This window comes from Streptomyces sp. WM6378 (assembly GCF_001279695.1).
GTDB lineage: Bacteria > Actinomycetota > Actinomycetes > Streptomycetales > Streptomycetaceae > Streptomyces.
Genome location: NZ_LGDD01000288.1, coordinates 1 through 57,671, shown reverse-complemented (window position 1 = coordinate 57,671; position 57,671 = coordinate 1). Strand labels below are relative to the sequence as shown.

Below are 57,671 nucleotides of genomic sequence, written 5' to 3'. Positions count from 1 at the left end.
CTGATGCAGTACTGGGGCGGCCCGCGCACCTACAGCGACGGCCGGGGGCACCCGCGGCTGCGGATGCGGCACGCGCCGTTCACGGTCGACCGGGCCGCGCACGACGCCTGGCTGCGCCACATGCGCACGGCCGTCGACGGCCTGGAACTGTCCCCCGAGCACGAGCAGACGCTCTGGAACTATCTGACGTACGCGGCCGCTTCGATGGTCAACTCCGAGGGCTGAGCCGCCCCGCACCACCCCAGCTGCCCGAAAACACCCTCGAAAACTGCCCCTCCGACCGGAATTCGGTCGTCCGTGGTCGCATTCCGATCACGATCGGGCAAGTTCATATGGCAAGCGGTTTCCACGGCCCCACGCCCTCTGAAAGCATCTGGGCACATTTCGGGGGGATGGCCTAAAAGCCGCCGAGGGGGCCGTGTGCCGGGGTTCGTCTTTCTGCGGGTGCGTGCGCACCGGCTGCTGCTGATCGCGGCGCTGCTCGCAGTGCTGCTCACCACATCGGTACTCGCCGCCCTGGCGACGTTCTCCGGGTCCATCGGGGACGCGGCGCTGCGCCACACGCTGGCCACCCGCTCCGCCGCGCCCGCGGCCCTCGCCGTGAAGTCCGAGGTCAAGCCGGACCAGCGCAGGGCCGCGGGCGACGCGGTGCGCACCGGAGCCCGCGCCGTCTTCGATCAACTCCCGGTCACGACAAGGGAGTTGGCCGAATCCGGTCCGTACGCCCTGCCGCGCTCCCTGCAACCGCCGGACGCCCGCGGCGGCGACCCCGACCTCACGCTGTTCGCCGCGATCGACCGCTCGCGCGTCCGCCTCACCGCGGGCAGCTGGCCCGCCGCCAACAGCTCGCCCGCGATCCAGGTCGCGCTGCCCGAGTCCGCGGCCGGGCGGCTCGATCTGCACCCGGGTGCCACGCTCGCCCTCACCGATCGGCTCGACGGCCCGCCCGTCACCGCCCGGATCACCGGTATCTACAAGGCGGTTGACGTCTCGGACGCGTACTGGCGCCTCGACGACCTCGGCGGCCGCGGCATGCGCAAGCTCGACTTCACCACGTACGGGCCGCTGCTCGCCGACGACTCGGTACTCGCGGGCGGCCGGGTCAGTACGGGCCAGAGCGCGTGGCTGGCCTCCGCCGACTTCTCCGGGATCGGCGTCGACCGCATGGACCGGCTCCGCTCGGCCGCCACCGACGGGCCCAAGTCCCTGCTGAAACAACCCGTGTTCGGGGGCAACGCGACCGCGGTGACCTCGCTGCCGGAGATCCTCGACCGGGCCGAGCGCTCCCTGCTCGTGTCCCGCTCGACGCTGCTCATCGTGGCGCTCCAGCTGGTGCTCCTCGCCGGGTACGCGCTGCTCCTGGTGGCCCGGCTGCTGAGCAGCGAGCGGTCCGGCGAGACCGAACTGCTGCGGGCCCGGGGCGGATCGCGGGGCCAGATCACCTGGCTCGCGGCCGCCGAGGCGCTGCTGCTCGCGGTGCCGGCCGCGCTGGTCGCCCCGCTCCTCGCGGGCCCGCTGACCCGGCTGCTCGCCGGGCAGGGCGCGCTCGCGCGGGCCGGACTGCGTCTGGACACCTCGGCCACCGCCACGGTGTGGCTGGTCGCGGTCCTCGTCGCGCTGGGCTGCGCGGCGGCCGTGGTGGCGCCCGCGCTGTCGGCGGGCCGCCTCGGCCGGGGCGGCCGGGACGGCGCGCTGCCCGCGCCGGTCCGGGCGGGCGCCGACATCGGGCTCCTGGTGATCGCCGGGGTCGCCTACTGGCAGCTGGACCGGCAGACCTCCGGATCCGGCGCGATCAACACCGTCGCCTCGGGCGGGCTCGGCGTCGACCCGCTGCTCGTGGCGGCGCCCGCGCTGGCCCTGCTCGCCGGGACCGTCCTGGTCCTGCGGCTGCTGCCGCCCGCGGCCAGGCTCGCCGAACGCCGGGCGGCCGGCGGGCGCGGGCTGCCGACGGCGCTGGCCGGCTGGCAGTTCAGCCGCCGCCCACTGCGCGGCGCGGGCCCGGTCCTTCTGCTCATCCTCGCGATCGCGATGGGGCTGCTCACCCTCGGCCAGGCGTCCACCTGGAACCGTTCGCAGAGCGACCAGGCCGACTTCCGCGCGGGCACCGACATCCGAGTGCTCGGCTCCACCATCAGCCCCTTCGGCCAGGCCGGCTCGTACGACGCGGTCCCCGGGGTCAGCGCGGTCGCCCCGGCCGCGCGCGGCTCGATGCCACTGAGCGGCGGGCGCTCGGGCACGGTGCTCGCCCTCGACACCCACCACGCGGACGGCTTCCTGTTGCGCGAGGACCTCGCGGGACGCTCCGCCAAGGACCTGCTCGCCGCGCTCACGCCGAAGCAGGACGCCCCGGCCGGTGTCGCACTCCCCCAGGACACCGAGCGGATCGGCCTCGACCTGCGGCTGACCGGCGGGGCCCCGGGCGGGCCGCCCGGCACGGTGACGGCGACGCTGGAGGACCGCTTCGGGATGCAGTTCCCCTTCACCGTCGGCAAGCTGGCCTCGGACGGCCTGCCCCACACCCTCGGCCTCGATCTGTCCGCCGCCGCGGGCCGCCCGACGGGACGCCCCGCCGGACCCCTGCTCCTGACCGGCCTCTCCGTCGTGCGCGAGCTGCCCGACGGCGCGGCCGAGCCGCAGGCGATCGCCCTGGACGGGCTGCGCGCCACCGGCCCCGGTGGGAAGGAGACCGCCGTCGCCGTGCCGCCGACCGGCCGGTGGAAGGCGGACACCGAGAGCGCCAAGGACACGAACTGGGAGACGGGCTCCGCGTCCGTGACCCGCACCGTGCGGCTCACCGCGCCGCGCCCCGCGCCGCCCGCACCGGCCGCCGTCGCCGACGACAGGTTCCTTCAGTCCAGTGGCAGCAAGGTCGGGCAGACCATCGACGTGCCGCTGGCGGGCCAGAGTCTGCGGGTGAAGCTCGTCGCCCGCCTGAAGCAGTTGCCGACCACCGGCAGCGGCGCGGTCGGCCCGGCCGCGGTGCCCGCGGGCACCGCGGCCTCCGACGGCGGGGGCCTGCTCCTCGACCTGCGGGCCGTCAACCGGGTCCTCCAGGACAAGGGCGACGCCTTGCTCCCCACCGAGTGGTGGCTGACCACCGCGCCGGACCGCTCGGCCGCGGCCGCGGCGACCCTGAAGGCCCGCCCCGACGCCGACCCCGCGCAGATCGTGTCCCGCGCGGAGATCGCCAAGGAGCTGGGCGACGATCCGCTGGGCGCGGGCCCGCAGTCGGCGCTCGTGGCCGTGTCGATCGTGGCGGCGGCCCTCGCCGCGGTCGGCTTCTCGGTGAGCGCCGCCGGGTCGCTGCGCGAGCGCGGCCAGGAGTTCGGCGTGCTGCGCGCGCTCGGCACCCCGCGCCGCCAGCTCGCCCGGCTGATCGCCGCCGAACAGGGAGTGCTGATCGCGATTGCCCTGCTGGCAGGGCTCGGCCTCGGCGAAGTACTGACCAGGGCGGTGGTGCCGCTGATCGTGCTGACCGACCAGGCGACCCAGCCGGTGCCCACGGTCCTGGTCGAGCTGCCGGCCGGCCGGGTGGCGCTGCTGCTCGCCGGGGTCGCCGCGGTGCCGCTGCTCATCGTCGCGGCGATCGCGCTGCGCCGTACCGATCCGGCCGTCACGCTGCGGCACCAAGGGGGCAACTGACATGTCCGGCAAGGCAGTTGCGCCCTGGGTGCGCACCCGGCTGCGGACCGCGCCGGGCGCCGCGGCCGCGCTCGCCCTCCTGGTCCTGGTGACCGCGTGGCTCGCCGCGGCCTACCCGCGCGGGATCGACACGTACGAGGACGACGGGCTGCGCCGCACCGTCGCCACGGCCGCGCCGGGCCGCACCGCCCTCCAGTTCGTCGCGGGGGCGCCGGGCCTGGCCCTGCCCGACGACCAGCGGGCCGCGATGGTCTCCCCCCAGGAGACGAAGCGGCGCTTCGAGTCGGTCGTGAAGAACGTGCCGGCCCCGCTCACGGCCGACCTCTCCCAGTCGGCGTACGGGCTGCGGACCACCCAGCAGTTGGAGTCCGACGAGCCGTACCTGCCGAAGCCGGACCGGGTGCCGCCGCGGTTCACCGTCGCCACCCAGTCCGACCTGGCCGCCCACGCGCGCGTGGTGTCGGGCCGGCTGCCCGGCGGGTCGGCCGACCAGAAGTCGGCGGAGGCCGAGGCCGCCGTCACCACGGCCACCGCCAGGACCTTGAACATCAAGGCGGGCTCGGTGCTGCACGTGGACACGCTCGGCGGCCCGCGCCTTGCGTTCAAGGTGACCGGCATCGTGGAGCCGCTGCTCCCGGAGGCGGGCTACTGGTCCGTCCTGCCGGTGCTGCGCACCCCGCAACTGCTGCCCGCCAGCAAAAAGCCGGATCCGCCGATGTACTGGCACGGCGGCCTGCTGCTCGCCCCCGGCGCCGCACCGGCCCTGCTCACGACCAACGGCAAACCCGAGGCCTACGCCCAACTCGCCCCGGACAGCCAGCATTTGAATGCCCGTCAGTTCGATGATCTGAAGACGGCGGTCGCGGGCCTGCAGAACGGACCCGCGCTCTCGCGGATCCGTACCTCCTTCTCCATGTCGACCAGCGTCTACACCGAACTCGACCGCGTGCTCCTCTCGTACGCGACCGTGCGCGACTCGATCACGCCGGTGGTCGCGGTCGCGGGCTTCGGCACCGCGACCGTGGCGGCCGTGGTGCTCCTGATGACGGGCGGTCTCGCCGCCGCGCGCCGCACCGCCGAGCTCGCCCTGCTGCGGGCCCGCGGCGGCTCGCTGCGCCAGATCGCCGGCCGGCTGCTCGCCGAGAGCGCGGTCGTGGTGGTCCCGGCCGCGGCCGTCGGCCTGGTCCTCGCGGTGCTCGCCGTGCCGCACGGCCGCCTCGGCCCCGCGCTCGCCGCGGCCGGCGGGGTCGCGGCGCTTGGCTGCCTGGCCCTGCCGGTGCGCGCCGCGCTGGTCCACCGCGCGGTCCGCTCGGCCGCCGAACGCGCCGATCTCGTACGCGAGAAGCCCTCCGCGCGGCGCACGGTGGCCGAGCTGACGCTGCTCGTGCTCGCGGCCGGCGCGGTGTTCGCGCTGCGCCGCCGCGGCACCGCCGGGGGCTCCGCCGACTCGCTGGTCAGCGCTGCGCCGGTGCTCATCGGGGTGATCGCGGCGCTGGTCCTGATCCGGCTCTACCCGCTGCCGCTGCGCTGGGCGGCCCGCCCGGCGGCCCGGCTGCGCAGCACGGTCGGCTTCCTGTCGCTCGCCCGCGCCGGACGCGCCTCGGGCGGCGGCGTGCTTCCGCTGCTCGCCCTGCTCACGGCGCTGACGACGGCCGCGTTCGGCGGCTCGGTGCTCGCGGGCGCGGCCGACGCCCGCGACCGGGCCGCGCTGTACGCGACCGGCACCGACGCCCGCATCGACAGCGATCTGCCGCTGCCCAGGGACCTGCCGGGGCGCGTCGCCCGGGTCCCGGGCGTCCAGGGCGTCTCCCCCGTCCACATCGAGTACTCCGTCCTGCTCCCGGACGACGACAAGACCGCGGTCGCGGGCGTGGACCCCACGACGTACGCGAAGCTCACGGCGGGCACCGCCCTCAGCGTCCCGGCGGACCGGATCAAGGCTCCGACCGGCGCCCAGGGCAAGGCGGTTCTGCCCGCCGTGGCCTCGCCCTCGGTCGCCCAGCGCCTGGGCAAGGAGCCGGTGAAGCTGCGCGTCGCGGGCTACGACGTGACGGTCAAGGTGGTCGCCGCGCGGGACGGCTCGGCGGCCGTACCGCAGAGCGACTTCATCCTGGTGGACACCGCGGGCCTCGGCGCGAAGGACCCGACCGCGCTCCTCGTGGGCGGCGCCTCCATCGACGCGAAGGCGCTGCGCAAGGCCGCCGTGAGCAGCCATGTGAACGTCCGGCTGCGGTCCGAGGCGCGGCAGGAGTACGCCGACTCGCCGCTCCAGACCGGCGCCGGGCGCATCTACGCGGCGGCCGTCGCGGCGGGCGCGGGCCTGGCCGTGCTCGCGCTGCTCCTCTCGCTCCTGCGCGGCGCCCCCGAACGCTCCGCGCTGCTCGCCCGCCTTCGCACCATGGGCCTCACCCGCCGCCAGGGCCGCACGCTCCTGGTCCTGGAGGCGCTGCCGCCGGCGTTCCTCGCGGCGGTGGGCGGCGCGCTCACCGGCTGGGCCTCGATCGCGCTGCTCGCGCCCGGCATCGACCTGGCGGGCCTGGCGCTCGCCACAAGCAGCACTCTGGCGCCGGTCGGCTCCGAGCTGCGCGCGGACCCGCTGTCGCTGCTGCTGCCCGCCGTGTGCGTGGTGCTGCTCGCGGCGGGCGTGGCGACCGCGCAGGCCTGGTGGAGCGGCCGCCGTGGAGCCATCACCGAACTCAGGGCAGGAGACGCTCGATGACCACATCGCTCGAAGACCTGGAGCGCCGGGCCACGGCCCACCGCGACCGGCCCGCCTACGGCCACGACGCGCTGATCGCCTGCGACCGTCTGGTACGGGTCTTCACGACCGACGGCGTGGAGGTGCAGGCCCTCCAGGGCCTCGATCTCCTGGTCACCGAAGGCGAGTTGATGGCCCTGGTCGGTGCGTCGGGCAGCGGCAAGTCGACCCTGATGAACATCCTGGCGGGCCTGGACGTGCCGACGGCGGGGGCCGCCAGGGTGGCCGGCCGCGACCTGCTGACGATGGACTCCGGGGCGCGGCTCGGCTACCGCCGCGACGTGGTGGGCTTCGTGTGGCAGCAGACCGCCCGCAACCTGCTGCCGTACCTGACGGCCATTCAGAACGTGGCGCTGCCGATGCAGCTGGGGGGCGGCCGCTCCAAGCGCGGCAAGGCCGAGCGGGCCGACTCGCTCCTGACGATGCTGGACGTCGCGCACTGCCGCGACCGGCGCCCCCACCAGATGTCGGGCGGCGAACAGCAGCGCGTTGCGATCGCGGTGGCCCTGGCCAACAGCCCGTCCGTGCTGCTCGCCGACGAGCCGACGGGCGAGCTGGACTCGGCGACGGGCGAGCAGATCTTCGCGGCGTTCCGCACGGCCAACGAGGAGCTGGGCACGACGATCGTGATCGTCACCCACGACCAGGCCGTGGCGAGCGAGGTCCGCCGCACCGTGGCCATCCGCGACGGCCGCACCTCGACGGAGGTCCTGCGCCGCACCCAGGTGGACGAGGCGACGGGCGAGGAGTCCCTGGTCGCCCGCGAGTACGCGATGCTCGACCGGGCCGGGCGCCTCCAGCTCCCCGCGGAGTACACGCGCGCCCTGAGCATGGAGCACCGGGTGGCCCTGGAGCTGGAGAGCGACCACATCCAGATCTGGCCGGACGAGCAGTAACCGCCTTACGGGGCAAGGCGGTTGGGGTGTCCGGCACAGTCGGGCGGGTCAGGCGGGCGTGACGGTCAGCCCGCCGAGGCCGGCCCTGCGCAGCGCGACGGACCCGTACGGCGTGCGAAGGCGCAGCCACGGGCCCGAGGCGAACAGCGCCACCGGTTCGGGCGCGGAGGGTGCGCCCGCCGAGGCGAGCGCGCGGACGGGCCGCAGGAAGCCGAGCGACTGGGCCGCGTGCACGGCCCGCAGCGGCAGTTCGGTGGAGCCGAGCGTGCGCGACCAGATCTCGCGCCCGATCAGCTCGCGCTCGGCCCGGGTGCGCCGCTCTTCGGGCAACGCCTCGTCCCGGGCACGGAATTCGGCGACGGCGGCCGCGACGGCGCCCCGCATCTGCTCGGGTCCGGGCAGCCCCGGCACCGGCTGCCAGCCGCCGCGCGGCGGGAGCACCCCGGCCCACGGCGGCCCGGTGACGGCCTCGGGGACGGTCGTGGTCGCGCTCGACTCGTCGAGGGATTCGAGGAGTTCACCGGCGGAGACGGTCACGTCCAGGGCGACCAAGTCGTCCTGGAGCCGGGCCGTGCGGATCGCGAGCACCTCGAAGGAGGGCGGCCGGCCGAACACGGCGAGGGCGCCGCCGCCCGCCTGGAGGCGGACCGCGGCGGCCCGGTCGTAGTGGATCAGCCGGCCGAGGAAGGCGGCGAGATCCGCCGCCTCCCTGGCATCGTCGAACCGCAGCACGGCGTTCATGCCGCGGCCCGCTCCTGCCCGTCGTCGCGCGAGCCGTCGTCCAGGTACTCCAGCAGGAAGGCCTTCTCCTCGGCGGTGATCCGCCGCGGCCGGCCCGCCGCCAGGTCGTAGGGCACGACGACGGTGGCCGCGGCGACGTACACCAGGCCGCCCTCGCCGGGCTCCTTGATCTCGTAGGAGATGGTCAGTGACGCCGCGCCGATCTTCGTCACCCACGACTCGATGATCACCGGCTCGTGCCGGTGGACCAGGGGCCGCTTGTAGTCGATCTCGTGCCGGGCCACGACGGACCCGCCCTGGAACGACGGCGACCCGTCGCCCGGCTGCAGCCGGAACATGAAGTCGATGCGGGCTTCCTCCAGGTACCGGACGAAGACCGCGTTGTTGACGTGCCCGAAGGCATCCATGTCCGACCAGCGCAGCGGGCAGCGGTAGATGTGACGGGTCACTGACACTCAGCCCCGGGTGAGCTTCTTGTAGGTGGCACGGTGCGGGCGGGCCGCGTCCGCACCGAGGCGCTCGACCTTGTTCTTCTCGTACGACTCGAAGTTGCCCTCGAACCAGTACCACTTGGACTCGCCCTCGTAAGCGAGGATGTGGGTGGCCACTCGGTCCAGGAACCAGCGGTCGTGGGAGATCACGACGGCGGCACCGGGGAACTCCAGGAGCGCGTTCTCAAGCGAGGACAGCGTCTCGACGTCGAGGTCGTTGGTGGGCTCGTCGAGGAGCAGCAGGTTGCCGCCCTCCTTGAGCGTGAGCGCCAGGTTGAGGCGGTTGCGCTCACCACCGGACAGGACACCGGCCGGCTTCTGCTGGTCCGGGCCCTTGAAGCCGAAGGCGCTGACGTACGCGCGGGACGGCATCTCGACCTGGCCGACGTTGATGTAGTCGAGCTCGTCGGAGACAACGGCCCAAAGGGTCTTCTTCGGGTCGATGTTGGCGCGGCTCTGGTCGACGTAACTGATCTTGACGGTCTCGCCGACCTTGATGGAGCCGTTGTCCGGCGTCTCCAGGCCCTGGATCATCTTGAACAGCGTGGTCTTGCCCGCACCGTTCGGACCGATGACGCCCACGATGCCGTTGCGCGGCAGCGTGAAGCTCAGGTCGTCGATGAGGACCTTGTCGCCGAAGGCCTTGGAGAGGTTGTTGACCTCGACGACGATGGAGCCGAGGCGCGGGCCCGGCGGGATCTGGATCTCCTCGAAGTCCAGCTTCCGCATCTTGTCGGCTTCGGCGGCCATCTCCTCGTAGCGGGCGAGACGGGCCTTGGACTTGGTCTGACGCCCCTTGGCGTTCGACCGCACCCACTCCAGCTCTTCCTTGAGGCGCTTCTGACGCTTCTCGTCCTTGCGGCCCTCGACCTTGAGGCGGGACGCCTTCTTCTCCAGGTACGTGGAGTAGTTGCCCTCGTACGGGATGGCGCGGCCGCGGTCGAGCTCCAGGATCCACTCGGCGACGTTGTTCAGGAAGTACCGGTCGTGGGTGACGGCCACCACGGCGCCCGCGTACTTCGAGAGGTGCTGCTCCAGCCAGTTCACCGACTCGGCGTCGAGGTGGTTGGTGGGCTCGTCGAGGAGGAGCAGGTCGGGGGCCTCGATGAGCAGCTTGCAGAGCGCCACGCGGCGCTTCTCGCCACCGGAGAGGTTGACCACGGGCCAGTCGCCGGGCGGGCAGCCCAGGGCGTCCATGGCCTGCTCCAGCTGGGCGTCGAGGTCCCACGCGTTGGCGTGGTCCAGGTCCTCCTGGAGCTTGCCCATCTCGTCGAGCAGCGCGTCCGAGTAGTCCGTCGCCATGAGCTCGGCGACCTCGTTGAAGCGCTTGAGCTTGCCCATGATCTCGGCGGCGCCGTCCTGGACGTTCTCCAGAACGGTCTTGGACTCGTCGAGGTGGGGCTCCTGCATGAGGATGCCGACGCTGAAGCCGGGCGTCAGGAACGCGTCGCCGTTGGAGGGCTGCTCAAGGCCCGCCATGATCTTCAGCACCGTGGACTTACCGGCACCGTTGGGCCCCACCACACCGATCTTCGCGCCGGGCAGGAAGCTCAGCGTCACGTCGTCAAGGATCACCTTGTCGCCGTGCGCCTTGCGCGTCTTGCGCATCGTGTAGATGTACTCAGCCAAGAGAAACCGTCCGGCAATCGATGTGTGGGCAGATACACCCCATCTTGCCTGACGGCCACCCCTGGGGGGAAACCCGTATCGCGGTGCACCGCTGACCTGCCCGGCGTTGGGCCGCCGCTGTAGTCGGCCTGTCACGGGCTGTCGGTATCGGACCCTGTCCGGCGGACCCGCGCGGCCGGGAATTCGCCCGGTACGACGAAGCGGCCCCGGTACGCGATCGCATACCGGGGCCGCTGCCCGTCACCGGGCGCTCACACTGAGCTCAGCGTTTGCTCGTACTGCTCGCTCACTGGCCCTGCTTACTGACCGGCGGCCTTCTTCTTGCGGAGGAAGAACACCGCGCCGCCACCGAGCAGCACCAGGACGACCGCCGCGCCGGCGATCATCGGGGTGGCGCTGGAGCTGCCGGTCTCGGCCAGGTTGGTGCCACCGTTGGTCCCGGTCGAGCTGCCACCGGCCGAGGCGGGGCTGGGCTTCGAGGACGGGGCCGGGCCGGTGCCCGCGGTCTTGCAGTCGAGGACACCGGAGAAGTGCTGGCCCGCGATGGTGAAGTCGTACTTCTGGTCCTCGGCGACGGGGAACAGCACGGACTTCGTGCCGCCGGCCGGGACCGTCGCGATGGTCTTGCCACCGACGGTCACCGGGAAGGCCTCGTCGCCCTTGTTGGTGACGGTGATGTCCACGCCGCCCTTGGCGCAGTCCTTCTTGACCGACACGGCCGGGATGGCGCCCTGCTTGGCCCAGGTCGCCTTGGCCTCGGCGTTGACCGTCGAGTCGCTGGAGCCGGCCAGGATCTGCGTCTGGCTCTTGGAGTCACTCGCGAACGCGCGGCCGACCGGCACCTGGGTGGTGGCCGACAGGCGCAGCGAGCCGGAGCCCGGCTGGGCACCCGCGGGCACGTCGAAGAAGAGCTGGCTGTTGTTGACGGCGGAGCTTACGGTCTTCCCCGCCTTGTCGACGACCTTGACCCCGGCGGCCTGGAGCTCCTGGGACGGCGTCACCGTCACCTTGTCGGCGTTGGTGTGCACCGTGACCGGGCCGAGCTTCTGGCCGGCCTTGCCCGCCACCGACGCGCCGTCGAGCGTCAGGGAGGCCTTGGGCTCCTCGACGACCTGGGCGTTCTTGAACAGCCAGTCGGCCAGGGTCTGCGCGTCCTTGTCGGCCGCGTCGACCTTGACGTGGTCCGAGTAGCGCCAGATCGCGACCTGGGTGGCCGCGGCCGCCTCGCCGTTGCTGAGCTTGCCGGTGACGCCCGCGTCCTTGGCCAGCTGACCGAGGTCGTTCTTCTGCGGGTAGGAGTTCTCCAGGATCCAGCGGATCTTGCCGGCGTCCTTGTTGTTCGCCAGGGAGGTGCCGCTCCACGGCGTCTCGCGGTACTGGGCCTCGCGCTGCGTCGGGTTGTGGATGTCGATGCAGTACGTGCGCAGCGTGCCGCCACCGTCGACGTTCATCCGGAACAGACCGGCGGAGACCTGCTCCTTGTGGCCGTTGTCGCCCGTGATGACGGCGCCGGCGAACGAGCCGGGCTCAAGACCCTGGATGGTGGCGGTCGCGCCGCCCTGGCCCTGCTGGTCGGGCGTGTCCGCGACGGCCGCACCGGCGCCGGCTATCGCACCGGCCGCGACGAGTCCCGAGACGGCTGTGGCGGTGGCGAGGCGCAGAGCACCCCGCTTGCGGGCGGAACGCCCGTGAACGGCTGAAAACACAGAATTCCCCTTCGGGCGAGGCACTTTCGCATGTGGTGCGCGTGCACAGGGGTGCGCGTGGGGGAAGTGCCTCACCGGCAGACTCAAGTGCCCCGTGAGTACGCCGGAATCCTAGGGATACGGAAGTCAACGATCCGCAGCGATGACATCAGATAAGCATTCTGATTCGGAATCGTTATCCCGGAACGGGTGTGCCACCTGGCCTTATCGACAAATCCCCGGTACAGAAAGGGAGTTTCGGGACACCTTTACCGCTCAACCAACCCTCCACCGCCACTCCCTCCCTCCTCAAGTGCCCCCGCCTAGACGCCCATCGGAGCGGGCGCCGGAGCCGTGGATGTGGCCGATTCCCATACCACTGCCGGGACACTGTTGGCCGAAATCGGCTGGCCCACCTGGGACGCGGTCGGCTCGCGGCCCGGTGCCGGGCCGCCCTCCACGCCCTGAACCCCGGCCCGTTCGACCGGACCCGCCTCACCCTTGAACACCCGGCGGAACGCGGTGGTCCCCCGCGACATGTCGTGCCCGATCGCCACCGCGTCGACGTCCGCCGAGAAGCGGCGCGGCCCGTCCTTCCGCTCCTCGTCCCGCACCTTCAACCGGCCGTGCACCACCAGCGGTTCCCCGATCGCGACCGAGCCCGTCAGATTCATCCCGAGCGCCCGCGCCGCCCACACCGTGTAGAAACTGGTGGCCCCGTCCACCCAGGACTGCTTCTCCCGGTCGAAGCGGCGCGCGGTCACCGCCAGCCGGAACCTGGCCGCCCCGCCCGTCGCCGATTCCCGCCACTCCACCTGCGTCGCCACATTGCCGACCAGCGTCACCATCGTCTCGTTCACTGCCTCAACCCCCGTACCGGGTAGATCCCGTGGGTCCGACCTCTCGTACGCCGGAACGGGAACGAGGCAATGAAAAGCCCCGCCCGGCCCGGCACTCGATCGAACCCTTGCGCTGTCGATCTCCATGCTGGACCGGACGGGGAGTCCCTGCCGGAGCCTGTGGACTACCGCCCCGTTGTGGAAAACCCGCTCACTCGGCCGCGCCCCCCAACCCGGCCGGGGCCGCCCCGCATCACCCCGTCCCCGCGACCGCGGCGTACTGCTCCCGCACCTCGCGATACCGCAGCAACTCCGCGGACACCGGATCCAGGACCCTGGCCCGCCCGCAGCCCGCGGCCGCCTCCCGGAGCCTGCGTTCGGCCTCCTGTCCGTAGCGCCGCCCAGGCCCGCGCGCCGCCACCGCGCACGCCCACTCCACCAGCGGGCCGCCCACGATGCCGGCCAGCATCACCAGCGCGGGAACGATGAGCCCCGGCTGAAGGACGCCCACGATCTGGCCGACCAGCCAGAGCCCGCCCACGACCTGAATGCCCGTCATGACCATCTGGGCCAGCACCGCGGCCGGCCACCAGGGCGGCCGGGGCGAGGTGCCGCGCTCCAGTTCCTCCCGTACCGCGAGTTCGTCCAGGGCCTCGGGAAGCCCCTCGGCGCCGCGCACCGCGGATTCGCGCACGGCCTGCGCCCAGGGCGCGGGCAGCCCCGCCGAGGCCTCGTCGGCGACCGTACGGACCGCCTGCTCGACCCGCTGGCGTGCGGTGACCTGATCCTCGACCTCGGCATCGGAGGGCGGCCGCTGCACGGCCGGGGCGCGGAGCCGGTCGAGCCAGCGCCACAGCCGCAGCCACGGAGTCCCGCACGCGTGCTGGGCGTTGCGCTGCCACTCGCGTTCGGCGGCCTCGCCCGCGGCCGAGGCGCCGACCGCCGCGGCGAGGCGGTCCGCGAAGTCCTTGCGGGCCCGTTCGTCGAGTCCGGGCCGGCCGTCCGCGACGTACAGCGGGCGCAGTTCGACGGCGGCCGCGTCCACATCGGCGGCGAGGCGGCGGGCGGCGGCGCCGCGTTCCTGCACGAACCGGCCGAGCTGTTCGCGCAGTTCGCCCACGCCCCGGCCGGTCAGCGCGGACACGGAGAGCACCGTGGCGCCGGGCTCGCCGTGTTCGCCGAGCGCCATGCCGTCCTCGTCGAGGAGGCGGCGCAGATCGTCGAGCACCTGGTCGGCGGCCTCGCCGGGCAGCCGGTCCACCTGGTTGAGCACGACGAAGCTGACCTCCGCGTGCCCGGCGAGGGGCCGCAGATAGCGCTCGTGGAGCACGGCGTCGGCGTACTTCTCGGGGTCCACCACCCACACGATCGCGTCCACCAGGGCGAGCACCCGGTCGGCCGCCTGGCGGTGCGAGACGACCGCCGAGTCGAGGTCGGGCAGGTCGACCAGGACCAGGCCCTCCAGGTCGCCGCCCGAGCTGCCCGATCCGCCCGAGCCGCCCACGATGTCGAGCGGGCGGCGGCGCAGCCGGCCGGGGATGCCGAGCCGGTCGAGCAGCCCGGCGGCGCCGTCGGTCCAGCTGCACGCGATGGGCGCGCCCGTGGTCGGGCGGCGCAGACCGGTGTCCGAAATCTGGCTTCCGGCAAGGGAGTTGAAGAGAGTGGACTTGCCGCTTCCGGTGGCTCCCGCGACGGCGACGACGGTGTGCCGCGCGGACAGCCGCTGGCGCGCGGACGCCTCGTCGAGCACCCGCCCGGCCTCGGCCAGCGCCTCGGCGTCGAGCCGGGTGCGGGAGAGCGCGACCAGTTCGCGCAGCGCGTCGAGCCGGCCCCGTACCGCCCCGACGTACGGCCCGCCGATGGGCTCGAAGTCGAGGTCGTCCTCCTGGGGTTCCTCGTCCTCAGGGGTGGTCATCTCGCCGGGATCGGCGGCGCGCCGCGCGATCAACCCGTCGGCCCATTGGTCGTCGATCTGCTGCGTCATGCCGCTTTCCTCTCCTTCTGCACCATGGACAGTGCGGCGATCAGCCCGGCCTGCGGCTCGGGCGTCACCTCAAGGGCGTCCAGCGGCGCGAGCCGGCGCTCGCGCTCGGCGCCGAGCACCTGGTCGATGTACGTGGCGACGAGTTCGCTGCCCTTGTCGCTGAGTCGCAGCGCGCCCTGGGCGCCGATCCGCTCGGCGAGCCGCTCGCCCGCCCTGCGGGCCCGCCGCCCGCCGAGCAGCGCGGCCGCGAGCAGCGCCGCCACGGTCTCGGGGTCGGGGGCCAGCGAGCGTTCCATCTCCCGCACTTCCTCCTCGGCCAGCTCTTCGAGGACCCTGCGCCAGCGCCGCACGGCGAGCCCGATCCGGTCCTCCGGATCCCGGTGGCGTACGTCGCCGTCGAACCCACCGGCGGCCGGCTCGCGCGCCCACGCCTCACGGACGCGTTCATCGGCGGCCGCGGCCGCGCACCGCAGCAGTTCGGCGAGGCTGTCCACGAGCGCGTCCAGGAGCTCGGCGGAGGAGGCGCCGCCGGGGTGGGCGCGCCAGCGGGTGAGCGCGTCCCCGGCGAGCACCCCGCCGGCCTGCAACCGCCGCCGCACCCGGGCGCCTTCCTTGGCGTACGCGTCCTCGACCGCGCCGGTGAGGCGTACGGCGGCGGCGTACTGGGCGGCGACGGCCGAAGCGAGCTCCGGCATCCGCGCGTTGAGCGACTCGATGGCGCCCGACGCGGTACGGGCCACGGCCTGCTGGCGGGCGGCCGGGTCCTGGCTGCGGTGGGTGAGCCAGGCGCGCAGGGCCGCGACCGCGGTGGCGGGCAGCAGCCCGTGCGAGGCCCCGGCGGACTCGGGCAGTTCGGGCACGGTGAACCGCGGCACGTCCCCGAGCCCGGCCTTGGTGAGCAACGCCCCGTACTGCCGCGACACTTCGCCGAGCACCGGGTGCGGCACCCGGTCGAGCACGGTGACGAGCGTGGCGTCGTACTCCTTGGCGGTACGCAGCAGGTGCCAGGGCACCGCGTCGGCGTACCGGGAGGCGGTGGTGACCATGACCCATACGTCGGCGGCGCAGATGAGTTCGGCGGCCAGGATGCGGTTGCTGACGACCAGTGAGTCGATGTCCGGCGCGTCCAGGAGCGCGAGCCCGCGGGGCAGCGTGGTGGCGGTCTCGACGCGTACGGCCCCGTCGTCGTCCCCGCCGGGCAACTCGTCCGCTTCGGCGTCGTCCTGCTGCTGCGGCAGCCAGACGCGGGTGAGTTCGGGCAGCACCCGCGCCCCCGCGAACCAGTCCTTGTCGTCGGGGTGGCACACGAGGACGGGCGTACGAGTGGTGGGCCTCAGCACCCCGGCCTGGCTGACCCGCCTCCCCACAAGGGAGTTGACCAAGGTGGACTTCCCCGCCCCCGTCGACCCGCCGATAACAGCCAGCAGAGGGGCTTCAGGATCCTTGAGCCGGGGCAGCAGATAGTCGTCGAGCTGTGCGAGCAGCTCGCTGCGCGTCTGCCGGGCGCGTGGAGCACCCGGCAGGGGCAGCGGGAGACGCACGGCGGCGACACTGTCGCGCAGGGCGGAGAGTGCGTCGATGAGCTGAGGCCGTACGTCCATGGTCACCACATGCGAAGAATGCCCAATTTTGCCGCCTTTTTGAAGCGTATGGCCACTTCCGCGCGCGTCCGTAGGCCGCCAGGACATGCCGAATGGACACATGGGACACACGGGACGAGTGGGACGCAGGCATAACGAGTGCACAACACCCTGCGCCGCGAGCGTCAAAAGCGCTGCATGATTCGCACCTGCCTGCGATTATCGGTTCGCTTCACCGAACCTCCACATCGTGCCACGCAGGTGAAGCAACCGGGACGAGGTGACAGGAGCCCTATCCTTGTCCCCGGCAAGGTCATCGGCCCGGGACCCGTCCCGGACCTCCGTCCTTGCCCGCCCGGGGCTCCAGGCCACCGAGGCCCCATCCGGCCCCCGTAGCTCAGTGGATAGAGCAGGCGCCTTCTAAGCGCTTGGCCGCAGGTTCGAGTCCTGCCGGGGGCGCATCCGCGCCAGTGCCGATTTGGCCCTCCTCCGGGAGGGCCTTTTTGCTGGTCGGGGGCAGGCTAGCGAAAGCCGGGTAGAACGGGCGTAAGGGTTGGCCGGGCCGCTGGCGGGACGGGTGCGCACCCGCGGCGTCGTCGCCCTCGCCCGCGCGGCACCGACAGCGGCATGCCGGGCCGCGTCAGGTTCACGCGGGCTCACCGCCGCCCGCGCGGGCGCGCCGACCCGCCCTCCTCGCCCACCTGACGGAGTGAGGCCCTCACAGCTCCGGCGGCTCACCCCCCAGCTCGCGATGCACGAGGTTCGTTTCCTCGGCTGTCAACGCCCGCTCCGGCAGTGGGCGTTGAGCCGCTGCTCGGAAGCCGTCCAGGAGGAGGGCCAGGTGGCGGCGCCAGGAGCCCGGGCGGACTGATTCGATCGCGGGGAGCGAGGTGCCCAGGGCGCTCAGGGCGAAGAGGAGGTCTTCCGTGACCACGTCCGTGCGCAGTTCGCCGTCCTCGGCCGCCCGGCGCATCAACCCGCTCAGGGTCGCGTGGTTGTGGGCGTGGATCGCGTCCAGGGTCGGGGCGCCCTCGATGCCCGTGGTCATTAGGTCGCCGACGCCCCGGTCCCGGGCCAGCAGCGCGCACACGCCTTCCAGGTACGTGGTCAGCGCGCCCCACGCGTCGTCCGCCAGGCGCGCCCTCTCGCCGGAGGCCATCACCGCGGCCAGGTCGTCGTGGAAGACCGCCTCCACCAGGTCGCCCCGGGCCGGGAAGCGCCGGTACAGCGTCGCGTTGCCCACCCCCGCGCGCTTCGCGATCTCGTCCAGCGGGACGTTGATCCCCTGCTCAGCGAACAGTTCCCGCGCCGCCGCCACCAGCAGCTCCCGGTTCCGCAGCGCGTCCCGCCGCAGGGGTGCGGGCTTTTTCTGGTTCTGGTTCTGATGGTTCTGGTTCTGACGGTTCTGTTGCTGGTGGTTCTGCTGCTCATTCTCCGGCGGGGCCATGGGGCCAGACCCTACAACGGGAAACGAGGACCCCTCCCCGGTTGCCGGGCCCTGCCGATCAGGCCCCCACCGTCCCGGCCGGCCCGTGCCGCAGCCGGGCGCGGGCCGGCTGACCGACCCCGGCGCGCATCGACGTCCGCAACCGCACCCCGTTCAATGTCCGGCGCCCCCGCGCCCGGCGTCGAGGCTCTCGCGCTCCTGCGGCGTCGCCTTCGCGACCTGGCCGCCCGCGCCGAAGTACGCGCGGGACAGCCGGGCCCGCAGCGACTTCCCGTCGGCGAGCGGTTCGGGCTGTTCGTGCGCGGTCAGGGTGTGCAGCCGCTCCGCGGGCAGCGGCTCGTGCACCTCGACGTACTCGCCGTGCGGCAGCTTCCTGATGCGGCCGGTCTCCCTGCCGTGCAGCACCAGGTCGCGGTCGCGGCGTTGGAGGCCGAGGCACCAGCGGCGGGTGAGCTCGAAGACGAGTACCGGCACCACGAAGAAGCCGGTCCGCACCGTCCAGGTCATCGCGTTCAGCGAGAGGTGGAAGTGGGTGGCGAACAGGTCGTTGCCGCCGCCGGCCAGGGTCACCACGTACAGGCTGATCCAGGCCGCACCGAGCGCCGTGCGTACGGGGGCGTTGCGCGGCCGGTCGAGGAGGTGGTGCTCGCGCGCGTCCTTGGTGATCCACGCCTCCACGAAGGGATGGACCGCGATCAGGCCGAGGATCGTCGGGAAGAGGAGGAACGGGATGAGGACGCCGAGGGCCAGGGTGTGGCCCCACGCGTTGATCTCCCAGCCCGGCATCACGCGGATCAGCCCCTCCGCGAAGCCCATGTACCAGTCGGGCTGGGCGCCGGTGGAGACCTGGTCGGGGCGGTACGGGCCGAACGCCCAGATCGGGTTGATGGAAGCGATCGCGGCCACCACCGCCGTGACCCCGAACACCAGGAAGAAGAAGCCGCCCGCCTTCGCCGCGTACACCGGAAGGAGCGGCATGCCGACCACGTTCTTCTCGGTGCGGCCGGGCCCGGCGAACTGCGTGTGCTTGTGGAAGAAGACCAGGATCAGATGGGCCACGAGCAGGCCCAGCATGATGCCCGGGATGAGCAGGACATGCAGGCCGTAGAAGCGCGGAATGATGTCCGCACCCGGGAACTCCCCGCCGAACAGGAGCATTTGGATGTACGTTCCGACCACCGGCACCGACAGGATCACGCCCTCGATGAAGCGGATGCCCGTGCCGGAGAGCAGGTCGTCGGGGAGCGAGTAGCCGAAGAAGCCGTCCAGCATGCCGAGGAACAACAGGCCGAAGCCGAACAGCCAGTTGACCTCGCGGGGCTTGCGGAAGGCGCCGGTGAAGAACACCCGCATCATGTGCACGAACATCGCCGCGATGAAGATCAGGGCCGCCCAGTGGTGGATCTGCCGGATCAGCAGCCCGCCGCGCACCTCGAAGCTGATGCGCATCGTGGAGTCGAAGGCCTCGGAGACCTTCTGGCCGTTGAGCGGGACGTACGAGCCGTCGTAGACGACCTCCACCATGCTCGGCTTGAAGAACAGCGTCAGATAGACGCCGGTCAGGATGATGACGACGAAGCTGTACAGACAGATCTCGCCCAGCATGAACGACCAGTGGTCCGGAAAGATCTTGCGCATGTTGCTCTTGGCGAGCCGGTGGAGGCCCACCCGCCCGTCCGCCCAGTCGGCGACCCGCTCTCCACGGCCTGCCATCCCGAACCCCCTCGCTGAAGACGCGCACGTCGGACGCCGGCAGGGCTTGATCACTCGACCCCCTTGCCGACGCCCGAATACTAACCGGGGACACTTCCCCACTTAGCTCGGGGTCCCGCCCTCCCCGACGCCCCTATCCTTATTGCGAACTACTTGCAATAACGGCAGTGCAGGCGGAAGGGGTGTTCGGGGTGGGGTTTCCAGTGGTGCTCGGGATCGAGTCGTCCTGCGACGAGACCGGGGCCGGTCTCGTGCGGAACGGGCGGCTGCTCGGCCATGCGGTGGCGTCGAGCATGGACGAGCACGCCCGCTACGGCGGGGTCGTGCCGGAGATCGCCGCCCGCGCCCACGTCCACTCCTTCACCCCGGTCGTGCACCGGGCGCTGGAGGACGCCGGGCTGCGGATGTCCGACATCGGCGCGGTCGCCGTGACCACCGGGCCCGGCCTGTCCGGCGCCCTCCAGGTCGGCCTCGCGGGCGCGAAGGGACTGGCGTACGCCCTGGACGTACCGCTGTACGGAGTCCACCACCTCGCCGGTCACGTCGCGGCCGACACCCTGGAGCACGGCCCGCTGCCCGACCCGTGCATGGTGCTCATCGTGTCCGGCGGCCACACCTCGCTCCTGCTCGTGCGCGACCTGGCGCGCGACCCGATCACGCATCTCGGGGACACGCTGGACGACGCGGCGGGCGAGTGCTTCGACAAGGTGGCCCGCGTCTTCGGGCTGCCCTACCCGGGCGGCCCCGCCATCGACCGGGCGGCCCGGGGCGGCGACGCGGGCGCGGTCACCTTCCCCCGGCCGCTGACCGGGCCGCGCGACGACCCGTACGCCTTCTCCTTCTCCGGGCTCAAGACGGCCGCCGCCCGCTGGGCCGAGCGGCACGCGGGCGCCGAACTCCCCGTCGCCGACGGCTCGGCGGCTCTCCAGGAGGCGATCGCCGACGTACTGACCCGCAAGGCGGTGGACGCCTGCCGCACGCACGGGGTCGACACCCTGGTCGTGGTGGGCGGGGTCGCCGCGAACTCCCGCGTACGCTCCCTCGCCGAGCAGCGCTGCGCGGCCGCCGGGATCACCCTGCGGGTGCCGCCGCTCGGCCTGTGCACCGACAACGGCGCGATGATCGCGGCGGTGGGCGACCTGCTGGTCCGCGCGGGCGCGGAGCCGGCCCCACTGGACGTCTCCATCGACCCGTCCGCCCCGCTGGAGTACGCGGCCCTGCATCCGGTCGCCCGGGGCGTGCGGGTCGCCTGACGGCGGCGGGCTTCCCCCGGTCGGCGCCGGGCCGGCGAGTGTCTTGCGGGACGGGCAGGTAGCATGCGCCAGTTGACGGGGAGTCAGGCGCGCCAGTGCGGCCGAGGTCCGTCCGAAAGGTTGTGGCGCAGCTTGAAAGACGATAAGGCGACGATGGCCGCGAGCCGCGAGCCGCGAGCCGCGAGCCGCGAGCCGCGAGCCGCGAGCCGCGAGCCGCGAGCCGCGAGCCGCGAGCCGCGAGTGGGGCGGTCGGCGCGTAGCTTTTCGGGGTGGCCATGCACCCTAGCCAGCCCCTTCGCGTTCCGGTCGGGCCCGATGCCCACCGGTGGCGCACCTTCCGTGCCGAGAAGACCCTGGTCGTGGCCGCCCGTACGGTGACGTCGACCGTCCGCGTCCTTGAGTGCCTGCCCACCCTGGTGCGCGACGACAGCCGTGTCTCCGTCGTGTTCGCCTACGATCTGACGTCCGCCTTCAGCGACGGCGTGCTGCAACTGCTCCACGATGCCGGGTGCCGGGTCATGCCCTGGGAGCAGCTCGGCCGCATCAGCCCCGACCTCATCGTCACCGCCAGCGAGAACATCGACGTGCCGGACGGCGACTGCCCGGTGCTTGTGCTGCCGCACGGGGTGGGGTTCCAGAAGCTGGTGCCCGATTCCCGCAGTGCGCGGGAGCGGCTTTCCGGGCTCGTACCGGATGCGCTCCTTGAGGCCGGGCGGGCCTGGCTGGCCGTTTCGCACCCGGAGCAGGAGGAGCAGCTGCTCGCCGCACACCCCAAGACCGCCGGGCGCACGCTCCCGGTCGGCGACCCGTGCTTCGACGAGCTCCTCGGCGCGATGCGCCAACGGGGCGTCCATCGAAGGGAGTTGGGGGTCGGCGACGGGCGGCGGCTCGTCGTGGTCAGCTCCACCTGGGGGCCCACCTCCCTCGTCGGGCAGGACCCGGAGCTGCCGGCCCGGCTGCTCCGCGCGCTGCCGTACGACGAGTACCGGGTCGCCCTGGTCGTCCACCCCAACGTCTGGGCGGGGCACGGGAGTTGGCAGATCCGCACGCTTCAGGCGGCCGCCCTCGACGCGGGGCTGCTGCTCGTGCCGCCGGTGCACGCCTGGCGGCCCGCGCTCGTCGCCGCCGACCTGGTGATCGGCGACCACGGATCGGTGACGCTGTACGGGGCGTGCCTCGACATCCCCGTACTGCTCGCCGCGTTCGGCCCTGACGCGGTGCCGGGCACGGCGGCCTTCGACCTGGCCCGGCTCGCACCGCGCCTCGACCCGCGCGCCGATCTGGCCGGGCAGGTCGAGGAAGCCGTCCGCGCGCACGCGCCGCAGCGCTACTCCCCCGTCGCCGAGCGCGCCTTCGCGGAGCCGGGGCAGGCGCACGCCCGGCTCCGCAGCGCGCTGTACGGCCTCATGGAGCTGCCCGAGCCGGCCACCGCGGCGCCGTGCGCGCCCGCGCTGGGCGGCGCGGACGTCGACGCCGTCCCGTGCAGGTCGTGGCGGGTCGCCACCGCCGTGTCCGCCGACGACTCGGGGCCCGTCGTCACCGTCCGGCGCCATCCCGCTTCGGTGTCCGGCGCCGTCGAGGAGGGCGCCGATACGTTCGCCCACCTGGCCTGCGCGGAGGACGAGCCGGACCGGCGGCTGGCCGAGAGCGCTTCGGTGATCGTCCGGCCCGGCGGGGCGGCCACGGCAGTTGGCGCCCTGCGCTGGATCGCCGACGCCCTGGAGCGATTCCCCGGCTGCCTGCTGACGGCCGTCGCCACGGACTCGCGCGGCGTCCTGGTCGGGCTGCGGGACGGCCGGATCGTCGAGGCCACCTCGACCGGCGCGGCCCTGGACCCGGGCCTCGCGGCCGCTGTGGTCTACGCGCGCCTGCGGGCGGGCGGGCCCTTGACGGACGCCCTGGTGGCGTTGCGGATCGGGGCGGCTCGCACGGAGGACGTCGCCCTGCGGGTGCGGGCCGCCCGGCAATCCGGCTGAGCGGGGGCCCTGCGGCTGCGGGGCGCCACCCATTGATCCCGCTGAGCGGGAGCCCTGCGGCTGCGGTCCGCCCCTCGCACCGGCAGAGCCGGACTCACCCCAGCTCCCCCAGCCGCGCCCGGATCTCCTCCGCCAGCGGGCTGCCTCCCGCCTCGTGGATCTCCAGCGCTCGGGTCAGGTCCGCGCGCAGGTGGGTGCGGTCGCCGCCCTCGCGCCGGGCGATGTCCGCCAGCTCCAGGAGGGCCTGCGCCTCGTAGTGGGTCGCGCCCTGCTCGCGCAGGACCCGTACCGCCTCGCGCAGTTCGCGCTCCGCCTCCGCGCGCTGCCCCAGGTGACCGTGGGCCCGGCCGATCGCGTCCGTCGCCCGGGCGGCCATCCGCACATCGGGGTCCGCGAGGCCGAGCAGCGCCTGGTGGGCCTGCCTCAGCGTGTCCAGGGCGAGCGCGGAGTCGCCCACCGCGTCCTGCGCGCAGCCGAGGAAGAAGGTCACGATGGCCGCACCCCGCGCCTGGCCCGCCTCGGCGTTGAGGCGCACGGACTCCTCGTACACCTCGATGGCCCGCGCGGGGTCGGAGCGGTCCCAGTACCGGCCGAGGAACTCCAGGACGGATGCCCGCAGTTGCGTGTGGTCCGCCACCTCCGCGCACGCCTGCGCCGTGTTCAGTTCCGCACGGGCGCGCTCGTACTCACCGAGGTCCATCAGCGGGCGGGACAGGAGGCTGCGCAGGCGGGCCTCGGCGGCCGGTTCCAGCGCGGCCGAGGCAAAGGCCGCGCCGAGCTCCAGCGATTCCTTCCAGTCCGCGACGTACCTGCGGTGCAGGAACAGGACGGTGAATCCCTCCGCCAGCTGCCAGCCCCGCATGCAGAGGCCGTGGTCACCGGCCGCCCGCAGCACGGCCAGGATGTTGGCGCGCTCCGCCTCCAGCCAGTCGAGCGGGTCCGGCGCGTCATCGGCCGCGAACGGGTCCGGGTTGTCGGCGAGCAGCTCGGCCAGGTCCGCGATGCGCAGCCTGTCGAGCCGGACAGCCCGGTCGGCGAACGCCGTCAGGGTTAGGTAGTGCGTCAACACCCGCTCCACCACGGCCAGTTGACTGCCCTGCGGCTCCTCCGACTCCGCTCGCTCCCGCGCGTGCAGCCGTACGAGTTCATGGCAGCGGTAGCGGTCCTCGCCCGCCTCCTCCAGGAGGCTCGCCTCCACGAGTTCGTCGAGCAGCGACCCGGCGGCGACCCGGTCCGTACCGAGGGCGGCGGCGACCGTTCCCGTCTCGAAGGTGCGGCCGGGGATCCAGCTCAGCAGGCGGTAGCAGCGGGCCGCCTCGGGCTCCAGCTGCCGGTAGGACGCGTCGAACACTGCGGACACCGGGTGCTCCCCCCTCAGGGACATCGCGGACAGCCGGCGGTTCTCGTCGGACAGTTCGGCGGCGAGGGCGGCCGTCGTCAGGCGGCGCTGGGTGAGCAGCCGGGCCGCGACCACGTGCAGGGCCACGGGCAGTCCGCCGCACAGCTCGACGAGCCGCTCGGCCGCCGCCCGGTCGGCGTCGACCGCCTCCTGGCCGCAGCGGTCGGCGAGGAGTGCCAGGGCGCTGTGCGTACCGAGCGGCTTCAGGGACATCAACCGGGCGCCGTCCATGGCGAGTTCACCCAGGGACGTACTGCTGGTGACCAGGACCGCGCTGCCCGGGCCGTTCGGTACGAGGGCTCGCACCTGGGCCGGTGCGTCGACGTTGTCCAGGACGAAGAGGAGCCGCCGCCCGCCGGTGCGCTCCCTCAGCAGTCTGGTCTGCTCGGGCAGGGTGCGCGGCAGGTAGTCCTCCTTCACGCCGAGGGAGCGCAGGCACATCCCCAGGGCGGCGGACACGTCCGCGCCGCCCGCCCGGCCGCGCAGCTCGGCGAAGTCGACGTAGACCTGCCCGTCCGGGAAGTATGCGCGCGAGCGGTGCGCGCAGTGGCGGACGGTCGCCTTCTTGCCGACCCCGGGCGGGCCCGCGACCACCAGCACGCCGACGTGGACGGCCTCGCTCGCGCCGGTGGCGAGGATGCCGTCGAGCGCCGAGAGCGTGTCCGTACGGTTGATGAACCGGGTGCGCAGGGCCGGCACCTCGTCGGGGCGGTCCCCGGACGGCAGCTGTCCACGGGCGGCGATCCCCGCGTGACGGCCGGGGGCGGCCCGGCCCTCGGGGGCCGAGCCCGCCGCTCCGGTCAGTTCGGCGAGCAGGATGCGCAGCTCCTGCGCGGCGCCCGGGTCCTCCTCCAGCATCCGCCGCAACCGGCGGCGCAGTTCGCCCTCGACGGCCGCCGCGTCGTCAGCGCCCGCAGCAGCCGTCAACTCGTCCGGGGCATCCGGGAGTTCGTCCTCCGCCGCGCCCGCCCCGCCCCTGCGGGCGAAGAAGCGCGCCACCCGGGCCCGGGCCTGCGTCCAGGACTCCGAGACCATGAGCCCCATCAGCGTGGTCGCCGCCGTTCCCGCGAGCGCCGCCAATTCGGCTTCCACAGAGCCCCCTTTGTGTCGCGCACGCGAACGGTGTCAGCGGATGTTCCGAGGTCACCTCGGCACTGGACAACCCACGGTAGAGAGATCGTCCCGGCTTGGACAGTACGACCTGCGGCGCGGCACCGCGAGATCCGGCCGACCCGCACCACCCGAGCCGCGCGCCCCGCCCCCTCAGTGCCCCAGCCTCGCCAGCGCCGCGTCCGGGTAGCGGCCCCCAGCGACCGCGCCCTCGGGGACGGCACGGGTCAGCCGGGCCACCTGGTCCGGGGTCAGGGTGAGCTCGGCCGACGCCGCGTTCTCCTCGACGTAGCGGCGCTTCTTCGTGCCGGGGATCGGGACGATGTCCTCGCCCTGCGCGAGCAGCCAGGCCAGGGCGGCCTGGCCCGGTGTGCAGCCGAGGTCGGCGGCGACGGCGCGCACCGCGTCCACGAGGGCCAGGTTGTGCCCGATGTTCTCCTCGGCGAAGCGCGGCCAGCGCCTGCGGTTGTCCGCGCCGTCCAGGTCGGCCGTGGAGGTGATGCCGCCGGCGAGCATGCCGCGGCCCAGCGGGCTGTACGCGACCACGCCGATCCCCAGCTCGCGGCACGCGTCCAGCACGGCGCCCTCGACGACGTCCCGGGTGAACAGCGAGTACTCCAACTGCACGGCGGCGATGGGGTGTTCGGCATGCGCCTTGCGCAAGGTGTCGACGCTGATCTCGCTCAGCGCGAGGTGGCCGATCTTGCCCTCGGCGACCAGTTCGGCCATGGCGCCCACCGTCTCCTCGCGGTCGGGCCCCCGGTGCCGAGTTCGCGATACCTCATGTCGCGTTCAGCTCCCCTTCCGTCACTCCCTGAAGTTCCAGCCCCCCGATTCTCCCGTATTCCGCTTCCGTACGGGCGGGAGGAAGCCGGTCGTCCGGCCCTCAGGGGGCTCTTTGTAAGCTCGACAGGGCGCACCCACCCGATGCCGTTCCACGCACGCGCGGCCCCGCGAGAGGAAACACCATGACCACCGAGTTGAGCTCCGACGCCCTGGCCGGGCTGCTCGACCAGGCCCGGCAGGACTACGCGGCGCTTGCGGCCCGCGGCCTCAAGCTCGACCTCACCCGGGGCAAGCCCGCACCCGAGCAGCTCGACCTCTCCGAGGACCTGCTCAGCCTGCCCGGCGGCCGCTACACCTCCGCCGACGGCACGGACGTACGCAACTACGGCGGCCTCCAGGGCCTCATGGAGCTCCGGGAGATCTTCGCCGAGGTGCTCCAGGTGCCGGCCGGGCAGCTGCTCGCCGCGGGCAACTCCAGCCTGGAGCTCATGCACGACTGCCTCGTGCACGCGATGCTGAGCGTCGTCCCCGGCGCCGAGTCCCACTGGGTGGACCAGGAGCGGCTCGCGTTCCTGTGCCCGGTGCCGGGCTACGACCGGCACTTCGCGCTGTGCGAGCGCTTCGGCATCGAGATGATCCCGGTGCCGATGACCGACGCGGGCCCGGACATGGACGTCGTGGAGCGCCTGGTCGCCGAGGACGCGGGCATCAAGGGCATCTGGTGCGTGCCGAAGTACAGCAACCCGAGCGGCGTCAGCTACAGCGACGAGACCGTGGCGCGGCTGGCCCGCATGGAGACCGCGGCCCCCGACTTCCGGATCTTCTGGGACAACGCGTACGCCGCCCACCACCTGACCGACGAGCCCACCGAGATCGCCGACCTGCTCGGCGCCTGCGCGGCGGCCGGTCACGCGGACCGCGCGTTCGTCTTCGGCTCCACCTCGAAGATCACGGCCGCGGGCGCGGGCGTCGCCTTCTTCGGCTCCTCGCCCGCCAACGTGCAGTGGCTGCTCGCCAACAACTCCAAGCGCTCGATCGGCCCCGACAAGATCAACCAGCTGCGCCACGTCCTGTTCCTGCGGGACGCGGACGGCGTCCGTGCCCACATGGAGCGCCAGCGCGCCCTGCTGCAGCCGAAGTTCGAGACCGTCCAGCGGATCCTGGAGAGCGAGCTCGGCGGCACCGGCCTCGCGAGCTGGACGCTCCCCCAGGGCGGCTACTTCGTCACCCTTGAGGTCCCCGAGGGCTGCGCGAAGGAGGTCGTGAAGCGGGCCGGCGAGGCGGGCGTCGTGCTGACCCCGGCCGGTGCGACGCACCCGTACGGCAACGACCCGAAGGACGCCGTCATCCGCATCGCGCCCAGCTACCCGGGCCTGGCGGAGCTGGAGCAGGCGATCCTGGGGCTCACGGCCTGCGTGCGGCTCGTCGGGTACGAGAAGCTCCTGGCGGCCTGACCGCCCCGCGAGAGCCCCGCCCGCAAGGACCCCGGGCCTACGACACGATGTCCTTGCGGGCGAACCCGCGGAAGGCCAGCGCGAACAGTACGAGCGCGTACGCCACCGACACCGCCGAGCCCTTCAGCATGCCGCCCCACTCCAGGTGCGGCTGGAGGGCGTCGGCCCAGGCGAACTGCCAGTGCGCGGGCAGGAAGTCCCGCCAGTCGCCGAGCGCCGTCACCGCGTCCAGGACGTTGCCGACGATGGTCAGGCCCACCGCGCCGCCGACCGCGCCGAGCGGCGCGTCCGTCCTCGTGGAGAGCCAGAACGCGAGCGCCGCCGTGACCAGCTGGGACACGAAGACGAAGGCGACGGCGATCGCGAGCCGGGGTATGGCCTCGCCCGAGCCCAGCGAGCCGCCCGTCGGGATCTGGAGCGGCCCCCAGCCGTACACCGCCGTGCCCGCCGCGAGCGCCACCACGGGCAGCAGCACGATGGCCGCCGCGCTGAAGGCGAGCGCCACCGCCAGCTTCGACCACAGCAGCCGCGCCCGGGGCACCGGCGCCGCGAGCAGATAGCGCAGCGAGGACCAGCTCGCCTCCGAGGCCACCGTGTCGCCGCAGAACAGCGCGACCGGCACCACGAGCAGGAAGCCCGCCGACACGAACAGGCAGGTCGCGGCGAAGTTGGCGCCGGACGCGGTCGCCGTGTCCATCAGCGTGATGCGGCCGTTGCGGCTGCTCGGGCTGCCGCCGATGGCGAAGGCGACGATCAGGACGAACGGCAGCGCGCCGAGCACCGCGCCCATGACCAGGGTGCGCCGGCGCTTGAGCTGCCGTAGGGCCTCGACACGCAGGGGCAGGGTGCGCCGGGCCCGGTAGCCGGGGGCCGTCTCGCCCGACGGGGACTCCATCAGCGTGGTCATGCGGAACCTCCGATCAGGGTGAGGAACGCGTCCTCCAGGCGGCGGTGCGGGCCGACGCCGGTCAACTGCACGTCCAGGCGCAGGAGTTCGGCGATGAGCTCGGTGGCGGTCGCCCCTTCGAGGCGGATCAGGAGGCCCTCGTCGGTGCGCAGCGCCGAGCCGATGCCGGGCAGGGCCGCCACCTTGTCCACGACGGCCTCGGCCACCGATCCGGCCGTCGTGACGAGCAGCGTGTCGCTCGCGCCGGTGATCTCGGCGACGGGGCCCGCCTGGACGAGCCGGCCGCGGTCCATCACCACCAGATGCGTACAGGACTGCTCGACCTCCGACAGGAGGTGGCTGGAGACGATCACGGTGCGGCCGCCCTCCGCGTACCGGATCATCACGTCCCGCATCTCGCGGATCTGGGGCGGGTCGAGCCCGTTGGTCGGCTCGTCGAGGATCAGCAGGTCCGGCATGCCGAGCATGGCCTGCGCGATGGCGAGCCGCTGCCGCATGCCCTGCGAGTACGTGCGGACCGCGCGCTGGAGGGCGTCGCCCAGGCCGGCGATCTCCAGGGCCTCCTCGATGCGGGAATCCTCGGCGGGGCGGCCGGTCGCCGCCCAGTACAGCTCCAGGTTCTCGCGGCCCGACAGGTGCGGCAGGAAGCCCGCGCCCTCGACGAACGCGCCGACCCTGGACAGGACGGGCGAGCCCGGCCGGATGGCATGGCCGAACACCCGGATCTCGCCGCCGTCGGGCCGGATGAGGCCCATGAGCATGCGCAGCGTGGTGGTCTTGCCCGCGCCATTGGGCCCGAGCAGGCCGAGCACCTGCCCCTTCTCCACCCGGAAGGACAGCTCGCGCACCGCGTACCGATCGCTGGACTTGGCGTACTTCTTGGTCAAGTCGGCGATCTGGAGCGGGACTTGGGCCAGCTCCGGGTCGGGCGCGGGGGTGTGGGTGCGCCGGGTGACCAGGAGCGCGCCGCCGATGAGGGCCCCGGCGAGCGGCAGCCCCCACACCCACCAGGACAGGCCCGCGGAGGCGGTGCGCGCGGCGGGCACGGTGGGCACGCTCAGGCCGCCGCCGTCCAGCGAGACGGTGTACGTGGCGGGCGCGGCCGGGGAGGCGAAACCGAGGTCGGTGGCGGCCACGACGAGGCGAAGGCGGTGGCCCGCCTCGACGTTGTGGTCGACGGCGGGCAGCGTCAGCTCGACGGTCTTCCCGCCCTTGGCGCCGTCGACCCGTATCGGGGCGACGAGCTGGGAGGGCAGGACCTGCTGCTTGCCGTCGGGGCCGACGTCGTACACCTTCCCGAAGAGCACGGCGGTGTCGCCGCTCGACTTCACCTTGAGCTCGACGGTCGGCGAGCCGGTGACGTGGACGCCGGTCTTCAGGGGCGCCGAGTCGAACCTGGCGTACTGGCCGGGGAAGTCGAGGGAGAGGCCGACGCCGAGGGAGGACAGGCCGGACAGGCCCGTGCCGAGGCCGGGCACGGCCGAGATCGCGGGCGGTGCGCCGCCCGGCGGGTTGTCGAAGCTCTGCTCGCGGCCGGTCAGCGCGATCGCCTGGCGCCCGCTCTCCAGGCCGGGGTAGCTGCCGCCGCTCGCTCCCCTCAACTGGGCGGCGCCATCGGTGGAGTTGACGCCTCCGGTACGCGTGACGCGGAAGGCGGGCCCGGTGTCGGCGCCCTTGTCGTCCTTCAAGTACCGGTCGAACCACTGGGTGACGCGGGCCTGGGTGCGGCCGGTCTCGCGGTCGCCGCCGTCGTGGCCGCCCGCGATCCAGTCGACGGACACAGGGGCGCCGTTGGCGGCGATCCGCTTTGCCATGGCATCGGCCTGGCCGAGCGGGAACAGCGAGTCGGTCTGGCCCTGCATGATCAGCGCCGGCACCTTGATCCGGTCGCCCACGGCGGACGGGCTCTTGGACTCAAGGAGTTTTTCAGCCTCGTCGTCCGGCTGCCCGGCGGTCGCGACCCGGTCGTACATCGCGCAGATCCGCGGCTCGAACTTCTGGCAGCCGCCGGCCGTGGAGACGAAGATCCCCGCCCAGAGCTTCTTGTAGACGCCGTCGGGGAAGAAGACGTCCGACAGGTTCCAGTACGTCATCTCAGGGGCGATCGCGTCGACCCGCTTGTCGTACCCGGCGGCGAGCAGCGAGATCGCCCCGCCGTACGACACCCCGGTCACGCCCACGCGCGGGTCGCCCGCACCGTCGAGCCGCACCTCGGGCCTCTTGGCCAGCCAGTCGATGAGCCGCGACACGTCCTTGACCTCGAACTGCGGGTCATTGAGCCCGATCTGGCCGCTGGACTTGCCGAAGCCGCGCGCGGACCACGTCATGACCGCGTACCCGTCCCGCGCGAGCTGCTCGGCCTGGCCCTTCACCTCGTCCTTGCTGCCGCCGAAGCCGTGTCCGATCAGCACGGCGGGCCGCTTGTCCTTGGCGCTGCCCGCCGTGAAGAACGAGGTGTCGATCTTCGCTCCGGGCATGTCGAGCACCTGGTCCTCACGGTGCACGGCGGGGGCGCCCGAGGCGCCCGCGGCACTCCAGACGCCGGCCCCGGCGAGCGCGGCCAGGGCGGCCGCCCCCGCGGCCACCCGCCATCGGCGTCTGCGCATGCTGATCTCCATCCCCCAACGGTATGCGCCCGCACCGACAACGGAGCCTGCCGCTGGGTGGAAGTGCCTGCTGTACCCGGGGAGTACGGTCGCACCGTCCCGTACCGCAGCGGGAGTAGTGGGCGCTCCCTGGTCGACGCGCCGGCCGCCGTCGCACGGGCTCAGCCGAACGACGCCCCGCTCAGCCAGCGGTCCAGCACGGCCGCGTCGCCGAGGACCTCGACGGTCGGGGTGTCGGTGGGCAGCCGGCGGTAGAAGACGCGCAGTACGTCGGCGAGCGGGCCGCGCAGCGCCACCGTCGCCTTGTCGTGGGCGCGGCGCCAGGTGAAACCGTCCTCGCCGATCTCGATGAGCCACTCGGCGCCGGGGGCGTCCGTCGCGTGCAGGTGCAGGGACTGGCCGGGCTCGCCGAGCGGGGTCTCGGAGCGCTTGAACGCCCGGGCGAAGTCGATGATGCCGAGCCACTCGTCGAGGGCGTCGGCCGCCACGTCGGCGGGCAGCGTGTACGCCGCGCCCACCGCGCCGGCCGCGTCCGCGCGGTGCACGACGGTCTCGTGGGTCATCCGGCGCGACCAGAAGGAGGCGGGCGTCATGCCCGCCCAGGACCAGACCTCCAGGTCGGGCCCGGCGTCCCGCAGCGCCGCGGCACAGAGCTCGGCGCCCTCGGCCAGCCACGCGTCCAGGGCGGCCGCGTCGTCGCTCTCGGGTCCGCCGCGGCCTGCCACCTGCTCCGGCGAGACGGGCTCGGTGGCCTTGGTGCTCACGATCTGGTGGACCCAGCGGTGCGCTCCGCCCACGTGCCGGGCGAGTTCGCGCAGGGTCCAGTCGGGACAGGTCGGCACCTTCGCCGAGAGGTCCGCGCCGGACAGGTGGGACCTCAACTCAGCGGTCTGACGGACGAGTTCGTCGCAGTACGTCGCATGTTCAAGAGTCATGGACCCACCCTAGGCAATGCCTCAGACCCGGGCGTCCTCGGGGATGCTCACCAGCCAGCGGGTCTCGCGGCGCGGCCGCAGGTACAGCGCCCAGTACAGGGTGGCGACCGCGGTGATGCCGCCGGTCCACAGCAGGTACTGGGTCTCCTGCTGGGTCAGGATGTAGGCGAGTACGGCGATGAGGAGGACCGGCACCGCGGGCCACAGCGGCATCCGCCAGGCCGGGACGTCCTTGTGCGAGCCGCGCCGGCAGAGCAGGGCGGCGACCGCGACCAGCAGGTACATGGCGGTGACGGAGACGCCGGTGACGCCGTAGAGGGTGTCGAGCTTGACGAAGCACAGGGCCGCGCCGGGGACGCCGACCAGGAGGGTGGCCACCCACGGGGAGCCGAACCGGCCGAGCCGCGACAGGCCCCGGTTGACCGGCTCGGGCCAGGCCTTGTCGCGGGCGGAGGCGAACAGGACGCGGGAGTTCTGGATGACCATGACGATGCCCGCGTTGATGATGGCGAGCGCGACGCAGAGGCTGACGAAGGTGCCGACCGCGGAGTTCGACCAGGCGGCGACCATGTCGCTGAGGTTGCCGCTGGTGAGCGCCGCGAGATCGGGGGCGCCCATCGTGATGGCCACAACGGGCACCAGGATCACGGCGGTTGAGATGGCGAGGGTGGCGAGCACGGTGCGGGCGACGTTGCGCCGCGGGTGCTCCAGCTCCTCCGACAGGTACACGGCGGTCGAGAAGCCCTGGGTGATGAAGAGGGCGATGGCGAGTCCGGAGATCACCATCATCGCGGTGACCGTGGACGGCGCACCGCCGTCCGTGGCGACCGAGCCGTGCACGAGGGCCGAGGCGCCGCGCTCGCTGTGGGCGAAGCCGAGTACGGCGACGACTCCGGCCGCGACGACTTCGAGTACGAGGAAGATTCCGGTGATCCAGGCGTTGGCGCGCAGGTCGAGCAGGCCGGCCAGGGTGGCGAGCAGCATGACGCCGGCGCCGGCCAGCGGCGCCGGTATGTGCACGATCGGCGCGAGGTAGTCGGCGGTGCCCATCGCGATGACGGGCGGCACGATCATCACGACGAGCAGCGAGAGGACGAACACCAGCCAGCCGGCGAGCCGCCCCGCCATCGTCGACACCATGGCGTACTCGCCGCCGGCGCTGGGGATGAGGGTGCCCAGTTCCGAGTAGCAGAAGGCGACGCCGATACAGAGCAGCGAGCCGATCGCGATGGTGAGCGCGGTGTAGGTGCCGAGGGTGGCGAAGAGGTCGGGCACGACGACGAACAGGGTGGAGGCGGGCGTCACGCAGGACAGCGTGAGGAGGGTGCCGCCCACGACGCCGATGGAACGCTTGAGCTTCTGCGGGGTGGGGCCGGTCGCGGGGGCGAGCGCCTGGGGGGCGCTGAGCGTTTCCGTCATCGTGCGGTTCCGATCGACTGGTGCGGTTCCGATGCGCGGGAGCGGTATCGCCTCCAGAGGCGGGGTGGTGAAAGTGGTTCGGTGGCTCCCGGGTGGACGTCATGGAATCCTTCGCAGAACCGCAGGTCAATAGCGGGTTACCTGCGGAATCCGAAGATCCGTCCCGCCTGAACGCCGGTTTTCGGCGTCAAGAACGCGTCAAGGCATGAAGTTCGGCCGGTACGGGAACCGCAGCGCGCGGGCCGAAGTTCGTCGGCAACTTTCCGCGGTACGGACGCGTACGGACCGGTACGGGCGCGTACTGACGCGTACGGACGCTCCGGTTGCCGCTCGACCGGCCGGGTACGGCGACGGCCGCCGCCCGCACCCCTTTCTTCAGGGGGCGGGCGGCGGCCGTGGCGGATCAGGCGGTCAGTGGTTCCGCGGGAAGCCCAGGTCCACGCCCGACGGGCCGTCGGCCGGGTCCGGCCAGCGGGTTGTGACGACCTTGCCCCGGGTGTAGAAGTGCGTGCCGTCGTTGCCGTAGATGTGGTGGTCGCCGAAGAGCGAGTCCTTCCAGCCGCCGAAGGAGTGGTAGCCCACCGGCACCGGGATCGGCACGTTCACGCCGACCATGCCGGCCTCGACCTCCAGCTGGAAGCGGCGGGCCGCGCCGCCGTCCCGGGTGAAGATCGCGGTGCCGTTGCCGAACGGGGAGGCGTTGATCAGCGCCAGGCCCTCCTCGTACGTCTCGGCGCGCAGCACGCACAGGACCGGGCCGAAGATCTCGTCCCGGTAGGCGTCGGCCGAGGTGGGCACGTGGTCCAGGAGGGACAGGCCGATCCAGTGACCGTTCTCGAAGCCCTCGACGGTGTAGCCGGTGCCGTCCAGGACGATCTCGGAGCCCTGGGCGGCCGCGCCCGCGACGTACGACGCGACCTTGTCGCGATGGGCCGCGGTGATCAGCGGGCCCATCTCGGACGCCGGGTCGTTGCCGGGGCCGATCTTGATCTTCTCGGCCCGCTCGCGGATCTTCTCCACCAGTTCGTCGCCGATCGCGCCGACGGCGACCACCGCGGAGATCGCCATGCAGCGCTCGCCCGCCGAGCCGTACGCGGCCGAGACGGCGGCGTCGGCCGCCGCGTCCAGGTCGGCGTCCGGAAGGACCAGCATGTGGTTCTTGGCGCCGCCGAGCGCCTGCACCCGCTTGCCGTTCGCGGAGGCGGTGGTGTGGATGTAGCGGGCGATCGGGGTCGAGCCGACGAAGGAGATCGCGGCCACGTCCGGGTGGGCGAGCAGCGCGTCGACGGCCACCTTGTCGCCGTGCAGGACGTTGAAGACGCCGTCGGGCAGGCCCGCCTCGGCGAGCAGTTCGGCGATCTTCATCGACGCCGACGGGTCCTTCTCCGAGGGCTTCAGGATGAACGTGTTGCCGCACGCGATGGCGAGCGGGAACATCCACATCGGCACCATCGCCGGGAAGTTGAACGGCGTGATGCCCGCGACGACGCCCAGCGGCTGGCGGATGGAGGCCACGTCGACCCGGCTGGAGACCTGCGTGGACAGCTCGCCCTTGAGCTGCGTGGTGATGCCGCAGGCCAGGTCCACGATCTCCAGACCGCGGGCGACCTCGCCGAGCGCGTCCGAGTGCACCTTGCCGTGCTCGGCGGTGATCAGCTCGGCGATGGCGTCCCGGTTCGCGTCGAGCAGCGCCCGGAACTTGAAGAGGACGGTGGTGCGCTGGGCCAGCGAGGACGTGCCCCAGGTGGCGTACGCCGTCTTGGCGGTGGCCACGGCCTGGTCCACCTCCTCCACCGACGCGAAGGCGACCTGCGTGGTGACCGCGCCGGTCGCCGGGTCGGTCACCGGGCCGAAGCTGCCCGACGTGCCCTCGACTGTCTTGCCACCGATCCAGTGGTGGACGGTCTTCGTCATGTCCAAGTGCTCCTTCACAGATGGCGGCGTCGGGCGGTGACGTGCCGTTCGTACTCCTCGCGGGCCGTGACCGCCGACGTGCGGGTCGCGGTCTCGGCCACGGGCACATCCCACCACGCCTGGGCCGGGGGCGGGCCCGACACTGTGTCGGGCGTTTCGGTCTCCACGTAGACACATGTGGGGACGTCCGAGCGGCGCGCCTGCGCGAGGGCTTCCCGCAGGTCACGCACCGTTTCGGCGCGCAGCACCCGCATCCCGAGCGAGGCCGCGTTGGCCGCCAGGTCGACCGGCAGCGGAGCACCGCCGTACGTCCCGTCCGGCGCGCGGAACCGGTACGCCGTGCCGAACCGCTCACCCCCCACCGCATCCGAGAGCCCGCCGATCGAGGCGTACCCATGGTTTTGGAGGATCACCACCTTGATGGGGATGTTCTCCTGCACGGCGGTGACGATTTCGGTCGGATTCATCAGGTACGTACCGTCGCCGACCAGGGCCCACACCGGCCGCCCGGGCGCCGCGAGGGCGACTCCGATGGCGGCGGGGATCTCGTAGCCCATGCAGGAGTAGCCGTATTCGACGTGGTACTGGTCGCGCGAGCGGGTCCGCCACAGCTTGTGGAGGTCGCCGGGGAGCGAGCCCGCCGCGTTGATCAGGATGTCGTCCCCGGTGACCAACGTGTCGAGTACGCCGAGGACTTGGGCCTGGGTGGGGCGCGCGTCGTCGGACGCGGGCGTGTAGGCGGCGTCCACCCGCGCCTCCCACGCCGCCTTCAGCCGCGCGCACTCGGCCTCGTACGCCGCCGGTACTTGGTACCCCTTCAGCGCCTCGTGCAGGGCGGCCAGGCCCGTGCGGGCGTCCCCGACCAGTTGCCGGCCGCCCATCTTGAGCGCGTCGGCGGAGCGGACGTTCAGGTTGACGAAGCGGACGTCCGGGTTCTGGAAGAGGGTGGCGGAGGCGGTCGTGAAGTCGGTCCAGCGGGTGCCGACGCCGAGCACCACGTCGGCGGTGCGGGCCAGTTCGTCGGCGGCGGCCGTGCCGGTGTGGCCGATGCCGCCGACGTCGCGGGGGTGGTCGTGGAGCAGCGCGCCCTTGCCCGCCTGGGTGCTCGCGACCGGGATGCCGGTGTCCTCGGCGAACGCGCCGAGCACGTCCTGCGCCAGGGCGTGCCGCACCCCGCCCCCGGCGACGATCAGCGGCCGCCGGGCCTGCCCCAACTCGCGTACCGCTCCTGCCAGTTCATCGGGGTCGACGGCCGGGGCCCGCACCTGCCAGACCCGCTCCCGGAAGAACTCCTCCGGCCAGTCGTACGCCTGCGCCTGGACGTCCTGCGGCAGTGCGAGCGTGACGGCGCCGGTGTTCGCGGGGTCGGTCAGGACGCCCATCGCGTTCAGGGCGGCCGGGATCAGCGCCTCGGGGCGGGTGACGCGGTCGAAGTAGCGGGAGACCGGGCGCAGGCAGTCGTTGACCGACACGTCGCCCGCGTACGGGACTTCGAGCTGTTGAAGGACCGGATCGGCGGGGCGGCCGGCGAAGGTGTCGCCGGGCAGGAGCAGCACCGGGAGGTGGTTGATGGTGGCCAGGGCCGCGCCCGTGACCAGGTTGGTGGCGCCGGGGCCGATGGAGGTGGTCACGGCGTGCGCGGAGAGCCGGCCGGACTGGCGGGCGTGGCCGACGGCGGCGTGCACCATGGCCTGCTCGTTGCGGCCCTGATGGAAGGGCATCGTGTCAGGCCCGGATTCGAGGAGCGCCTGCCCGATCCCGGCGACGTTGCCGTGCCCGAAGATGCCCCAAGTGGCGGCGATCAGACGGTGGTTGACGCCGTCGCGGGCGGTGTACTGGCGGGCCAGGAAGGCGATCAGCGCCTGTGCGGTGGTGAGGCGGCGCGTCGTACCGGTCACTGGTATCCCTCCACGTGGTCGGGGTGGAAGGAGATCTTCCACTCCCGTTCCTGCCCCGGGCCCGCCATCACGTTCAGGTAGTACATGGCGTTGCCGGGCTGGGCGATGGACGGCCCGTGCCAGCCGTCCGGCACGAGCACGGCGTCACCGGTGCGCACCTCGGCGAGGAGGTCGGCGCCGCCGTCGCGGGACGGCGAGATCCGCTGGTAGCCGTAGCCGCCGGGGCGCTCGAACGCGAAGTAGTAGATCTCCTCCAGCTCGCTCTCCCGGCCGGGCAGGTGCTCGTCGTGCTTGTGCGGCGGGTACGAGGACCAGTTGCCGCCGGGTGTGATCACCTCCACGGCGATGAGCCGGTCGCAGGCGAAGGCGTCCGCCGAGGCGAAGTTGCGGACCGTACGGGAACAGTTTCCGGAGCCCCTCGCTTCGACGGGTACCTCCGGCGCGGGGCCGCGGCGAGCGGGGAGTCGTCGCTCGCACCGCGCTCCTGCCAGGGCGAAACGGCCTCCCGCGCCGGAGGTGATCTGGGTGTGCGCGTCACGCGGCACATAGGCGAAGTCGGTCGGTCCTTCGAACACGCCCTTGCGGCCGAGCAGTTCGAGGGCCTGTCCGTCGGTGCGCACCGTACAGCCGCCGTCGAGCGGCACCACGAGCCACTCGCTGTCCCCGGAGTCAAGGCGGTGCGAGCCGCCCGGCGGCAGGTCGAGCACGCGCAGGGAGGAATACCTCCACCCCGCCCGCTCGGGGTCGATGTCTACGGCATACGCATCGCGGGCCGCGTCCCCGGCCCGTACGAGCAGTCCTTGGTGATCCATGTCCGACTCCTACCCCCTACAGCAGCCCGACGGCGGTATCGACGGCCGCCGCCACATCGCCGTCGGCCGGATAGAGCAGCGAGCGCCCTGCGACCAGGCCCTGCACGGTGGGCAGGTGCAGCGCCCCGCGCCACTTCTCGAAGGCCGCGTCCTGGTCGTCCCCTATGTCGCCGCCGAGCAGCACCGCGGGCAGCGTGCTGGCGGCCATGACCTCGGCCATGTCGTCCGGGTTCTCGGTGACGGGCACCTTCAGCCAGGTGTACGCGGAGGTGCCGGCGAGGCCCGAGGCGATGGCGATGGACCGGGTGACGGCCTCGGCGGAGAGGTCGTTGCGAATCCGTCCTCCTCGGCGATGGCAGATGAACGGCTCGACGAATACCGGGAGTCGGCGCTCGGCCATCTCGTCGACGGCGCGGGCCGCCGCGTGCAGCGTGTCGAGCGAACCGGCGTCCTCGTAGTCGATCCTGAGCAGGAGTTTTCCCGCGTCGAAGCCGAGCCGGTCGAGGTCCTGGGCGCGGTGGCCGGTGAAGCGGTCGTCGAGTTCGAAGGCGGCTCCGGCGAGGCCGCCGCGGTTCATGGAGCCGATGACGACCTTGTCCTCCAGGGCGCCGAGCAGCAGCAGGTCCTCCAGGACGTCGGCGCCGGCGAGCACGCCGTCGACGCCGGGCCGCGAGAGCGCGAGCCGGAGCCGGTCGAGCAGGTCGCCCCGGTCGGCCATGGCGAGCCCGTTGGCGCCGACGCCGAGCGCGCCCCGGGCCGGATGGTCGGCGGCGATCACCATCAGCCGCCCGCCGTCGCCGCGGAGCAGCGGTCTGCGCACCCGGCGGGCGGCGGCCTCGGCGACGGCTTCGGGGTGGCGGGCCCGCAGCCGGGCGAGCCCGCCGGGTCCGAGTTCGGCGCTCACGCCCGGCCGCCTTCCAGGACGCGCTCGACCTCGGCGGGGTACGGCATCGCGGAGGAGCAGGCGAGCCGGGAGGCGACGATGGCCCCGGCGGCGTTGGCGTACCGCATGACGCGTTCGAGGGGCCACCCCGCGAGCAGCCCGTGACAGAGCGCCCCGCCGAACGCGTCGCCCGCGCCGAGCCCGTTGACCACGTCGACCGGCACCGGCGGCACCTCGGCGACCGTGCCGTCGCGGTGCACGGCGAGCACGCCCTTGGGGCCCTGCTTGACGACGGCGAGCTCGACCCCCGCGGCGAGGAGTGCCTCGGCGGCGGCCCGGGGTTCGCGCGTCCCCGTCGCGACCTCGCACTCGTCGAGGTTGCCCACGGCGACGGTGGCGTGAGCGAGGGCAGCGCGATAATGGATCCGGGCCTCCTCGGGATCGGCCCAGAACATGGGCCGCCAGTCGAGGTCGAAGACGGTGGCCACCTTCTCGGGGGCGCCCCGCGCCCCCAGCGCGGCCAGCGTCGCGCTCCGGCTGGGCTCGGCGCACAGCCCCGTCCCCGTCACCCAGAAGATCCGCGCCGCCCGGATCGCCGCGAGGTCCAACTCGCCCTCCCGCAGCTCCAGATCGGGGGCCTTGGGCAGCCGGTAGAAGTACAGCGGGAAGTCGTCCGGCGGGAACACCTCGCAGAACGTGACGGGCGTGGGCAGCCCGTCCACGGGGGTGACCCAGCGCGCGTCCACCCCGAACTCGCCCAGTTCCGTACGGAGATACTCGCCGAAGGGGTCGCGCCCGGTGCGGGTGACGACGGCGGTGCGGCAGCCGAGCCTGGCCGCGGCGACCGCCACGTTGGAGGGCGAGCCGCCGAGGAACTTGCCGAACGAGCTGACCTTCGCCAGCGACACGCCGGTCTGCAAGGGGTAGAGGTCGACTCCGATCCGGCCCATGGTGATCAGGTCGTACGCAGGGTCGCGCTCACTGCCGTTCTCGGTGCCGTACGGAGCCTCGTCCATGCACGTCCCCTCGGGTCGCCGGGTCGCCGGTGCACCCAGGTCTAGTCGTCGTTCGCCACCCCTGTCAATCTTTTGTCCTTACATTCGGACGTAGCCTTGACACTCCTCCCGCGGCCCCGGAAGGCTGGCCCCCATGACGACGGCGAAGACCCGCATCCGGATCGGTTCGGCCCCCGACTCCTGGGGCGTCTGGTTTCCCGACGACCCTCGCCAAGTCCCCTGGCAGCGCTTCCTCGACGAGGTCGCGGGCGCGGGCTACCGGTGGATCGAACTCGGACCGTACGGCTATCTCCCCACCGACCCGGCGCGCCTCGCCGAGGAGACCGCCGTACGCGATCTACGGGTCTCGGCCGGGACCGTCTTCACGGGGCTGCACCACGGCCCGACGGTGTGGGAGAAGACCTGGGCGCACGTCGCGGACGTGGCCGCGCTCGCGCAGGCCGCCGGCGCCGGGCACCTCGTGGTCATCCCGTCCTTCTGGCGCGACGACAAGAGCGGCGAGGTCCTGGAGGACAGCACGCTGACCGCCGCGCAGTGGCGCGATCTCGCCGGCCAGACCGAGCGGCTCGCCCGCGAGGTGCGGGACCGCTACGGCCTGCGCGTCGTCGTGCACCCGCACGCCGACACCCACATCGACAGCGAGGAGAACGTGGCCCGCTTCCTGCACGCCACCGACTCCGACCTGGTCTCGCTGTGCCTGGACACCGGGCACTACGCGTACTGCGGCGGCGACAGCGTCAAGCTGATCGAGACGTACGGGGAGCGGATCGGCTACCTCCATCTCAAGCAGGTCGATCCGGAGGTCCTTGCCCAAGTCCGCGCCGAGGGAACGCCGTTCGGGCCCGCCGTCGCGCGGGGCGTGATGTGCGAGCCCCCGCACGGCGTGCCCGCGCTCGAACCGGTCCTGGCCGCCGCCCAGAATCTGGACGTCGACCTGTTCGCGATCGTCGAGCAGGACATGTACCCCTGCGACCCGGACAAGCCCCTGCCGATCGCCGAGCGCACCCGCGCCTTCCTCCGCTCGTGCGGGGCCTGACATGACCCTGGGCATCGCCGTCATCGGCACCGGCCGGATGGGCGCCGACCATGTGCGCCGGATCGACTCCGTCATCGGCGGCGCCCGCGTGGCCGCCGTCGCCGACCTGGACCTGGAGCGCGCGAGCGCGGTGGCCGCGGGCATCGAGGGGTGCGGCGTCCACACCGACCCGGCCGCCGCGATGGCCGCGCCCGGCGTGGACGCCGTCCTCATCGCCTCCTCGGGCCCGGCCCACGAAGCGGCCCTGCTCGAAGCCTTCGCGCGCGGCCTGCCGGTCCTGTGCGAGAAGCCCCTGACCCCCGACCCGGCCGGCACCCTGCGCGTCATGGAGGCGGAACAGCGCCTCGGCCACCGCCTGGTCACGGTGGGCTTCATGCGCCGCCACGACCGCGAGTATCGCGACCTCCAACTCACCCTGAAACACGGCGAGTTGGGCCGCCCCCTGATGCTGCACTGTCGCCACCGCAACGCGGCATCGCCCTCCTTCTTCACCACCGAGATGCTGATCCGCGACTCGGTGGTGCACGAGGCGGACGCCACCCGCTGGCTGCTCGGCCAGGAGATCACCGCCGTACAGGTCCTGCGCCCCCGCCCCACCTCGTACGCGCCTCAGGGCCTCGGCGATCCGCAACTGGTCCTGTTCGAGACGTCCGGCGGCGTGGTCGTGGACGTCGAGATCTTCGTCAACTGCGGCTTCGGGTACGAGGTGCGGTGCGAGGCGGTCTGCGAGCGCGGCACCGCCTCGATCGGCGAGAGCGGCGGGCTCGTCACGCGGGCGGCGATTGGGGCCTCCCCTGGTCGAGCGAAGTCGAGACCTTGGGGAAGGGCGGGCCACGACATTCCACAGGACTTCACGGTCCGGTTCGCCGAGGCGTACGACCGCGAGGTGCAGGCCTGGGTGGACGCGACGGGGCAGGGCCGCACCGAGGGCGCGAGCACCTGGGACGGCTACGCGGCGGCGCTGGTCTGCGAGGCGGGGGTGCGGGCGCAGCAGTCGGGAGAGCGGGTACGCGTGGAGCTGCCGGACCGCCCGCCCCTGTACAAGTAGCGGCCGCTTCTTGAGGCTGTTCACCCATTCGCCCCAACAGCCCTTGTTCATCACATGCGTTACAAGCATCCGGCTCCCGTCACACATGTCTCGATTACGCGGGTCTTGCGTCACAGGCGGTCGACAGGGGCTAATCCGGCCTCACTCTCCGTCGTTCAACGGGCACAGGCTGAGTGATCGCCAAGCGTTCACGTCGCAGCTCCCCCGACGGCCTTCCGGCCGCCGCTGCGGCGCACGCAGGGAGGTGCCCCACATGACCGACCGAAGGCTCTGGTCCTACAAAGAGATCGCCGCGCACATCCGGGTGCAGCCGGACACGGTGCGCTCCTACCGCAAACACGGACTCCTGCCGGCGCCGGACCTCGTGGAGAACGGCAAGCCGTACTGGTTCGCGGACACGATCCGGGCGTGGGTCGCCCAGCGGCCCGGCAACAGAGGCCGCCGCACGAAGTGACCCGGGCGCACCGTGGCAGGCGGTTCCGTCGTTATCACCCAGAATCACCCGAACCGCGTCCGAGTAGGCTCGCCTAATACCCCCTAGGGGTATATTCTGAGGTGCGTGAGGGTGTCCCGGCTTTCGCTTGGCCCCCTGATGCACCATGGATCCGTACGCCCGCGAAGAGGAGAACGCCATGACCGCCGAGATCGAGACCCCCGTAGCGACCGGTTCCTGCTGCTCGCCCGCCGGAGGCTGCCAGGGCGGCGGGGCGGCCGGCGTCCAGGTGGGCGCCGTCACCGCCGTCTACAAGGTCTCCGGCATGACCTGCGGTCACTGCGAGGGTGCGGTGTCCGGTGAGATCTCCGAGATCGAGGGCGTCAGCTCGGTGAAGGCCGTCGCCGCCACCGGAGAGGTCACCGTGATCTCGGCGGCCCCGCTCGACGAGGAGGCGGTTCGCGCGGCCGTCGACGAGGCGGGCTACGAACTGCTCGGCCGCGCCTGACCCGGAGGGCGCCCTCCGCCCCTCCGCCTCTTCCCGTCGGGCCGCACCCGGCCGGCTTCCCGCCGGCACCGTGCGGCCCGGCCCCCTTTCTGGAGCCCCATCGTGCAAACCACCACCCCGGATCACGTGGTCGAACTCGCCGTCGGCGGGATGACCTGCGCGTCGTGCGCGGCCCGCGTCGAGAAGAAGCTGAACCGGATGGCGGGGGTTTGCGCCACGGTCAACTACGCCACCGAGAAGGCTCGGGTCACCTTCGAACCCGGGGTGACGGTGGCGGACCTCGTGGCGACGGTGGTGAAGACGGGGTACACGGCCGAGCCAGTGGAGGCGCCAGGTACGGCTGCGGACGGTACGCCGGTTGTGCCTACCCGTTCCGCCTCGCAGGATTCGGTGCTGGTCACGGCGAATCCAGCCCGTCCGGCGATTGAGGACGAGCGCCCTTCAGGTGCGAACGGGGTCTGGGGCGGAGCCCCAGGAACGACCACCGGGCCGCAGACAGGAGACGACCCGAACGGTGGCCCGGGGGCGGAGCCCCCAGCAGCCTCCACCCCGCCGCACCCGGGTGACGACCGCAGCACGATGCAGCTCGCCGCGCTGAGAGGGCGGCTGATCGTATCGGCCATCCTTTCCGCGCCCGTCGTCGCGCTGGCGATGATCCCAGCGATCCAGTTCGACAACTGGCAATGGCTCAGCCTCACCCTCGCCGCCCCCGCCGTCATCTGGGGCGGCCTCCCCTTCCACCGAGCCGCGTGGACCAACCTCAAACACGGCGCCGCCACGATGGACACGCTGGTCTCGACCGGCACGCTCGCCGCGTTCGGCTGGTCGCTCTGGGCCCTGTTCTTCGGCACCGCGGGCATGCCCGGCATGCGGCACGGCTTCAGCCTCACCACCAACCGCGGGGACGGCTCCGGGACGATCTACCTCGAAGTCGCCGCGGGCGTCGTCACGTTCATTCTCCTGGGCCGCTATCTGGAGGCCCGCGCCAAGCGGAAGTCCGGGGCCGCCCTGCGCGCCCTGATGGAGCTGGGTGCGAAAGACGTCGCCGTGCTGCGCGGCGGGTCCGAAGTACGCATCCCCGTAAGCCAGTTGCGTACCGGGGACCACTTCGTCGTACGGCCCGGCGAGAAGGTCGCCACGGACGGCACGGTCGTCGAGGGCGCCTCGGCGGTCGACGCGTCGATGCTGACCGGCGAGTCCGTGCCGGTGGACGTGAGCGTGGGCGACCCCGTCACCGGGGCGACCGTGAACGCCGGGGGCCGGCTCGTCGTCGAGGCGACCCGGGTCGGCGCCGACACCCGGCTCGCCCGCATGGCCCGCCTGGTGGAGGACGCCCAGAACGGCAAGGCCCAGGTGCAGCGCCTGGCCGACCGTATCGCGGGCGTCTTCGTGCCGGTGGTGCTCGTGATCGCGCTCGCCACCCTGGGAGCCTGGCTCCTGGTCACCGGCGACGCCACCGCCGCCTTCACCGCGGCCGTCGCCGTACTGATCATCGCCTGCCCGTGCGCACTGGGCCTCGCCACCCCGACCGCCCTCATGGTCGGCACCGGCCGGGGCGCCCAGCTCGGCATCCTGATCAAGGGCCCGGAGGTCCTGGAGTCGACCCGCCGCGTGGACACCGTCGTCCTCGACAAGACCGGCACGGTGACCACCGGACGCATGAGCCTGTACGAGGTCCACACCGTCGAGGGCATCGACGAGAAGCAACTCCTGCGCCTGGCCGGGGCCTTGGAGCACGCCTCCGAGCACCCCATCGCCCGCGCGATCGCGTCCGGCGCCGAGGACCGGGCCGGGACGCTGCCGCCGGCCGAGGACTTCCGCTCGCTGCCGGGCCGGGGCGTGGAGGGAGTCGTCGAGGGGCACCGCGTGTACGTGGGCCGGGACGGCGCCCCGGAGCTGCCGCCCGAGCTCGCCGCGGCCAGGAGCGCCGCCGAGGCCCAGGGGCGTACCGCCGTCACCGTCGCGTGGGACGGGGCCGCCCGGGGCGTGCTCGCCGTGTCCGACACCGTGAAGGAGACCAGCGCCGAGGCCGTCGCCCGGCTGCGGGCGCTGGGGCTCACCCCGGTCCTGCTCACCGGCGACCACCACAGCGTCGCCACAACCGTGGCCGCGGAAGTGGGGATCGAGGCGGCCGATGTGTACGCGGAGGTCCTCCCCGAGGACAAGGCGGCCGTCGTCGAGCGCCTTCAGGAGCAGGGCCGCACGGTCGCCATGGTGGGGGACGGCGTCAACGACGCGGCCGCTCTGGCCGTCGCCGATCTGGGTCTCGCGATGGGTACCGGCACGGATGCCGCCATCGAGGCCGGCGATCTCACCCTCGTACGCGGTGACCTGCGGGTTGCCGCCGATGCGATCCGATTGTCCCGCCGGACCCTGGCCACGATCAAAGGCAACCTTTTCTGGGCATTCGGCTACAACGTGGCCGCGGTCCCCCTGGCCGCCGCGGGCCTGCTGAATCCCATGATCGCGGGTGCGGCTATGGCGTTCTCATCGGTGTTCGTGGTAACCAACAGCCTACGGTTGCGTTCCTTCACCTGACCTCCACAAAGAGATCTAGATCACAGAGGTTTTGAGGTAACCATCGGGAGGGGTCGGGAGTCTAAGTGGGCGATGCCACGGATGTCTTGGGGGACGTCCATGGAATGTCTTGGGGGACGTTCCAGGCAACGCGTTGGCCGGGGCACGTACGTCGGGAGCTTTGAGCGGCCCACCCGACAGGTACGTACCCCGGCAGACCGCCTAGACCCCCGGCTCGGATCCCGTGGGGGGAATCCGCACCGGGAAACAGGGAAGCGCCCCGACTGCCGACCCGTGGGGGGATCGGCAGCGGGGCGCTTTCCGACTTCTGGCGCCGAACTCCCCGCGTGTTACCGGGAGTTCGGCTGCGACTGAGGGGTTGCCCGAGAGGTCAACCGCGACCGTGAGGTCAGCGAGCCTCGACCGGCACGAAGTCGCGCAGCACTTCGCCCGTGTAGATCTGGCGCGGGCGGCCGATGCGGGAGCCGGGCTCCTTGATCATCTCGTGCCACTGGGCGATCCAGCCCGGGAGGCGGCCGAGCGCGAACAGGACCGTGAACATCTCGGTCGGGAAGCCCATGGCGCGGTAGATCAGGCCCGTGTAGAAGTCCACGTTCGGGTACAGGTTGCGCGAGACGAAGTACTCGTCGCTCAGCGCGTGCTCTTCCAGCTTCAGCGCGATGTCGAGCAGCTCGTCGGACTTGCCGAGTGCCGACAGGACGTCGTGCGCGGCAGCCTTGATGATCTTGGCGCGCGGGTCGAAGGACTTGTACACCCGGTGGCCGAAGCCCATCAGGCGGACGCCGTCCTCCTTGTTCTTCACCTTGCGGATGAAGGAGTCCACGTCGCCGCCGTTGGCCTGGATGCCTTCCAGCATCTCCAGGACGGACTGGTTGGCGCCGCCGTGCAGCGGGCCCCACAGCGCCGAGATGCCGGCCGAGATCGACGCGAACATGTTGGCCTGCGAGGAGCCGACCAGACGCACGGTGGAGGTCGAGCAGTTCTGCTCGTGGTCCGCGTGCAGGATGAGCAGCTTGTCGAGCGCCGAGACGACGACCGGGTCCAGCTCGTACTCCTGGGCCGGCACCGAGAACGTCATGCGCAGGAAGTTCTCGACGTAGCCGAGGTCGTTGCGCGGGTAGACGAAGGGGTGGCCGATCGACTTCTTGTACGCGTACGCCGCGATCGTCGGCAGCTTGGCGAGCAGCCGGATCGTGGAGAGGTGGCGCTGCTTCTCGTCGAACGGGTTGTGGCTGTCCTGGTAGAACGTGGACAGCGCGGAGACCACCGAGGACAGCATCGCCATCGGGTGGGCGTCACGCGGGAAGCCGTCGAAGAACCGCTTGACGTCCTCGTGCAGCAGCGTGTGCCCGGTGATCTCGCTCTTGAAGCTGGAGAGCTGGTCGACGGTCGGAAGCTCGCCGTTGATCAGCAGGTACGCGACCTCGACGAAGGTCGAGCGCTCCGCCAGCTGCTCGATGGGGTACCCGCGGTAGCGCAGGATGCCCTGCTCACCGTCCAGGTAGGTAATGGCGGATTTATAGGCGGCCGTGTTGCCGTATCCGCTGTCGAGGGTGACCAGTCCGGTCTGGGCTCGGAGCTTCCCGATGTCGAAGCCCTTGTCGCCGACGGTGCTGTCGATCACCGGGTAGGTGTACTCGCCATCGCCGAACCGCAGTACTACAGCGTTGTTCGCGTTCTCGCTCACGTCATCCCTCACCGACGTAGTGCCTCTTCTTCGAGGTGCCCTGACTGTCTCTACCATCCCCCATTTGGCTCAGCAGAGTGCACTCGGGGTCGCCCATTGGGCTTATTCACGGCACTCAGTGCCGCTCAACCTGCTCATCCTGCCCCCTTCGCCCCAGTTAGGAAAGTCCTGGGTGATCTTTCACACCAAAGTGCCCCCTGACAGCCGGTGAGCGAGTGCGGTAAAGCGTCTGCCTGCGGAAACGGTACGCACCGCCTGGCCGATCGCCTTGCGGGACCCCACCAGGACGACGAGCTTCTTGGCGCGCGTCACCGCCGTGTAGAGCAGATTGCGCTGGAGCATCATCCAGGCGCCGGTGGTGACCGGGATGACGACGGCCGGGTACTCGCTGCCCTGGGAGCGGTGGATCGTCACGGCGTAGGCGTGGGCCAGCTCGTCCAGCTCGTCGAAGTCGTACGGCACCTCCTCGTCCTCGTCCGTCAGGACCGTCAGGTGCTGGTCGTCGAGGTTGAGCGAGGTGACCACGCCGACGGTGCCGTTGAAGACGCCGTTCTTGCCCTTCTCGTAATTGTTGCGAATCTGGGTGACCTTGTCGCCGACGCGGAACACCCTTCCACCGAACCTTTTCTCCGGCAGGTCGGGCCGGGCGGGCGTGATCGCCTGCTGGAGCAGGCCGTTGAGGGTGCCTGCGCCGGCCGGGCCGCGGTGCATCGGGGCGAGCACCTGGATGTCGCGGCGCGGGTCGAGCCCGAACTTCGCCGGGATGCGCCGGGCCGCGACGTCGACGGTGAGGCGGCCCGCGTCCTCGGTCTCGTCCTCGACGAAGAGGAAGAAGTCGTTCAGGCCCGAAGTGATGGGTTGCGTACCGGAGTTGATGCGGTGGGCGTTGGTGACGACGCCGGACTCCTGGGCCTGCCTAAAGATCCGGGTCAGCCGCACGCTGGGGACGGGACCGCCCTCGGCGAGCAGATCGCGCAGCACCTCCCCGGCGCCGACCGAGGGCAACTGGTCGACGTCGCCCACCATCAAGAGGTGGGCACCAGGTGCCACCGCCTTCACGAGCTTGTTCGCGAGCAGCAGGTCGAGCATGGAGGCCTCGTCGACGACGACCAGGTCGGCGTCGAGGGGCCGGTCCTTGTCGTACGCCGCGTCGCCGCCCGGTTTCAGTTCGAGCAGGCGGTGCACGGTGGAGGCCTCGGCGCCGGTCAGCTCGGCCAGCCGCTTGGCGGCCCGCCCGGTCGGCGCGGCGAGCACCACCTTGGCCTTCTTGGCGCGGGCGAGCTCCACGACCGAGCGGACCGTGAAGGACTTGCCGCAGCCCGGCCCGCCGGTGAGGACCGCGACCTTGCTGGTCAGAGCCAGTTTGACGGCCTCCTGCTGCTCCGGCGCGAGCTCGGCCCCGGTGCGCCCGGCGAGCCAGCCGAGCGCCTTGCCCCAGTCGACCCCGGCGAACCCCGGCATCCGGTCCTCGCCGGTCCGCAGCAGGCGCCCCACCTGGGCGGCCAGGGAAAGCTCGGCGCGGTGGAACGGCACGAGGTACACGGCGGCGACGGGCTCGCCCCCGTCCGGCCCCGGCACCTTCTCCTTCACGGCGCCCTCTTCGGCGATGAGCTCGGCCAGGCACTCGATGACAAGGCCGGTGTCGACCTGGAGCAGCTTCACGGAGTCGGCGATCAGGCGCTCCTCGGGGAGGAAGCAGTGCCCCTGGTCGGTGGACTGGGACAGCGCGTACTGCAAGCCCGCCTTCACGCGCTCCGGGCTGTCGTGCGGGATGCCGACGGCCTGGGCGATCCGGTCGGCGGTGAGGAATCCGATGCCCCAGACGTCGGCGGCGAGCCGGTAGGGCTGGTTCTTGACGACGGAGATCGAGGCGTCCCCGTACTTCTTGTAAATGCGGACGGCGATGGAGGTGGAAACCCCGACTCCCTGGAGGAAGACCATGACCTCCTTGATGGCCTTCTGCTCCTCCCAGGCGGCCGCGATCTTCTTCGTCCGCTTGGGCCCGAGACCCGGAACCTCGATCAGTCGCTTGGGCTCCTGCTCGATGATGTCGAGGGTGTCGGGGCCGAAGTGCTGGGTGATGCGGTCGGCGAAGACCGGGCCGATGCCCTTGATCAGGCCGGAGCCGAGGTAGCGGCGGATGCCCTGGATGGTGGCGGGCAGGACGGTCGTGTAGTTCTCGACGGTGAACTGCTTGCCGTACTGGGGGTGGGACCCCCAGCGGCCCTCCATCCGCAGCGACTCCCCCGGCTGCGCGCCGAGCAGTGAGCCGACCACCGTGAGGAGGTCGTTGCCGCCCCGGCCGGTGTCGACGCGCGCGACGGTGTATCCGCTCTCCTCATTGGCGTACGTGATCCGCTCAAGGACCCCCTCCACAACCGCCGCACCCGTGAGACTCGACATGCCCCGACGCTACCGCCCCGCACTGACAATGCGGACAACACGGCTGTGTACAAGGGAAGTCCGGGACCGGGCGCTTCGCGTGCGGGCGAATTCAGGCGAATTCAAGGGGGCCCGGTCCGTCGACCGGGCCCCTTGTTTTCCCTCCCCGTCAGCGCTTCCCGAAATCCCCCCGGATCCCTCCCCTGAAGCACTGACGCCACTTAGACCTCCGTCACCCCGGAAAGGTTGCACGACTGCGGGCAGTAATTTTTCCGGGCCGTCGAGGTGCTGACGAAGCGGGGTGAACGTAGCGTTTGCCGCATGAGCGACAATCCTTCACCGCAGTCCGCCGCGCCGTCTCAGCCGTCCTTCGAGCAGGACGTCCTGAACGAACTGGGCGACGACGGGCTCCAGCAGATCGCCGGGCTGCTCGGTACGGATGCGGCGGGCGCGCAGGACGTGGTCGGTACGACGATGTCGACGCTGGCGGGCGGGCTGCCGCCGGAGACCACCGAGGAGGTCCGCCAAGCGGTGGCCGAGGCCCCGCCGGAAGCCCTACCGGAGGAAGCCCCCTTGCAGGGCGTGGCCACGCTGGGCGGCGGGCTCGGCGGGATGCTGAGCGGCGGGTTGGCGGCCGGGGTGCTGGCGAAGGTGGCCCGGCCGGTCGCGAACGCGGTGGCCAAGAAGACGGGGTTGCCGCCGGCGACGGTGGCGCGGGCCCTGGAGGTGCTGCTGCCCGTGGCGCTGGCGGTCCTGACGAAGCGGGCGGCATCGAAGTCGCCGACGGCTCCGGGTGCGGCACCCGGTGCGGCACCCGCTGCGGGCGGGGGCGGCCTGGGCGAGCTCCTGACCCAGATCCTCGGCGGGGCGAAGAAGTAGCCACGGTCCAGTCGCGCCGTTCCGCTCTTGCGGACCGGCGCACTCCCGCACGGACACCGTGATCGGGCCCGTACGGGAGTGGAGGCTCAGCCGCGCAGGAACCCGTCCCCGTGAGCGGCGATGTGGGCCTCCAGGGCGGCGAGGGCCTGTTGCGTGACGTCCGGCGTGCCGCTGCCGCGCCGCTCGGCGTAGTACGCCGCGCCGAGTTTCTTGAGCAGATCGTTTCCGGCGCGCTGCTGCTGAACGTCGTCCACCCTCTGCTTGCCCTGGTTCAGGGCGCTCTGGGCCTGCTCCTTGGCCCGGTCGAGAAAACCTGCCATTAGTGCCTCCGATCGTGTCCCGGCATCACTTCCCCCATCCCCGCCGCGCATGCCCTTGCGTACGCCCGATCGGGCCCGTCCGTCGGTTCCGTCCGTCAGTCCGGTCCGGTCGGTTCCGTCCGGTCGGTTCCGTCAATTGGTTGTTCAGTCTTTGGGCGGGCGGGTCGGAAAGGGCACCCCCGGACCCGGCTCGCACGCCCGCGCGAATACTCTGGCCCGCATGCCCGCCCCCGGCACCACCCCCGCCCGCGCCCTCCCGCGCCGCGCCGCCACCGCCAAGGCCTCCGCGCTGGCGCTCGGCGTCCTGCTGGCCTCCGCGGGGTGCTCCGGGGCGCCCTCGGCCGCTCCCGCCGCCGAGAAGCCCGGGCCCGCGAACCCCGCGGCCGCCGTCACGGCCGAGCCCACGCCGGACCTTCCGCCCGGCACGATCACCCTCGCGTTCGGGGGCGACGTCCACTTCACCGAGCGCACCGCGCCCCGGCTCAACAGCACGCCCGCCGACCCCGCCCTCGGCCCGATATCCAGGACCGTCGCGAGTGCCGACTTCGCGATGGTCAACCTGGAGACGGCGATCACCACGCGCGGCTCCGAAGAGCCGAAGCTGTACCACTTCCGCACCCCGCCCAGCGCCCTGACCGCGCTCAAGGACTCGGGCGTGGACGCGGTGTCGATGGCCAACAACCACGCCGTCGACTACGGGCCCGCGGGTCTCGCCGACACCCTCGACGCCGTCCACCACGCCCCCATCCCGGTACTCGGCATCGGCGCGAACGAGGCAGAGGCGTACCGGCCGTACGTCAAGGACATCCGCGGGGTGAAGCTCGCCGTCGTCGCGGCGAGCCAGGTCATGGACCTGACCAACGACAAGTTCCGCGCCGGGCCTGAGAAGCCGGGCATAGCCTCCGCGCTCGACCCCGCGAAGCTGGTCGCGGCGGTCAAGCGGGCGAAGGCGGAGGCGGACGTCGTCGTGGTGTATCTGCACTGGGGTACGGAGGGGCAGAGCTGCCCGGGACCCGAGCAGAAGTCCATCGCCGCGAAGCTGTCGGCGGCGGGGGCGACGGCGGTGGTGGGTACGCATGCGCATGTGATGCTGGGGTCGGGGATGCGGGGTTCGACCTACGTCAACTACGGGCTGGGGAACCTGCTTTGGTACGGGACGTCGCCGTATCCGCACTCCAATGACAGCGGGGTTGCGACGCTGACGGTCGCCCATGGCAAGGTCGTCAAGCAGGGTTTCGCTCCGGCGGTCGTCGACAACCGGGGTGTGCCGGTGCCGCAGGACGGCGCGGCGGGGAAGGCGGTCACGGATCGGCTCGCCTCCCTGCGGGGGTGCGCTGCGCTGGCGGCCGGACCGCGCTGATTCCCCCACCCCGCCCCTTCCCGAGACCCTCCGGGGGTTGAGAAGGGAAGCCGGGTTTCCTGGGGCTCCGCCCCAGACCCCGTTCGCGCCTTAAGGGCGCTCGTCCTCAAACGCCGGACAGGCTGAAATACCCCGGTGCGGGCCAGCACCAACCCTGCCAGGGGCGCGGGGAACTGCGCAAAGCCCTCACCCCCCACCCCCTCAGGCGCCCCGCGGCGCCGCCGTAGAGCCCCGGACCATCAGCTCCCCGTGCACCGTCGCGATCCCCCCCGGCGGAGCCGGTTCCATGCCCAGGGCCAGGCGGCCCGCCCTCGCGCCCGCCTCGTACAGCGGCAGCCGTACCGTCGTCAGCGCCGGGACCGCGTCCGCGCTGAAGGGGAGGTCCACGAAGCCCGCTACCGAGACGTCGTCCGGGACGGAGAGCCCCCGGTCCCGCAGGGCCGCGCACGCACCCAGCGCGACCGTGTCGTTCGCCGCCACCACGGCCGTCAACTCCGGCTCCCTGCGCAGGAGTTCAAGCGTCGCGTCGTAGCCCGAGCGGCGGTCGTACGAGCCGTGGACGACGAGGTGGTCCAGGCGCAGGCCGGCCGCTGCCAGGCCGGACCGGTGACCCTCCAGGCGGTGCCGGGTCGTGGTGCGCTCGGCGGGCCCGGCGATGTAACCGATTCTGCGGTGACCGAGGCCGATGAGGTGGTCCGCCAGGCACCTGCCGCCGCCCCGGTTGTCGAAGGCGAGGGTCGCGGTGACGCTGTCGCCGGGCAGCGGCGGCCGGCCGCACAGCACGATGCGGGTGCCCGCGTCCGCGAGCCGCGCGAGCTTCGCGCCCACCGCCGCCGCGTGCTTCGGGTCCTCAAGGGCGCCGCCCGTCACGATGACGGCGGCCGCGCGCTGGCGCTGAAGCAGCGTCAGATAGGTGAGTTCGCGTTCCGGTGAGCCCCCGGTGTTGCAGATGACGGAGAGCTTCTCGCGGGCACCCCGCTCCTCACCGATCGCGGCCTGGGCCGCGCCCGCCATGATGCCGAAGAACGGGTCGGCGATGTCGTTGACCAGGATGCCGACCAGGTCCGATGTGGCCGCGGCGAGCGAACTGGCGGGCCCGTTCAGGACGTAGTCCAGCTCGTCGACGGCGCGCAGCACCCGCTCACGGGTGGCCGCCGCCACCGGATAGTTGCCGTTCAGGACCCGCGAGACCGTCGCCGGGGACACCCGGGCCCGAGCCGCCACATCCGCCAGGGTCGCTGTCATCTCTGCCTCCGAACGGTCGGGCCGTGATCGCGCCGTGCAGAGCCGGTGTCCGGGCGGGGTCCGGACACCGGCTCTCAAGCACCGGTTCTCAAGCTTTCGGCCTCTTGTCCGAGGCGCTGTGCGCAGGCTAGCGTCCCGCCCTGTAGAAAGCGCTTGCTATCAACTTTCTACCGGATTCCGCTTCACCCTGCCCACCCGCGCCCACCACGCACGGCACAGCCCCCGGAGGGATCACATGACGGAACGCAGGACCGTGCGGATCGCCATGAACGGCGTCACCGGACGCATGGGTTACCGCCAGCACCTCGTACGCTCCCTCCTCGCGCTGCGCGAGCAGGGTGGCCTCGGCCTCGGCGACGGCACCACGCTGTGGCCCGAGCCGGTCCTGGTCGGCCGTCGCGAGCACGCCCTGAAGGCGATGGCCGACCGGCACGGCCTCACCGAGTGGTCGACCGACCTCGACGCCGTCATCGCCGACCCCACCGTCGACATCTACTTCGACGCCCAGGTGACGTCCGCCCGCGAGGAGGCGATCGGGAAGGCCATCACGGCCGGGAAGCACATCTACACCGAGAAGCCCACGGCGACCGGCCTGACCGGCGCACTCGACCTCGCCCGGCGGGCACGCGGCGCGGGCGTCAAGCACGGCGTCGTCCAGGACAAGCTCTTCCTGCCGGGCCTGCTGAAGCTGAAGCGCCTCGTCGACGGCGGATTCTTCGGCCGGATCCTGTCCGTGCGGGGCGAGTTCGGCTACTGGGTCTTCGAGGGCGACTGGCAGTCCGCCCAGCGCCCGTCGTGGAACTACCGCCGCGAGGACGGCGGCGGCATCGTCGTGGACATGTTCCCGCACTGGGAGTACGTCCTGCACGAGCTGTTCGGCCGGGTCACCTCCGTGACCGCGCACACCGCCACCCACATCCCCCAGCGCTGGGACGAGCACGGCAAGCCGTACGCGGCGACCGCCGACGACGCCGCGTACGGGATCTTCCAGCTGGAGGGCGGCGCGGTCGCGCAGATCAACTCCTCCTGGGCGGTACGCGTCAACCGCGACGAACTCGTCGAGTTCCAGGTCGACGGCACCGAGGGCTCGGCGGTCGCGGGCCTGCGCAACTGCCGTGTCCAGCACCGCAGTTCAACCCCGAAGCCGGTCTGGAACCCGGACCTGCCCGCCACCGAGTCGTTCCGCGAGCAGTGGCAGGAGGTCCCCGACAACGACGCGTTCGACAACGGCTTCAAGGCGCAGTGGGAGCTGTTCCTGCGGCACGTCGCGCTCGACGAGCCGTACCACTGGGACCTGCTCGCCGGCGCGCGCGGCGTCCAGCTCGCCGAGCTGGGGCTGCGTTCCGCCGCCGAGGGCCGCCGCCTCGACGTACCGGAGATCGCGCTGTGAGCCTTCTGCTGCCGCGCCCCGACGGCACGACGCGGGCGCACGAGCCCCGCACGACCCCGCTCTCGCTTCCCCCGGGCCCGCCGCCCACCTCCCGTACGGTCCTCTCGGCCGCGCACGTCGTCGCCGACCCGTACGCGGACACCTCGCCCGGCTCCCCCGCCACGATCGACTGGGACGCCACGCTCGCGTTCCGCCGCCACCTGTGGGCGCACGGCCTCGGCGTCGCGGAGGCGATGGACACGGCCCAGCGGGGCATGGGCCTGGACTGGCCGGCGGCGGCGGAGCTCATCCGCCGAAGTGCCGCCGAATCCAAGGCAGTTGGCGGCCGCATCGCGTGCGGCGTGGGCACGGACCAGCTCGCGGACGGCAGCCTCGCCGAGGTGCGAGCGGCGTACGAGGAGCAGCTCTCGGTCGTCGAGGAGGCCGGGGCACAGCCGATCCTGATGGCATCGCGGGCCCTCGCAGCAGCGGCCCGAGGCCCCGAGGACTATCTCTCGATGTATGCGGACCTGCTCCGCCAGGCCGCCGAGCCGGTGATCCTGCACTGGCTGGGCCCCATGTTCGACCCCGCCCTCGACGGCTACTGGGGCTCGGCCGACCTGGACACGGCCACGGAAACCTTCCTGGAGGTCATCGCCGCCCACCCCGACAAGGTCGACGGCATCAAGGTCTCCCTCCTCGACGCCCGCCGCGAGGTGGAGCTGAGGCGCCGCCTTCCGGACGGCGTACGGTGCTACACGGGCGACGACTTCAACTACCCCGAACTGATCACGGGCGACCAACTGGGCTTCAGTCACGCCCTGTTGGGCATCTTCGACCCGCTGGGCCCGCTGGCGGCGGAAGCGGTACGCGTACTGGACAAGGGAGATGCGGACGGCTTCCGCGCCCTCCTCGACCCCACCGTCGAACTGTCCCGCCACCTCTTCCAGGCCCCGACCCGCTTCTACAAGACGGGGGTGGTGTTCCTGGCGTGGCTGTCCGGGCACCAGTCGCACTTCACGATGGTCGGCGGGTTGCAGTCGGCGCGGTCGCTGCCGCATCTGGCCCGGGCGTACGAACTGGCGGACGGGCTGGGGCTGTTCCCGGACCCGGGACTGGCCGAGACCCGCATGAAGTCGCTTCTGAACGTGTACGGAGTATCCCAATGACGACGCTGGCGACGATGACGGCTCCTTCGATCTCCTCCCGCTTCAGCATCAACCAGATGACGGTGAAGCAGCTCTCCCTGCCGGAGCTGATGGACGCGTGCGTACGGCTCGGGGTGCGCGGGGTCGGCCTGTGGCGCGAGCCCGTCGCCGCCTACGGGCTCGACGCGGCGGCAAAATCGTTGCGGGGTGCGGGACTTGAGGTCACTTCGCTGTGTCGCGGCGGCTTCCTCACGGCGGTCGACCCGGCCGGGCGGTCCGCCGCCCTCGACGACAACCGGGCGGCGATCGACGAGGCGGCGGCCCTGGGCACGGATACGTTGGTGCTGGTCTCGGGCGGCCTTCCGGCGGGGTCGAAGGACCTGGCGGGCGCGCGGGAGCGGGTGGCCGACGCGCTGTCCCGCCTGGCCCCGCATGCCGCGTCGCAGGGCGTGCGGCTGGCGATCGAGCCGCTGCATCCGATGTTCGCCTCGGACCGGTGCGTGGTGTCGACACTGGACCAGGCGCTGGCGCTGGCCGAGCGCTTCCCCGCGTCACAGGTGGGGGTGGTGGTGGACACGTACCACGTGTGGTGGGACGACACCGCGCCCGCGGCGGTGGCCCGAGCGGGCGCCGCCGGCCGGATCCACGCCTTCCAACTGGCGGACTGGGTCACGCCGTTGCCGGCGGGCGTCCTGAATGGTCGCGGCCAGCTGGGGGACGGCTCGATCGACTTCGCGTGGTGGCGCTCGCTGGTGGATGCGGCGGGCTATTCGGGCCCGATCGAGGTGGAGCTGTTCAACGAGGAGCTGTGGGCGGGGGACGGGGTGGCCGTGCTGGGAGAAACGGCCCGGCGTTTCGGCGAGGTGCTGGCTTAGCCCGTGCGGTACGTGTCGCGAAGTGGCTGCCCGAGTGTCATCGGACGCGCACGTAGAGTGCCGTCGCGAAGGGCCCGGCCGTCGTACAGCGCGGAACAGAGGAGTCGATCGACATGACCGAGTACCCCGAAGGCGCCCCTTGCTGGGTGGACGCGATGTTCGCTGACGTAGAAGGCGCCAAGACCTTCTATTCGGAGGTGCTGGGTTGGACCTTCGGCGAGGCGGCCAGCGAGTTCGGCAACTACACGCAGGCCTACTCCGACGGCAAGGCGGTCGCGGCCGTCGTCCCGCCGATGCCGGGCGCCGACGCCCCGTCGCAGTGGTGTCTGTACTTCGCCTCGCCCGACGCGGCGGCCACCGGCGAGAAGATCAAGGCGGCCGGCGGCGAGCTGGTGATGGAGCCGATGCGGGTCGGTACGTTCGGCACGATGCTGATCGCGAAGGAGCCGAGCGGCGCGGTCTTCGGCGTCTGGCAGCCGGACGAGCACAAGGGCTTCGAGAAGGCCGGCGAGCCGGGGTCGTTCGCCTGGGCGGAGGTCTTCACGCGGGACGCGGCGAAGGTGGACGGGTTCCTGCCGAAGGTCTTCCCGTTCCAGGTCCAGAAGATGGAGATGGGCGACGCCGGCGCGGGCGCGGCCATGGACTACAAGGTCTTCAGCCTCGGCGCGGGGCATCCGGCGCTGGGGCGGATGGCCATGGGCTCCGAGTTCCCGCCGGAGATCCCGGCGTACATCCAGGTCTTCTTCGGGGTCCCGGACTGCGACGCGGCGGTCGCCACGGCCCAGAAGCTGGGCGGCCGGCTCCACTTCGGGCCGGTGGACAGCCCGTTCGGGCGGATGGCGGCGCTTACGGATCAGCAGGGGGCGGCGTTTGCGGTCATCGACATGGGGACGCGGGTGGGGGATGTGCCGCAAATGACCTAGCCCATCCGGGGGCGGGGTATCGGAGTGGCCGGACTGCACTGGGGCTCCGCCCCAGACCCCGTTCGCGCCTGAAGGGCGCTCGTCCTCAAACTCCCCCAAGGCCTCAAGGGCCAGGGGGGACCCCATGACGGGCTGAAGATGCCAGGA

The 57,671-nt window shown here is 72.3% G+C and carries 42 protein-coding genes and 1 tRNA gene (1 of these 43 running past the window's edge); 19 read left to right on the top strand and 24 right to left on the bottom strand.

Annotated features, from left to right (window positions below; all coding sequences use genetic code 11):
• From ADK54_RS21840 to ADK54_RS21825, 4 genes are all read left to right on the top strand, one after another.
• Window positions 1-225, top strand: partial view of a globin gene (locus tag ADK54_RS21840; RefSeq protein WP_053727428.1) — the 3' portion only. It extends 180 nt beyond the left edge of the window; the window shows 225 of its 405 coding nt (coding positions 181-405); its start codon lies off the left edge, out of view; it ends in the stop codon at window positions 223-225.
• A 195-nt stretch (window positions 226-420) separates the two neighbouring features.
• Entirely contained in the window at window positions 421-3,642 is a 3,222-nt protein-coding gene (locus ADK54_RS21835; RefSeq protein WP_053727357.1) for an ABC transporter permease, read from the top strand.
• 1 nt (window position 3,643) lies between these two features.
• Window positions 3,644-6,361: an FtsX-like permease family protein gene (locus ADK54_RS21830; protein ID WP_053727356.1), complete on the top strand. Its 2,718-nt coding sequence runs from the start codon at window positions 3,644-3,646 to the stop codon at window positions 6,359-6,361.
• Window positions 6,358-7,296: an ABC transporter ATP-binding protein gene (locus ADK54_RS21825; RefSeq protein ID WP_053727355.1), complete on the top strand. Its 939-nt coding sequence runs from the start codon at window positions 6,358-6,360 to the stop codon at window positions 7,294-7,296. The genes ADK54_RS21830 and ADK54_RS21825 overlap by 4 nt, the downstream gene beginning before the upstream one ends.
• A gap of 48 nt (window positions 7,297-7,344) precedes the next feature.
• Here the strand turns inward: ADK54_RS21825 and ADK54_RS21820 are convergent, their stop codons facing one another.
• The 7 genes from ADK54_RS21820 to ADK54_RS21790 all read right to left on the bottom strand — a co-directional run bounded on the left by ADK54_RS21820 (window position 7,345) and on the right by ADK54_RS21790 (window position 16,266).
• A complete protein-coding gene (locus ADK54_RS21820; RefSeq protein WP_053727354.1) occupies window positions 7,345-8,037 on the bottom strand; it encodes a hypothetical protein in 693 nt (230 codons plus the stop codon).
• Window positions 8,034-8,486 (bottom strand): acyl-CoA thioesterase, encoded by a 453-nt coding sequence (locus ADK54_RS21815; protein ID WP_053727427.1) that lies wholly within the window; start codon window positions 8,484-8,486, stop codon window positions 8,034-8,036. Before ADK54_RS21815 ends, ADK54_RS21820 begins: the two co-directional genes overlap by 4 nt.
• A 6-nt stretch (window positions 8,487-8,492) precedes the next feature.
• Window positions 8,493-10,157 (bottom strand): energy-dependent translational throttle protein EttA, encoded by a 1,665-nt coding sequence (gene ettA / locus ADK54_RS21810; protein ID WP_078966528.1) that lies wholly within the window; start codon window positions 10,155-10,157, stop codon window positions 8,493-8,495.
• A 299-nt stretch (window positions 10,158-10,456) separates the two neighbouring features.
• Window positions 10,457-11,863, bottom strand: coding sequence for a Cys-Gln thioester bond-forming surface protein (locus tag ADK54_RS21805; RefSeq protein ID WP_078966527.1), 1,407 nt, complete (start codon window positions 11,861-11,863; stop codon window positions 10,457-10,459).
• A 302-nt stretch (window positions 11,864-12,165) separates the two neighbouring features.
• On the bottom strand, window positions 12,166-12,702 hold the full coding sequence (locus ADK54_RS21800) for a single-stranded DNA-binding protein (RefSeq protein ID WP_078966526.1): 537 nt from the start codon (window positions 12,700-12,702) through the stop codon (window positions 12,166-12,168).
• Between the two features lie 232 nt (window positions 12,703-12,934).
• Complete coding sequence (locus tag ADK54_RS21795) at window positions 12,935-14,665, bottom strand: GTPase (protein WP_053727353.1); 1,731 nt, start codon at window positions 14,663-14,665, stop codon at window positions 12,935-12,937.
• Entirely contained in the window at window positions 14,662-16,266 is a 1,605-nt protein-coding gene (locus tag ADK54_RS21790; protein WP_053727352.1) for a dynamin family protein, read from the bottom strand. Before ADK54_RS21790 ends, ADK54_RS21795 begins: the two co-directional genes overlap by 4 nt.
• A gap of 365 nt (window positions 16,267-16,631) precedes the next feature.
• Between ADK54_RS21790 and ADK54_RS21785 the strand changes: the two genes are divergently transcribed.
• A tRNA-Arg gene (locus tag ADK54_RS21785) sits at window positions 16,632-16,704 on the top strand.
• 259 nt (window positions 16,705-16,963) lie between these two features.
• Here ADK54_RS21785 and ADK54_RS21780 read toward each other — a convergent pair.
• Entirely contained in the window at window positions 16,964-17,692 is a 729-nt protein-coding gene (locus ADK54_RS21780) for a TetR/AcrR family transcriptional regulator (protein WP_078966525.1), read from the bottom strand.
• A gap of 153 nt (window positions 17,693-17,845) precedes the next feature.
• Window positions 17,846-19,405 (bottom strand): cytochrome b, encoded by a 1,560-nt coding sequence (locus ADK54_RS21775; RefSeq protein WP_053727351.1) that lies wholly within the window; start codon window positions 19,403-19,405, stop codon window positions 17,846-17,848.
• Window positions 19,406-19,596: 191 nt separating this feature from the next.
• Here ADK54_RS21775 and tsaD point away from each other — a divergent pair, with 191 nt between their 5' ends.
• Window positions 19,597-20,658: a tRNA (adenosine(37)-N6)-threonylcarbamoyltransferase complex transferase subunit TsaD gene (gene tsaD, locus ADK54_RS21770; RefSeq protein WP_053727423.1), complete on the top strand. Its 1,062-nt coding sequence runs from the start codon at window positions 19,597-19,599 to the stop codon at window positions 20,656-20,658.
• Between the two features lie 275 nt (window positions 20,659-20,933).
• Window positions 20,934-22,634: a hypothetical protein gene (locus tag ADK54_RS21765; RefSeq protein ID WP_053727350.1), complete on the top strand. Its 1,701-nt coding sequence runs from the start codon at window positions 20,934-20,936 to the stop codon at window positions 22,632-22,634.
• Between the two features lie 94 nt (window positions 22,635-22,728).
• Here the strand turns inward: ADK54_RS21765 and ADK54_RS21760 are convergent, their stop codons facing one another.
• Both ADK54_RS21760 and ADK54_RS21755 read right to left on the bottom strand, forming a co-directional pair.
• On the bottom strand, window positions 22,729-25,125 hold the full coding sequence (locus tag ADK54_RS21760; protein ID WP_053727349.1) for an ATP-binding protein: 2,397 nt from the start codon (window positions 25,123-25,125) through the stop codon (window positions 22,729-22,731).
• Window positions 25,126-25,296: 171 nt separating this feature from the next.
• On the bottom strand, window positions 25,297-25,881 hold the full coding sequence (locus ADK54_RS21755; RefSeq protein ID WP_267887027.1) for an aldo/keto reductase: 585 nt from the start codon (window positions 25,879-25,881) through the stop codon (window positions 25,297-25,299).
• Window positions 25,882-26,111: 230 nt separating this feature from the next.
• On the opposite strand from ADK54_RS21755, the gene ADK54_RS21750 reads away from it, so the two are divergent.
• Window positions 26,112-27,383, top strand: coding sequence for an aminotransferase class I/II-fold pyridoxal phosphate-dependent enzyme (locus tag ADK54_RS21750; protein WP_053727348.1), 1,272 nt, complete (start codon window positions 26,112-26,114; stop codon window positions 27,381-27,383).
• Between the two features lie 37 nt (window positions 27,384-27,420).
• Here ADK54_RS21750 and ADK54_RS21745 read toward each other — a convergent pair whose 3' ends face one another.
• The 9 genes from ADK54_RS21745 to iolC all read right to left on the bottom strand — a co-directional run bounded on the left by ADK54_RS21745 (window position 27,421) and on the right by iolC (window position 39,773).
• Window positions 27,421-28,290, bottom strand: a complete 870-nt coding sequence (locus ADK54_RS21745) for an ABC transporter permease (protein WP_053727347.1) — start codon at window positions 28,288-28,290, stop codon at window positions 27,421-27,423.
• Window positions 28,287-30,896 (bottom strand): alpha/beta fold hydrolase, encoded by a 2,610-nt coding sequence (locus ADK54_RS21740; RefSeq protein ID WP_053727346.1) that lies wholly within the window; start codon window positions 30,894-30,896, stop codon window positions 28,287-28,289. The genes ADK54_RS21745 and ADK54_RS21740 overlap by 4 nt, the downstream gene beginning before the upstream one ends.
• Window positions 30,897-31,057: 161 nt before the next feature.
• Window positions 31,058-31,831, bottom strand: coding sequence for a maleylpyruvate isomerase family mycothiol-dependent enzyme (locus ADK54_RS21735; protein WP_053727345.1), 774 nt, complete (start codon window positions 31,829-31,831; stop codon window positions 31,058-31,060).
• A gap of 21 nt (window positions 31,832-31,852) precedes the next feature.
• The gene (locus ADK54_RS21730; protein ID WP_053727344.1) at window positions 31,853-33,250 is read right to left on the bottom strand and encodes an APC family permease; all 1,398 of its coding nucleotides are present in this window, start codon (window positions 33,248-33,250) and stop codon (window positions 31,853-31,855) included.
• A gap of 411 nt (window positions 33,251-33,661) precedes the next feature.
• Complete coding sequence (gene mmsA, locus ADK54_RS21725) at window positions 33,662-35,164, bottom strand: CoA-acylating methylmalonate-semialdehyde dehydrogenase (RefSeq protein ID WP_053727343.1); 1,503 nt, start codon at window positions 35,162-35,164, stop codon at window positions 33,662-33,664.
• Window positions 35,165-35,178: 14 nt separating this feature from the next.
• Complete coding sequence (gene iolD / locus ADK54_RS21720) at window positions 35,179-37,104, bottom strand: 3D-(3,5/4)-trihydroxycyclohexane-1,2-dione acylhydrolase (decyclizing) (RefSeq protein ID WP_053727342.1); 1,926 nt, start codon at window positions 37,102-37,104, stop codon at window positions 35,179-35,181.
• Window positions 37,059-37,874 (bottom strand): 5-deoxy-glucuronate isomerase, encoded by an 816-nt coding sequence (iolB, locus tag ADK54_RS21715; RefSeq protein WP_053727341.1) that lies wholly within the window; start codon window positions 37,872-37,874, stop codon window positions 37,059-37,061. Before iolB ends, iolD begins: the two co-directional genes overlap by 46 nt.
• Before the next feature lie 16 nt (window positions 37,875-37,890).
• Window positions 37,891-38,778, bottom strand: a complete 888-nt coding sequence (locus ADK54_RS21710; RefSeq protein ID WP_053727340.1) for a Cgl0159 family (beta/alpha)8-fold protein — start codon at window positions 38,776-38,778, stop codon at window positions 37,891-37,893.
• A complete protein-coding gene (gene iolC / locus ADK54_RS21705; protein ID WP_053727339.1) occupies window positions 38,775-39,773 on the bottom strand; it encodes a 5-dehydro-2-deoxygluconokinase in 999 nt (332 codons plus the stop codon). Before iolC ends, ADK54_RS21710 begins: the two co-directional genes overlap by 4 nt.
• A gap of 133 nt (window positions 39,774-39,906) precedes the next feature.
• Here iolC and ADK54_RS21700 point away from each other — a divergent pair, with 133 nt between their 5' ends.
• The 5 genes from ADK54_RS21700 to ADK54_RS21680 all read left to right on the top strand — a co-directional run bounded on the left by ADK54_RS21700 (window position 39,907) and on the right by ADK54_RS21680 (window position 45,336).
• Window positions 39,907-40,809: a sugar phosphate isomerase/epimerase family protein gene (locus tag ADK54_RS21700; protein WP_053727338.1), complete on the top strand. Its 903-nt coding sequence runs from the start codon at window positions 39,907-39,909 to the stop codon at window positions 40,807-40,809.
• 1 nt (window position 40,810) lies between these two features.
• Window positions 40,811-41,857 carry a Gfo/Idh/MocA family protein gene (locus tag ADK54_RS21695; protein ID WP_053727337.1) on the top strand — a complete coding sequence of 349 codons (1,047 nt, stop codon included), beginning with the start codon at window positions 40,811-40,813 and terminating at the stop codon, window positions 41,855-41,857.
• A 253-nt stretch (window positions 41,858-42,110) separates the two neighbouring features.
• Window positions 42,111-42,311 (top strand): helix-turn-helix transcriptional regulator, encoded by a 201-nt coding sequence (locus ADK54_RS21690; RefSeq protein ID WP_053727336.1) that lies wholly within the window; start codon window positions 42,111-42,113, stop codon window positions 42,309-42,311.
• A 178-nt stretch (window positions 42,312-42,489) separates the two neighbouring features.
• A complete protein-coding gene (locus ADK54_RS21685; RefSeq protein WP_053727422.1) occupies window positions 42,490-42,798 on the top strand; it encodes a heavy-metal-associated domain-containing protein in 309 nt (102 codons plus the stop codon).
• Window positions 42,799-42,948: 150 nt separating this feature from the next.
• Complete coding sequence (locus ADK54_RS21680) at window positions 42,949-45,336, top strand: heavy metal translocating P-type ATPase (RefSeq protein WP_078966537.1); 2,388 nt, start codon at window positions 42,949-42,951, stop codon at window positions 45,334-45,336.
• Window positions 45,337-45,724: 388 nt separating this feature from the next.
• On the opposite strand, the gene ADK54_RS21675 is transcribed toward ADK54_RS21680, so the two are convergent.
• Window positions 45,725-47,023, bottom strand: coding sequence for a citrate synthase (locus tag ADK54_RS21675; protein ID WP_053727334.1), 1,299 nt, complete (start codon window positions 47,021-47,023; stop codon window positions 45,725-45,727).
• A 180-nt stretch (window positions 47,024-47,203) separates the two neighbouring features.
• Window positions 47,204-49,426, bottom strand: coding sequence for an ATP-dependent RecD-like DNA helicase (locus ADK54_RS21670; RefSeq protein WP_053727333.1), 2,223 nt, complete (start codon window positions 49,424-49,426; stop codon window positions 47,204-47,206).
• Between the two features lie 300 nt (window positions 49,427-49,726).
• On the opposite strand from ADK54_RS21670, the gene ADK54_RS21665 reads away from it, so the two are divergent.
• Entirely contained in the window at window positions 49,727-50,284 is a 558-nt protein-coding gene (locus ADK54_RS21665; RefSeq protein WP_053727332.1) for a DUF937 domain-containing protein, read from the top strand.
• Window positions 50,285-50,370: 86 nt separating this feature from the next.
• Here the strand turns inward: ADK54_RS21665 and ADK54_RS21660 are convergent, their stop codons facing one another.
• Complete coding sequence (locus tag ADK54_RS21660) at window positions 50,371-50,604, bottom strand: hypothetical protein (RefSeq protein ID WP_053727331.1); 234 nt, start codon at window positions 50,602-50,604, stop codon at window positions 50,371-50,373.
• Window positions 50,605-50,824: 220 nt separating this feature from the next.
• Between ADK54_RS21660 and ADK54_RS21655 the strand changes: the two genes are divergently transcribed.
• The gene (locus tag ADK54_RS21655) at window positions 50,825-51,964 is read left to right on the top strand and encodes a CapA family protein (protein ID WP_053727330.1); all 1,140 of its coding nucleotides are present in this window, start codon (window positions 50,825-50,827) and stop codon (window positions 51,962-51,964) included.
• Between the two features lie 201 nt (window positions 51,965-52,165).
• On the opposite strand, the gene ADK54_RS21650 is transcribed toward ADK54_RS21655, so the two are convergent.
• Window positions 52,166-53,209: a LacI family DNA-binding transcriptional regulator gene (locus ADK54_RS21650; RefSeq protein WP_053727329.1), complete on the bottom strand. Its 1,044-nt coding sequence runs from the start codon at window positions 53,207-53,209 to the stop codon at window positions 52,166-52,168.
• Window positions 53,210-53,444: 235 nt separating this feature from the next.
• Between ADK54_RS21650 and ADK54_RS21645 the strand changes: the two genes are divergently transcribed.
• The 4 genes from ADK54_RS21645 (at window position 53,445) to ADK54_RS21630 (ending at window position 57,524) form a co-directional block, all read left to right on the top strand.
• On the top strand, window positions 53,445-54,599 hold the full coding sequence (locus ADK54_RS21645; RefSeq protein ID WP_053727328.1) for a Gfo/Idh/MocA family protein: 1,155 nt from the start codon (window positions 53,445-53,447) through the stop codon (window positions 54,597-54,599).
• On the top strand, window positions 54,596-55,747 hold the full coding sequence (locus ADK54_RS21640; RefSeq protein ID WP_053727327.1) for a dihydrodipicolinate synthase family protein: 1,152 nt from the start codon (window positions 54,596-54,598) through the stop codon (window positions 55,745-55,747). Before ADK54_RS21645 ends, ADK54_RS21640 begins: the two co-directional genes overlap by 4 nt.
• Window positions 55,744-56,601: a sugar phosphate isomerase/epimerase family protein gene (locus ADK54_RS21635; RefSeq protein WP_420717350.1), complete on the top strand. Its 858-nt coding sequence runs from the start codon at window positions 55,744-55,746 to the stop codon at window positions 56,599-56,601. Before ADK54_RS21640 ends, ADK54_RS21635 begins: the two co-directional genes overlap by 4 nt.
• Window positions 56,602-56,714: 113 nt before the next feature.
• The gene (locus ADK54_RS21630; RefSeq protein WP_053727326.1) at window positions 56,715-57,524 is read left to right on the top strand and encodes a VOC family protein; all 810 of its coding nucleotides are present in this window, start codon (window positions 56,715-56,717) and stop codon (window positions 57,522-57,524) included.
• Window positions 57,525-57,671: the final 147 nt, after the last annotated feature.

Excerpts from the sequence above, each read along its gene's own strand:
- ADK54_RS21780 (WP_078966525.1), bottom strand. The coding sequence starts at position 17,692 with ATGGCCCCGCCGGAGAATGAGCAGCAGAACCACCAGCAACAGAACCGT.
- ADK54_RS21735 (WP_053727345.1), bottom strand. The coding sequence starts at position 31,831 with ATGACTCTTGAACATGCGACGTACTGCGACGAACTCGTCCGTCAGACC.
- ADK54_RS21790 (WP_053727352.1), bottom strand. The coding sequence starts at position 16,266 with ATGGACGTACGGCCTCAGCTCATCGACGCACTCTCCGCCCTGCGCGAC.
- ADK54_RS21690 (WP_053727336.1), top strand. The coding sequence starts at position 42,111 with ATGACCGACCGAAGGCTCTGGTCCTACAAAGAGATCGCCGCGCACATC.
- ADK54_RS21740 (WP_053727346.1), bottom strand. The coding sequence starts at position 30,896 with ATGCGCAGACGCCGATGGCGGGTGGCCGCGGGGGCGGCCGCCCTGGCC.
- ADK54_RS21795 (WP_053727353.1), bottom strand. The coding sequence starts at position 14,665 with ATGACGCAGCAGATCGACGACCAATGGGCCGACGGGTTGATCGCGCGG.
- ADK54_RS21630 (WP_053727326.1), top strand. The coding sequence starts at position 56,715 with ATGACCGAGTACCCCGAAGGCGCCCCTTGCTGGGTGGACGCGATGTTC.
- ADK54_RS21730 (WP_053727344.1), bottom strand. The coding sequence starts at position 33,250 with ATGACGGAAACGCTCAGCGCCCCCCAGGCGCTCGCCCCCGCGACCGGC.
- ADK54_RS21655 (WP_053727330.1), top strand. The coding sequence starts at position 50,825 with ATGCCCGCCCCCGGCACCACCCCCGCCCGCGCCCTCCCGCGCCGCGCC.
- mmsA (WP_053727343.1), bottom strand. The coding sequence starts at position 35,164 with ATGACGAAGACCGTCCACCACTGGATCGGTGGCAAGACAGTCGAGGGC.
- ADK54_RS21670 (WP_053727333.1), bottom strand. The coding sequence starts at position 49,426 with ATGTCGAGTCTCACGGGTGCGGCGGTTGTGGAGGGGGTCCTTGAGCGG.
- ADK54_RS21825 (WP_053727355.1), top strand. The coding sequence starts at position 6,358 with ATGACCACATCGCTCGAAGACCTGGAGCGCCGGGCCACGGCCCACCGC.
- ADK54_RS21645 (WP_053727328.1), top strand. The coding sequence starts at position 53,445 with ATGACGGAACGCAGGACCGTGCGGATCGCCATGAACGGCGTCACCGGA.
- ADK54_RS21635 (WP_420717350.1), top strand. The coding sequence starts at position 55,744 with ATGACGACGCTGGCGACGATGACGGCTCCTTCGATCTCCTCCCGCTTC.
- ADK54_RS21650 (WP_053727329.1), bottom strand. The coding sequence starts at position 53,209 with ATGACAGCGACCCTGGCGGATGTGGCGGCTCGGGCCCGGGTGTCCCCG.
- ADK54_RS21750 (WP_053727348.1), top strand. The coding sequence starts at position 26,112 with ATGACCACCGAGTTGAGCTCCGACGCCCTGGCCGGGCTGCTCGACCAG.
- iolC (WP_053727339.1), bottom strand. The coding sequence starts at position 39,773 with ATGGACGAGGCTCCGTACGGCACCGAGAACGGCAGTGAGCGCGACCCT.
- iolB (WP_053727341.1), bottom strand. The coding sequence starts at position 37,874 with ATGGATCACCAAGGACTGCTCGTACGGGCCGGGGACGCGGCCCGCGAT.
- ADK54_RS21775 (WP_053727351.1), bottom strand. The coding sequence starts at position 19,405 with ATGGCAGGCCGTGGAGAGCGGGTCGCCGACTGGGCGGACGGGCGGGTG.
- ADK54_RS21765 (WP_053727350.1), top strand. The coding sequence starts at position 20,934 with ATGCACCCTAGCCAGCCCCTTCGCGTTCCGGTCGGGCCCGATGCCCAC.
- ADK54_RS21820 (WP_053727354.1), bottom strand. The coding sequence starts at position 8,037 with ATGAACGCCGTGCTGCGGTTCGACGATGCCAGGGAGGCGGCGGATCTC.
- ADK54_RS21685 (WP_053727422.1), top strand. The coding sequence starts at position 42,490 with ATGACCGCCGAGATCGAGACCCCCGTAGCGACCGGTTCCTGCTGCTCG.
- ADK54_RS21660 (WP_053727331.1), bottom strand. The coding sequence starts at position 50,604 with ATGGCAGGTTTTCTCGACCGGGCCAAGGAGCAGGCCCAGAGCGCCCTG.
- ADK54_RS21745 (WP_053727347.1), bottom strand. The coding sequence starts at position 28,290 with ATGACCACGCTGATGGAGTCCCCGTCGGGCGAGACGGCCCCCGGCTAC.
- ADK54_RS21700 (WP_053727338.1), top strand. The coding sequence starts at position 39,907 with ATGACGACGGCGAAGACCCGCATCCGGATCGGTTCGGCCCCCGACTCC.
- ADK54_RS21665 (WP_053727332.1), top strand. The coding sequence starts at position 49,727 with ATGAGCGACAATCCTTCACCGCAGTCCGCCGCGCCGTCTCAGCCGTCC.
- ADK54_RS21695 (WP_053727337.1), top strand. The coding sequence starts at position 40,811 with ATGACCCTGGGCATCGCCGTCATCGGCACCGGCCGGATGGGCGCCGAC.
- ADK54_RS21680 (WP_078966537.1), top strand. The coding sequence starts at position 42,949 with ATGACCTGCGCGTCGTGCGCGGCCCGCGTCGAGAAGAAGCTGAACCGG.
- ADK54_RS21830 (WP_053727356.1), top strand. The coding sequence starts at position 3,644 with ATGTCCGGCAAGGCAGTTGCGCCCTGGGTGCGCACCCGGCTGCGGACC.